A 57,671-nucleotide genomic window follows, 5' to 3' on the forward strand; every position below is an offset into this window, starting at 1 on the left:
CGATCGTACTTTTACCACTACCAGAACCACCTACTAATGCTACTCTTGATCCAGGTTTGAGGGTAAGATTAAAGTTATCTATTAATGGTGGATCCCAAGGGTTATATGCAAAAGATAAATCTTTTAGCTCTATATATCCTTCTAATTTTTTATAAGCATCTTCTTCTTTAGCTACTTCTACTTCTCTGTCTACATTTTCATCGGTATTGTATTTAAATACATCCTCTAAACGATTAATGTCACCTTGTACTTTCTTTAAGTCCATTCCCATTTGAGTTATGTCGTTTACTGGTTCCATAAAAACCTTTAGTAACAACTGAAACGCAATAAGTGCTCCTATAGTTAAATTGCCAGTCATTATTAGAAGCCCACCTACAAATAGGATTAAAACATTAGAAAACTCAGCCAAGAAATTAGGCAATTGGATTAATATATTTTGTGTTTTTCCTAATTTCTGTTGAGAATTTATTGATTTGTCATGATATCCTGACCATTTAGAAAAATAATTTGATTCAGACGCTGATGCTTTTAAGGTTTCAATTATGAATAATCCAGAAATTGAAAAACCCATTACTTTCCCCTGGTCTTGCAAAAGTTTCTTGTTCATGGTTTCTATTTTTTTGGATGAATAAATTAGATAAGCAATACTGATTAGCGCTGTAATTAAAGAAAGTAAAGCTAGAATCACACTATAGTTCAGCATCACAATAAAATAAAAAATTATTGTTAAAAGTCCTATAGCTACTTCTGCTAATTCTCTAGATAAAAAAGCAGCAACAGTGTCATTACTTTTTAATCTTTCTGATATATCACCTTCAGAGCGTTGCTGAAAAAAGTTTACAGGTAATCTAAATATATGCCAAAAAAATTTCCCTGCATTGCTTACAGCTGTTTTAGTTTCTAATTTCAATAAATAGTGTTGTTGTAACCAAGTAAGTGTTGCTTGGATAATAACAACTACTCCCATTCCCCACAGCAACGGTTTTAACCAATTTTCTCTGCCTGCTATCAAAATATCATCAATGAAAATCTTACTAAAAGCAGGAACAATCAAGCCAGGTATAACAAGTAGTAAGCCAACTATAACTAGATAAGTTATTGCTACTTCAGATCCAGTTAACCAATTACTTAGTGATTCAAGCAAATTAGGCTTATTACCACTTGGTTTAAAATCAGAATCAGGTTCAAAGGTTAGTATTACTCCTGTAAAAGATAAGTCAAACTCTTCTTCAGATACAACTTTAGGACCACTTGCCGGATCATTTAGGTATACTTTATCTTTATCAAATCCTTCTAAAACAAGAAAGTGATTAAAATTCCAGTGAATAATTGCTGGAAGTTGCATTTCTTTTAAATCCTCAGGTTCTTGCCTAAATCCTTTAGCTATTAGACCATGTCTACGTGCTGCTTTTAAAATATTACTAGCTTTAACACCATCACGTGTGACCCCACAGTCTTCCCTTAGTTGTTCTAAAGGTAAGTATTTTTTGTAATAAGCTAAAATCATGGCTAATGAAGCTGCACCACATTCAACAGCCTCCATTTGTAATATAGATGGAACTTTATTTATGGTTTGTTTTTTAAGCAAACTATCACCTCAAAATTTCAAGTAGCAAATATACTAATAAATAGGTAAAACCCTTTTAATAAAAGGTATCACCATACTAATAGGCGTTCTTTCTTGAACTACAACTTCTCCTAAACAAATTGTACCTCCATCTACTTCTATGGGTGGTCCTTCAGCAGTGGACCACCTGTAACCACTAGGTGTAGTGCTGTCCAAAACAAGTTCTACTTTAACCTCAATTGGTGCACCTGCCTCCATTAACTGATTAACAAGGTTATCACTACCTAAAGTTAACATCATACCTTGAAAACTTGCGGGATACTCTGAAACACTTACTACATTTCCAACCATAAATCCATGCTCTTCCTTTTCAACTGTAGTAGGAGATATCATTGCTTCCATTCCTGGTTTTACTCTTTTACCTTTATCAACTGGAACATATATTATTGCTTCTAATGTATCTTGCTGTAGCTCCTCTTCCCCTACTGCAATTGTACATACTGTGCCACCCGCTTGGACCATATCACCTTTTGAAAACTGCATTTCTAATACTCTACCTGACGTATTAGCTATAATTCTGCTATTATTTAATAATTCTCTTTGAAGCTTATTAATGTTTTGTTTTAAATCTTCAGTAGATAAGTAAATATAATTTTCAAGCCATTTTTTCTGTGCCATTATATCTGATTCTGCCTGTATTAATTGAGATAATGGTAAATCATTTATGTTTTGCTTTTTGGTATTGTACTCTAATTCATGTGCCGTCAATTGTCTTTCGACATCTTTGAAATCCGCATGTGAAATAGCTCCATTTTCATATAATATTTTGTAGTTATTAAACTTTTCTAAACTGTTTTCATATTGCAATCTTGCTAGCTCTAAATGATACTCTGATTCAGCTTTTTGAGTATAATATTGTGTTCTTTGAGTTTCCAATGCTCCTTTAGATGCTTGATACTCTCTCAAATTTTGGCTAATGTTTCCATAAATGTTTAAATTGAGGTCAGTTTGATCTATCTTATCGTTTTCTAAGTCAATAGATTTGATAGCATCAAGGTCTTCCTTAAGTTGATTTATTTGATTAATAACATCAGGTTGCTCTATTCTTGCTATGGTTTGGCCAGCTTTTACATAATCGCCATCATTAACGGTTACATCAATTATTTGTCCATTTGCATGATGAACAACACTATGAACTCCACCACTGGAAATGATTATTCCATAACCTTCAGCTTTTTCAGGTATACTACCAAAAAATCCCCATATAATACCTGCAAATAATAGTAAACCAATAGCGCTTAGAGCTATCCAACCTATAGGGTTAATTACCGTTAATCGTTGATCAAGTTCTTCTGGAGAAGATAATCGGTCTAATGCTACTTTTCTAAATATTTGTCCTGACATTTTTTTACCTTCCTTTTATAAAAAATGTTTATTCAAGATATATAAATTCGCCATCAACAACTACCTTTTGATAATTGTTTCTACCTGTTATTTCTGAGAACTCATTAAAATGCACTTCTCCTAAAGTAGTTTGTACTGGATCCATATTGCGTAAATAATCTGCTAATACATCTGGTGAATATGAGTTTGTATTTTCAAGAGCGTGAGCAATAAGCATTAGTGATTCATATCCTTGTATTGCCCATAAGTCTGGATTTTCGTTATATTCACTTTTATATTTCTCGGTAAACTTTTGTAACTCAGGTGTATCGTGATATGGATTATAGCCAGTTGTTATTACTACACCTTCAGCATCTCCACCTAGAACCTCAATAAAGTTCCCTACATCTAAGGCATCTCCAGTAATAATTCCTACTTCATCATTTATATTTCTTAATTGCCTAATAAAATCAGCACCTTCTGGCATATTAAGGGCTACTAAAACAGCATCATACTCTAGAGCATTCCATTTATCATGAGCTCTTTTAAATTGTCCACTAGTTGTTAAACCTGATCTTCTATCAACAACTTTAATATCATGCTTATGAGAAATATTTTCTATAGTGTTTGCAAAGTTGCGACCATAAGTTGAGTCTTCATAATAAATAACTACACGCTGATAACCACTGTCTTGTGCAAACTCAGCCATGGAATCAGCTATACTATTATCACTTGCTATATTTAGAAAAATATAATTGTATCCGTGTCTGGTTAGTTCTGGATTTGAAACTGTTGGCACAATAGTTAGCATTCCTGCATCTTCATATATACTTGAAACTGGTATACAGATATCTGAAAACCAATGTCCTATTACCGCAAGCATATTGGTATTTTCGCTAAATTCTTGAGCTATATCTACAGCTTCTTTAAAATTACCTTTATCATCTCTTATATCAAGCTCTATTTTCTTCCCGTTAATTCCTTCTTCATTTATTTCATTTAATGCTAATCTTAGTCCATTTATAAATTTAGTATTTTCCTTAGCAAATTCCATAGGTAAAGGTACACCTATAAGAATTGTGTTGCCTCTACCTGCATCTCTTTCTCTTTGTTCTGCTAAATCAACATTAAAACAACCTGTTGTCCAAAACATAAATATAAAGCAAAGTATTAATAAACATTTGAATCTTTCCATAACAAACCCTCAACTCTCTTAAAATAATACTTTATCATGATAACGACTTATTGCTATGTATTGGCATTTGCCTATTTGAAAAAATAAATACTAATAGAAGTAAGAATATAAATAATGCTATAATTCCTATCCCCATTTTTATTCCTAAAGATAAAGCGATTCCAAACATGATTGGCCCAAGCATTCTACCTAGATTAACCATAAAGCTAAAATATGCCATGCCTTGATTTATTTCTAAATCTTTAATTCCTTTTAAGTTTAAAAAGTATGAAGTTTTCATGGCCATGCCGAAACTTTCAGCAATACCTAATAAAGCAAGGGTAACAAAAGCTGCGGCAATAGTTCCAAAAGCCATGAATGTTGCTAATGCACTTACTACTATAAACATAGAAAAAATTATTCCATTTTTGTTCCCTAATTTATTTGTTGCATATTTTGTTAACAGTGGCCCTAAATAGATAATAAAAAGCCCATGTAATAAAAACCCTCTACTAATATCACTTTGTGTAAGATCATGACTTGCAGCAAATAATGGGAAAAAGTAATCTAAAAAGGCTCCACTGATGAAAAATGGTATGAAAATACAAGCTAAAAATACAATTGCTTTTTTATCTGCAATAAAGTTTATAAACTTTGCTAGTGCAGATATATCACTTGTTTCTCTTTGTTCTATTTCATATTCACCCATTAATCTGCGAACAAATAAAATTGGAATAATAGCTAATATGGCTGCTAAATAAAATGTAGCATCATAACCAATTCGATCAGCTAACATTCCTCCTATTACAACACCACAATTTAAACCTGCTATAGCACCAGCAGCAAATTCTGCAATTGCTATATTTGTTTTAGGTAGTGATACCACCAAACTTCTTAATGACATCAAAATATAACCTAATCCAAAACCTGCTATTGCTCTTGAAACAATATATGTAATAGCATCATTGCTAAAACCCGATAGAAGATTACCAAGTAACAGAAACATGCCACCTATATATAGAATAGTTCTCCAACCCTGTTTACTTATTGACCAACCAGCTAGGATAATAGCAATTATCCCCCCTAGCATTTCTGCTGAAAGTGGTAGTCCTAGTACTACATCCTTTGACAAGCCCAAAATCGGTTGATATAAATTATTCATTACAATAGCAATAAAAGTTAAGGACATAAATGCACATAAATTAATAAAGAAAGTTAATCCTCTAACTAAACCATGGCTTGTTGCTACAGCACCATTACTTTGTAAATTTAAGTTCTTATCAGGTTTTCTTAGAAAAATGATAAATGCGAGCAATGTTAACTCTACCATGAAAAACACTGATATTATTAATACCGTAATCATATCCAACAGAATCCTAAACATCTGTTGATCTATATAGTCGTAAGAAACTAAAACATCAACCTTGTTTGCTGATGTTAGTTGTAACTCTGATTCTCCTTTAGTAACTAAACCAATCTCATCTATTTGTGGTAGACTAGTTTTTATGGATTCTATATAGCTTTCAAATCCCTCTATATTATCTAAACTTAGTCCTGATGAATATATATTTTCAATATTATTATCTATAGTACTTACAATGAACTCCTTGCTGGTATAGGCCATGTCATTATAAGCATTATGATAAACATGATAGTTTACACTGCTGTATAACATTTGCGCTATTCCCATAATGGCTATAAACACAATTAAAAATCTTTTTTTATTTATAGTGTTATCTTTATGAACAAGTCTAGTTTTTAAGAATATTATTGATAGAAGACCTAAAACAATAACTGCTATCAATATAAGATAAGTTACTAATTGCATTGTTAAAGGACTATCGAGTTGCAAAAATATATCTTGAGGAAAAACCATTACGAGGCTAGCTACATGATGTGAATTATAATCATTTATTTCTATGAATACATATGTTTGATTTTGAAAAATCTTATAGCTTAAATTTTCATCTACTAAACCTTCATTAAATACTGCAGCATTTATAAGCTCATCTGGTATATGTTTATCAATAACGAAGCCTTCTAAGTCATATAATATAGCACCATTAGGTGTAACTATCTTTATGTCATCTACATCTGCTATAACTTCGGTTAACTCTTCTAATGTTTCATGCATGCCAAAAAAGTTGTCTATTGGTTTACCATATTTAAGTGCATATTCAATCTCTCTTACTTTTTCATTTCCAGCTACTGCATAAGTTTTAGCTAAAGATTCATTGTAATTATTAGCAAAGCTTATATAATTAACAAATCCAGTAAAAGACATGATTATTACTATTAATCCAAATACAACTAATAATACTTTATAACGTGCAAAATTTAGATTATCTGCTTTGTTATTTTTCATTAGTTATTTATCTCCATCAAATACAAAAAAACTTTATAAACTACTAAATTATTCCCCAATAGGTAAAAAAACCCCTTTATTTTTGACCTTAAATTTACTTTAAAAATTTTTAAATAAACTTTAAGCAAACTTTAAAAAATATAAAAAAGACCCAAAACAAAGAATTCCACTTTATTTTGGGTCTTTTTTCTTTATTTCTACTTTTGATAATTACAATTTATTTAATCTCAGCAAACAATTACCAACTGGTAAGAGCACGACCAACTTTTTTTGCCGATTGTTTAAAACTTGAAGATATTCTACCACCAGAAATTATATCAGCAGCAGCAACAGTAATTAAATAACTAGCTACTGGACCTCCTCCAGCTACATTTTCAAGGTCATTATCAGATATCTCACCCATTTCATATGACATGTTTATTACATCTTTTAATTCATTGATTTCTTCTATGCTGAAATCCATGCCATTTTCACTTAAGTAACTTTGCACTTCTTCTGATTTTTCAAAGCTAAAAAGCTTATCTGCAAAATCTTGGTCACCCTCACATTTCACTTGTAATAGTCTTAATTTTTCTTCCATTTAATTCACCCTTTCTACTAGTATCTATTCGACGAGAAAATTATCCTAAGTTTTATTCCCCACCCCTTACTATATAATTTATATAATAGTTTTTTACTAAGACTATTCACTATAATAATCAATTATTAAGAATATTTTTAATTTCTATTTTTTTGCATATTATCCTTTAATTATTGCGTAGAAAATTTAATAAACACCTACATAATAATTCTGTAGGTGTTTAAATAACATATATATATTTTTCATTTTAATTTAAGTATTTTTTTATTTAATTGCGCTGTTTAAAATATCCCAAAATTCCGGAAAGGAAATACTTACTGCCTCTGAGTCATTTATTAACATTTCACCTTCCGCGATTAATGCAGCTATAGCTAAGCTCATTGCAATTCGATGATCTTTATAAGATTCTACTGTTGCACCTTTTAGTTTGTTAGGCCCTTTGACAGTAAATCCATCTTCTAATTCTTTTATGTTTACCCCTATTTTTTGTAGTTCACTACATGTAGATTTAATTCTATCTGTTTCTTTAACCCTTAACTCAGACGCTCCTGTAACTTTTGATTCTCCTTCTGCAGTTGCCATAGCTACAGCTAAAATAGGTAGTTCATCTATCAAGGTTGGAATTATATCACCTGATATATCGGTAGCCTTTAACTGCGAATAAGAAACTATAATATCAGCAACTGGCTCTCCACCTATTATTTGTTCGTTTTCTAGTTTTATATTAGCTCCCATGTTAAGTAATACATTAATTAAACCTGCCCTAGTTGAATTAATCCCTACTTCTCGAATTTTTAATTCAGAGCCTTTTACTATTAATGCTGCAACAATGAAAAATGCTGCTGAGGAAATATCTGCAGGCACTATAAACTCTTGTGGTTTTAGCTCATCAACTGGATTTAACTTAATCTGTAAACCCTCTTGATTGATATCTGCCCCCATAGCTTTAAGCATTCTTTCAGTATGATCACGGGTTTTAGCTGGTTCTATTATTGTGCTAGGACTATTTGCTTTCAATCCCGCTAAGATTAGAGATGATTTCACTTGAGCACTTGCTACAGGTAGTCTATACTCTATTCCATTTATTTGTTCTGAACCTTGTATTGCTATAGGTGCATAATTATCTTCCCGAGCATAAACTTGTACACCCATTGTTTTTAATGGTTCTATAACTCTTTTCATTGGTCTATTGTTTAGTGAGGAGTCACCACTCATTACTGAAAAAAATTTGTTACTAGCGAGAACTCCTGATAATAAACGCATTGTAGTCCCCGAGTTTCCACAGTCTAATACTTGATTAGGCTCCTTTAAGCCATTTAGTCCTTTACCTTTAATTATTAATTTTTCTGGAGTTATTTTTATATCTACTCCTAGCATATTCATACAATTAATGGTAGAAAATATATCTTCTGAATGTAAATAATTTTTTACTATTCCTTCACCATCTGCAACAGAGGAAAGTATTACACCGCGGTGTGAAATGGACTTATCAGGTCCTACTGTTATTTCACCTTTAAGTGGTTTTGAGTTAGTTAATACGCTTTTCATTTTTTCCTCCTATTTTAGCCATGCTTTTATATTTTCTTTACTTAGTTTTTTTATTGCTTCTTCGGCATCTTTGAGTGTGGGTACACCAATACGCATAGTTCCGCCATCACCTTCTCTAGCTCGCAAAATTTCAATATCTACTATATTTATTCCTATATTTCCTAATAATAATCCAACTTGACCTATAATGCCCGGCTTATCTGGAACTATGCATATTATATCTACAAAGCTAGGTAAAAGACCTTTTCTTATAGCTGGTATAGAATCACGAATGGTTTTTGCCGAAGTTAAATATTCACTTAACCCTTTAAGTTGATTGTTCTCTATAATTTCTTTATAATCTGTAAGAATGTTTATTAAGCTTTCTAATGCAGGAATCAGCTGGTTTTTATTAGTAAAAATGATATCTTCCCATATTTTGATGTTAGATGATGCAATTCTAGTAGTATCTCTAAAGCCACCTGCGGCTAACATTAAATCATTTGGGTTCCCTTTAGTTAGATTAACTAATGCTGCAGCAGTTATGTGAGGAACGTGGCTAATTATAGCTACAGTAAAATCATGCTGAACAGGTTCTAATACTTTGATTTTAGCTCCAGTTGCAGAAAGTACTTGTTTTAGTATGTCAATATATTTTTCATCTGTATTATTAAAAGGAGTTAAAACATAAATAGCATTTTCAAAGAGATATTTATCTGCACCTTCTAGACCACCTGTTTCAGATCCTGCCATAGGGTGTCCCCCTATAGCTATTACCTCATCGGATAAAATCTCTTGATAAAGCTGCATTACTTTTTGTTTAGTACTACCTACATCAGTAACTATCACACCCGTTTTTAGATTATCTTTTATTTCATTAAGAATAGTACTGTATGTACTTAGTGGTGTACAGATAAAAATAATATCTGCATCGCTTACCCCTTGTTTTAAATTTAAAGCGGTATCTATAATACCTGATGATACCGCTTTTTTTAATCCTTCTTCATTTGTGTCTATACCGATAATTTTATTTATTAATGGTGAATCTTTTAAAGAAAGGGCTAATGAACCTCCAATTAGCCCTACACCAATAATTGTAACATTATACTTCAACAACAGATTCTCCTTTGCTTGCTTGTAATGCTATTCTTAAATTATTAACTTTTTTTACTAAATTATTAAAGTTATTAGGTTTTAATGATTGAGGGCCATCTGATAAGGCTTCGCTTGGATTTTGATGAACCTCTACCATAACCCCATCACACCCAGCAGCTACAGCTGCTAATGTCATGGGTTCTACTAATTCCCATTTACCTGTTCCATGGCTAGGGTCAACTATGATGGGTAAATGAGTTAATTGTTTTATAATAGGAACTGCACTAATATCTAAAGTGTTACGTGTGTGTTTTTCAAAGGTTCTAATTCCACGTTCACAAAGAATAACATTTTTATTTCCACTAGACATAATATATTCTGCTGCCATTATCCATTCTTCTATTGTTGCTGAGGGACCTCTTTTTAATAGTACAGGTTTTTTAACTCTGCCTAGTTCTTTTAGTAAAAAGAAGTTTTGCATATTTCTTGCACCAACCTGTAATATATCTGCAAAATCAGCAATCATATCTACTATTCTAGGATCTACAATCTCAGTTACTACTGGAAGACCCGTTATTTCTTTAGCCTCTTTTAAAATTTCAAGTCCTTCTCTTTCTAGTCCTTGGAAGGAGTATGGTGAAGTACGCGGTTTAAAAGCACCACCCCTTAACATGGTTGCACCTGCTTCTTTAAGCATCTGAGCTACTTCTAAGTACTCATCTCTTCCTTCAACAGCACAAGGACCAGCTATAATCTGAACATTTAAATCCCCTATGCTCTGGTTATCAACCTGAATAGTAGTTGTTTCTTGCTTGAATTCTCTGGATGCAAGTTTAAAAGGATTTAGTATAGGTACTACTTTTTCAACTCCGGGTAAACTTTCAAATAGTTCAATGACCTCTTGAGTCCTTTGCCCAATACCACCTATAATAGTACGTTCTACACCTTCTGATAGGTGCACTTGAAATCCTTTAGATTCTAACTTTGATGTTACCTGACCGATCTTTTCGTGACCAGCATTTTTCTCCATTACAATAATCATTAAAAAACCTCCTTTTGTGGAGGTGAGAAAACACAATAAGCCATTAGTGACAAAAATCACCAACGGCTTTATGCCTACTGCTAATTTTCCCACCATCCTACCATACTACATTTTTTTATTATCTAACTATCCTACATAATAAATACTATCATTAAATATATTAATTATTCAAGATATTTTTAGACTAATATTAATTAATAGTTAAATAATTCTGCTTTTTAGTTTTTTGCAATTTATCTATATAAAGATTTGTTACTAACCATTGATTCTCTATTTTTCTTACTAAAACTCGAGCATTAATTATTATATTTTCAGGTTCTGACTGCGTTTTGTTAACTGCTGTCATATAAAATACTATAAGTTCTTTATTTATATCTGCCCTGTTTTTAGTTAGTATTGAATATGGATTATCAAGTTTGAAATATTCTTTTTTAAGGTTGTCAGCGTTTATATACACCATATCTATTTCATTTCCTAGGTGTAAATAGTCCTTTTTAGTATTTTCTAGTAAAGTTGGATTATTCAAAAACTCTGCATACACATCTTTAGCCCTTCTTTCAGGAACTAAATAGTTATAGTTAATCATAGCTGCAAATATTATAAAAAAATAAAGAGCTACCATTAAAATAGCTTTTAAAGGTAGCTCTTTGTTGTAATCTGACATATCTGCCTCCAAAATAGTTTTTCTTATTTTGGAGCAAAATTTATTATTTAATTCTTAATTTGATTATGCAAAAATTGGTTTCACTGCAAAAAGCTAAACTTAGGCTATGGAATCGGCTGAGCAAACATGTTTATCACGCCACTCATCGGTCTTTACCTTCATTTTAGCTTAGCACTTATTATCTAAAATGATTTTTTATTTATACTTAGCCGTGATCTATGCACCACGCCTTGCTACTTAAGGACTTAGATAAACATGTTTGCTCAGCCTTAAGTTTGTTGTAGTTACTTTTTGCAGCAGAATCAAAAATTGTAAAACATGAAACGCCTTTATACTTAAAGATATTTTTTTCCATATAACTCATAAAACTATTTTAATTTTTTGTTGCCTAATTTTGCTAAGGCTATAGTTTCACTGTAAAGTTTTTTATAGTTTTCCGGAGTTAAAGACTGTTTTCCATCTGATAAAGCACGATCGGGCTCAGGATGTACTTCGACCATAATACCGTCAGCTCCAGCAGCAATTGCTGCTCGCGAGACAGGTCCCACCATTTTCCATTTGCCAGTTGCATGGCTTGGATCCACTATTATAGGCAGATGAGATAGTTCTTTTATTAGTGGAATTGCTCCTATATCTACTGTGTTTCTAGTATAAGGTTCAAAGGTGCGAATCCCTCTCTCACATAAAATCAGGTTAGTATTTCCACCATTTAATACATATTCAGCAGCAAGTAACCACTCTTCAATAGTTGCTGATAGACCACGTTTTAACAGTATAGGCTTGTCTACTTTTCCTATTTCTTCAAGTAATGAAAAGTTTTGCATATTTCTACTTCCTATTTGAAGTATATCTACAGTATTATACATAAAGTCCAATTCTCTTATATCCATTATTTCAGTTATTATAGGAAGTCCAGTTTTTTTCTTGGCTTCCTCCATAATTTCTAAACCTTCTATACCTAAACCTTTAAATGAGTACGGTGATGTTCGAGGTTTAAATAACCCACCCCGTAAAATATGAACACCTACACTCTTAAGCGTACATGCTAAATCTATATATTGATCAGCATTTTCCACAGCACAAGGTCCAGCTATTATAGTACAATAACCTTCACCTATTGATACTGATTCTTCTGTAGCAGGTATAATTACTATAGAATCTTCTTTTCTGTATTCACGGGAAGCAAGTCTAAATGGCTTCATTGCTAACCCCTCCAAAATTTAATGCAATTTTAGTATTTTTAATTTATCAATGATTAATATTAAGTATAGCATTAAAGCAATATAAATCGTTATATAAAGATTAATTTGGCTATTACTTTAATAGAATTAATACTTATATAGTATACAAGGTGCTACTCCTTAATTCACTATAAATTATTTTGACTTTGTATTATAATAACATCATTTAGGATATGTTATCCTGATAATTTTTATTTCTTTAATATTAGGAGGTTTTATATTGAATATTTTAGCTGCCATATGTCAAATGAAAGTTGGTAGTGATAAGAAAACAAACCTTTCAAATGCTCAAAAAATAATTCAAGAAGCTGCAAAAAAAGGTGCTGATATGGTTGTTTTGCCCGAAGTTTTTAATTCTCCATATCAAACCGATTTATTCCCAGCTTACGCAGAGCCCTTTGGGGGTGAAACAACTAAGTTTTTATCAGAAATGGCTCGAGAACATAAGGTTTTATTAGTTGGTGGTTCTATTGTAGAAAAAGACAATGATGATAAGATTTATAATACTAGCTATGTTTTTGATGCTAATGGTAATTTAGTTAATAAACATCGCAAGGTTCATCTTTTTGATATTGATATACCTGGAAAGATAAAATTTCAAGAATCCGAAACTCTATCTGCCGGTAATACTATTGAAGTTTTTAAGTATAAAGGAATAGGAATAAGTGTAATGATTTGTTATGACGGTAGGTTTCCAGAGCTAGCAAGAATAGCTGCTTTAAACGGAGCACAGATTATAATTATTCCTGGAGCTTTTAATCTAACTACTGGTCCACTTCACTGGGAATTAATTATGCGAAGCCGAGCTGTTGATAATCAAGTTTTTGTTGTAGCAGCTGCACCTTCTAGAAATCCTGATGCTGGATATCAAGCATGGGGACACTCAATGATTGTTAATCCTTGGGGTACAATAATAGCACAAACTGATGAAGGTGAAGGAATTGTCATGGGTGAAATCGACTTAGATGTAGTCAATAAGGTAAGACAAGAAATACCTGTTTTAAGTCAAAGAAGAAATGACCTATATCAAGTAAACTATTACCCAAAGGAGGATTTTTAAATGAAGTTTTATACAGATTATTTATGGTTTAATACTGAGAAAAGAAGAGAGTATATACGTATCACCAATCAAGTACGTGATGCCTTAGAAAAAAGCGGTATACAAGAAGGTATGATATTAGTTAGTGCTATGCATATAACTGCGGGAGTTTATGTAAATGATAATGAACCAGGGATAATTGAGGACTTGGATAAAATGCTAGAAGAACTCGCACCATTTGGTCCTGAGTATCTACATCACAGAACTGGCGAAGATAATGGGGATGCTCATCTAAAAAGCCTTTTAATTCACCATCAAGTTATTCTTCCAGTTACAGATGGTAAACTAGATTTAGGTCCATGGCAGGAAGTATTTTATGCAGAATTTGATGGCAGACGAAAGAAAAGAGTAGTTATAAAGGTGATGGGTGAGTAAATACTTAATGTTGCTATGTACATAAAAAGCGCCAGACTCCGCAAGGTATATTAATCAACGATTCATGCTCCTAACGTTAAGTGTATACATTAAATTATTCAACTATTGTTTATAATCCATAGTAATGGGCACGAAAAGGGATGTTTCCTTTTCGTGCTAAGCTTTCTACTAAGATAAACACTACAGAAAAGCAAAAAACCCCAGCTACGGGGTTTAATTAAGGTCTTTTCGTAATTTTTTAGCCTCACCTATATAAACATGTTTAATATCCTTTTGAAGTTTATTAGTATTTATATGTATTAATACCCTTATACACTTTGGTAGTGCTCCGGGCACCTCAATTTCTTGAAAACACAAAAGTGGAACGGCATCCCACCCCATTGTTCTTGCTGCCTCTGCAGGAAAAACTGATTTTATATCAGAGGTAACTGTAAATAATACACTAGCTATATCACTAATTAAAAGTTCATTTTCTATAGTTATAGCATCAAGTAATTCACGGGTAGCTTTTAGTACTTCTTCTGCACTGTCGTTACTTACAGTAACAGCACCTCTTATGCCTCTTAATGCCATTTATGAACCTACTCCTTATTAAAATTATGATACTGCCCTATGACCTAAGCCAATAGCTACTTCATCAAGATGTAGTAATCCTATACCCAAAAATATTGCTACACTTACATGGTCAGCGTGACGGGCAACACCAATTTTTCCACCAACATTAAGTCCTAAAGCTTTGGGCATTATTTGCGAAATAGCTTCTCTGGCAGCACCAGCTACAGCCCCTTCATCTGCATGGCTATCTTTAATAACACCTTCTCGTTTTGCTGCAACTACAGATCTTTCCACTATTTTACCAACTGAATTAATAAATTCTCCCCCATAATCAACTGCTACAGCTTTAACATTGTACTGATTTAAAAATTCCTTTTTCAAATCTGCCTCTTCCTGTCTTGAAGTTGTTAAGGCAATTTTTATTGCTGATGTTGCAACAATTTTACTTCCAATATCCAAGTAAAATCTCCCCCTATTTTTCTTTTATTTTACAACTACTTTCCCAATCATTACTACACTTTTATTAGTAATAAATGATTGTTGATCTTTAGGATAAGCAAGATTGTCTGATATATCTATTATATTAAAAGTAATGGGGAAGTTGTAGGCTGTTGAATCAATTTTTATAATATCTCCTGCCATCACTTCTATCCTAACTTGATTACTTGCAAAACTATTATTTTTTTCTTCATTAATCATAACATAAGCTTTTGGTAATGATGAAAATTCTTGTACTTCTATTGTTAAAGTTGCGTAAGGAGATGTTACTTCATCAGTAGATGGTTTGTTAGATGTATATATTTCAGAATCTTCTTCATTAACGGGAAAATTTATCGCTTGCCCCTCCATTCTTTCACTCCAACTTAGATACATCCTCATAGGTTCATGAGTCATTAACCCTTGAACTAAAACAGTTGCTATAATTCCTAAAACAATAAACCTAATTAAGTATTTTTCAAGCAAGTTAAAAAAACGCTTCAATTTATCACCTCTCAGACAGTATTATCCTCTTCTATCTTATGCCTGAGATAGTTTGTTTATCCATGAGAAATTGTCCTAAGAATCGAAAAAGCTAGTGCAGCTGCTCCATATCCATTATCTATATTAACCACTCCAACTCCGTTCGCACAAGAATTTAACATGCTAAGAAGAGCCGATAAACCATTAAAGTTGGCCCCATATCCAATGCTTGTGGGTACGGCTATCACTGGTTTTGGAGTTAAGCCCCCAACTACACTTGCAAGTGCCCCTTCCATACCAGCTACAACAATTATTACCGAAGATTGATTTATTAATTCTAGTTTATCAAACAACCTATGTATACCTGCAACACCAACATCATATACACGGTTAACCTCTGCACCCATAACTTCTAGTGATACTGCTGCTTCTTCAGCAACTGGTATATCTGCAGTACCTGCAGTTATTACAGCTATATTGCCGGAAGTTTTAAAAGTTTGATTTTTTTTATAAATTATTTGAGCTGTTTCATTATACATTAATTCAGGTATTAAACTTTTAATTTCATCATAAACATCTTTGGGTATACGAGTACCTAATAAAGAATTATTATTTTTTAAAAGAGTTTTGAAAATTTTAACTAACTGATCTGTTGTTTTGCCTTGGCAAAATACTACTTCAGGATAATTGCTAGTTATATATCTGTAATTATCTATCTTTGCAAAGCCTAAGTCATCATAAGGATTTGTTTTAATTAAATCATAGGCTTCCTGTAAAGTTATTGTATTGCTTTGAACCTTTTGCAATATATCCATTACCTTTTTCTCATTCATATTTCACTACTCCTGATATCCATAAAGATCTAAAGATATTTTTTCAAACCCAATAACACTTAATCTTTCAATTATCTTTTTTCTTCTTAAAAATGCTTTATCAATATCCCAAGGTTTTAATTCTAACCTAGCTTCATCACCATTAATCCTTACCCGTATAAAGTTAATACCTAATTCTTTAATATATTGTTCAGCTGCTTCTATTTTTTTCAGTAAATTAATTTCAATTTTCTGTCCTGTTTTAATTCGTGTAGCTAGACATGATTCAGTTTCTAAATTAGCAAATGGTAATCCTTCTACTTTACTAATCTCCCTTATATCATTTTTATTCAAATCAGCTGCAATTAATGGACTTTTTATATTAAATTCTTTTATTGCTTTCATCCCTGGCCTATAATCATTTAAGTCATCAATTTGTGACCCTTCTAATATTATTGGGTTATCTAAATGAGTTTCTAAGCTGTATAAAAAAGCAAACCTTTCACGTTTGCAATAATAACAACGTAAAAGGTCATTTTTCATAAAATCTTCACAATCTATCTCAGGTGTTTCTACTAAAAAATGGTTTACACCTAAGTATTTTGTCATTTTGTGTGCAGTTTTTATTTCTACAGAAGGAGTAATAGCTGAATAGCAAGTTATTGCTATTAAGTTATCTTTTTTTATTTCTTGTGATAATACCCATAATAAGAATGAGCTATCTAACCCGCCCGAATATGCTAAAATAACTGAATCAAGCTTTTGTACTATTTTTTTTAAATTACTAAGTTTTTCTAATTTACCAGTTTTCTTTGGCATATTTTACTCCAGCTAAAAAAGCCTCCTTATTATTTTCTATCACACTTTCTTTTTTACCTTTAAAAATATCTTCAAAGTAATCTAGTGCGTCTTCAACATTTACAACACCAGTTTTTTGCAAATATGCTCCTATAAGTATCATGTTGGCAGATTTAGGATTACCCATTTCTTCTGCTAGTTTGTTAACTGGAAGTTCTAATACATTTAAATCATCACGACTAGGTTTTCGATCAACTAATGATGAATTAACTACTATAGTACCGTTAGGCTTAACCTTGGGCTCAAACTTATCTAATGAAGGACGATTCATAATAACTGCCATAGCAGGACTATCGGTTAATGGTGAACTAATTTCATCTTCAGCAATAGTTACTAAGCAATTAGCTGTACCGCCTCTCATTTCTGCACCATATGATGGTACCCAAGAAACATGTTTTCCAGAGCCCATTGCTGCATGTGTTAAAAATTGTCCCATTGATAAAACGCCTTGCCCTCCGAAACCAGCAAATAATACCTGTCTTTCCTTAGCCATACTACTTAATCCTCCTTAACTTTAAATTCCCCTAATGGATAATATGGTATCATTTTATCCTCTAGCCACTCTAGTGCGTCAAGAGGATTCATACCCCAGTTTGTTGGACAGGTAGATAAAATTTCTACCATAGAGAATCCTTTTTTGTTTATTTGATTATTAAAGGCTTTTTTTAATGATTTTTTAGCTTTAGCTACATTAGCTGGCTTGTTAACTGCAACTCTACTAATATATGATGAACCTTCGTTCTGAGCTAATAATTCTGCCATTCTAATTGGATAACCTTCTTGCTCAATTTTTCTTCCATAAGGTGAGGTTGAAGTTACTTGACCCAATAAAGTAGTTGGAGCCATTTGTCCACCTGTCATACCATATATAGCATTATTCACAAATACAACTGTTATATTTTCACCACGTGCAGAGGCATGAACTATTTCAGCCATTCCTATTGATGCAAGATCACCATCACCTTGATAAGTAAATATTACATTATCAGGTTGAGTTCTTTTTAATCCCGTAGCTATAGCTGGTGCCCTGCCGTGAGCAGCTTCTATCATATCACAATTAAAATATTTATATGCCATTACGGCACAACCTACAGGACATATTCCTATAGTCTGTTCTCTAATATTTAATTCATCCATGCATTCTGCTACTACTCTATGAATTATACCATGTGTGCAACCAGGACAGTAGTGGTATCTTGTTTCTGTTAAACTTTCCGGTCTTTTTGCTACAATTTTCATTATGCTCCCTCCTTTTCGGCAACTAGCAATAATTGCTGTGTTATCTCTTCAGGATTAGGAGTCATTCCTATTCTTCCATAAAAATCCACTGGTACTTTGCCGTTAACAGCTAATCTAATATCTTCTACCATTTGTCCCATACTAATTTCTATTGATAAGAATCTTTTCGCGGTTTCAGCAGCCTTTTTGATATGCTCATCAGGGAAAGGCCATAAAGTAATTGGTCTTATTAAACCAACCTTTACTCCTTGTTTCCTAGCTTCAATTACAGCCCTTTTTACTATTCTAAACATTAATCCAAAAGCAACAACAACTAGTTCTGCATCTTCAGTCATAAATGTTTCGGCTCTTTTTTCGTTAGCCTTAATTTCTTTATATTTATTTGCTAAGTAAATATTCCTATTTTCAATCTCATCTTGTGGCAAATGAAGTGTATTAATTATATTAGGTTCTCTACCTTTACATCCAGTGGTAGCCCAAGATTTATCATAAAAATCAGTTACTGGTTCTCTAACAATTATTGGCTCCATCATTTGACCTAAAGTCCCTTCAGCCATAAGCATAACCGGAATACGATAACGATCAGCTAACTCAAAACCTTCAATAGCAAAATCCATCATATCTTGTACACTTGCTGGAGCTAAGACCATAATATGATAGTCACCATGTCCTCCACCTCTAGTGGCTTGAAAATAATCAGATTGAGCAGGCTGAATTCCACCTAATCCAGGACCTCCTCTAGATATATTAACAATAACACTAGGTAGTTCACCTTCAGCTAAAAAGGATATTCCTTCTTGCTTCAAGCTTATTCCTGGACCTGATGATGCTGTCATTACTCTTTTCCCAGCTGAAGAAGCTCCATATACCATATTTATAGCAGAAACCTCACTTTCTGCCTGAACAAATGCTCCTCCTAGTTTAGGTAGTTTTTTTGCCATATATTCGGCAATTTCACTAGATGGTGTAATTGGATAACCAAAATAAGATCTACAACCTGCTATTAATGCACCTTCTCCAAGTGCTTCATTCCCTTTCATTAACACTTTGCTCATATCATCACTCCCTTTCTACCGTAATAACAAGATCCGGACACATCAGTGCGCAAGTTGCACACCCATTACAATCATCTGGATTAATTGCTTTTACCGGATGGTAGCCTAAAACGTTGATGATATGCTTGTCCAATGATAAGACATCTTTAGGACAAAAACGAACACAAAGCTGACATGCTTTACAGAGTTCAGCAACAAAACGAACTCTTCCCTTCGGCATCCTACATTCCTCCCCTTCTTCAACAAACCCTACAATATATTAGGCCTTAAGTATAATTTGATTTCTTTTACAACACTGCCGTAATATTTAACAACATCGTTGTAAAACTGCTTTCCTACAGTTATAAAATTTACTGGCAACTCTAATATTTTAGCAAATTCCTCAACTTTTTTGTGACCATTTATTATAGTTTCTAAATTAGTTTCTTCAACTAAATTCGGGTTACTTATTATGCCGGTAAATTTAAGTTTACTTGCGTTTTCAAGCGTTTCTTTAAGCTCTATAATACTTTCTGCATCTTGAGCAAACGGCCGATAAGGATTTAATACTAGATAAAAATTATATGGTCTTGCCTTAATGTATTTGTTTAAATATCCTAATATAAGTGATCCTACTTCATCGCCAGCTACATCTATAATAATATTACGATCTTGATTAAGAATCGAAATTATTTCTGAAGGAATATGTGGTACATCTCCAAAGGTAAATTCCCCTCTAGGTGCTGATAAAGTTATACCATTTTCCTCAAGCATAATTTTTAAATCTCTTGAAACAAAATATGGGTTTACTAAATCTAAGTCTGAAAGCACTAAATCTTTTGAGTATTTAGCCTTGTCAACTGCATAGTTTAAGGCAATTTCTGATTTCCCACTTCCAAAACCACCAGCAAATATATCTATATTACTTGTATAATCCAAATTATCTTTAACTGTTTTTTCCAATATATTACCTACCTACTAATTAGTATTTTTCTTTGTAATATTAGAACAGAATTTGAGTAAAATCAATACATAATTATGTATTAGTAATAAAAAACAAAAATTTTACTTCTAATTAACATTGGTTTTAAGAAAAACACCATTAAACCAGAATAATATATTTATTATACATGTTTAAACACATATCTTTATTTTGGAAAAACATAAAAAAATAGACCTTAATCAACCAAATAGGCCTATTTAAAAGCAAATTATTTTTATTTATTTTTTAGAAACTTTGTTCATCAGCAATACTATCTGTGAGATCTGAAATAATTTTTTCTATATCTAGTTGATTTAAGTTAAGTATTTCAATTGGCTCGCTAGAAACTGACTGTAACATTCCATCTATCCCTATTCCTATGCCCATTGAAATACTAATAAAATCAGCTAGATGAACAATAGCTGTAAGCTTTTGGTTTACTTCTGCTTTTTCTGGAATATGATGATGTTGTATAGCTTCCACTAGTTCAGCTGGTAAATTCCACTTTTCGGCTACTTTTGCTCCCACTAAAGCATGATTAAAACCAAGCACTTTATCTTCTGCCTCCATAAAAGTAATTCCATCATGCTCAACTAACTCAATAACTTTATGATAATCTTGTTTTAAAAAATCATTCAAAACAACTTTACCAATATCATGTAAAAGAGCACCTGTATAAGCTAAATCTAAGGCTGGAAACTTAGCCTTTTTAGCTATTGCTCTTGCTGCCATAGCAGAAGTCTGTGAATGTCGCCATAATTCACCAGGTTCTAAGGCATAAGCCTCTATATCTTGATTTAATATATCACTAACAGATGCTGCCATTACAATACTACGTACAGTCCTAAAACCTAACAATACTATAGCATCAGTTACAGTTGAAATTCTACGTGGAAAGCCATAGTATGCTGAGTTTGCCAGTTTTAATACACTAGCTGTCATTCCTTGGTCTTGATTAAGTACATTATTAATATCTTGTGCAGTAGAGTTGTGGTCTTCAGTAAGTTCTATTACCTGTACAACGATATGTGGCAAAGATGGTAAATGATCAACAGCTTTTACAATGGTATCCATCTCAAGCCTCCCCATGTTTTAACCTCCTTAAGGTTTATTTCCAACTATCTATTCGCCTTTCTAAGTAATTTTTATATTCTTTTAATTCTTCACTTGTTTTAAATATAAACCTTTCGATATCATGTTTGCTTAAAGTTATTTCTTGTGGTTCTAAAATTTCTATAGTTCTAAACTCCTCTTTCATCGTAAATCTAATCAGGTCTTCTATGGTATCTGCGCTTAAACTTATTATAACAGGTGCATATGTTACTCTTTTACCAGTAATATCATCATAAATAGAGTATATTTCTTGACTCATGTCTATATCTTCAATATGAATTCCTTGAACAGGTATATTCCTTATTAATGAAACTTTATGCTGTCTTATTTCTTCAGCTACATGCTCAGAATCTTTTCCACCCATAAACAACTTTCCACCTTTGCTTTTACCCATATAATCAAAACGCACCTTTATTTTAAGCTTTGACACTTCTATCATCTCCTAATGTTATTATAATTTAAATTCGTTAATACCTGTAACCATTTCCGCCAAGAATAGAGCAATAGATGATCCTAATCCTTCTCCATAGTTGAGGTCTAAATCGATCAGTGGTTTTATATTTAACTTTTTTAGTATAATTTGATGACCAATTTCTTCAGTTAGATTTGAAGCAATAAGATATTTTAAACACCTATTGTCAACTTCAACCGCTAATAAGGCAGCTACGGTTGTAACAAAACCATCTAACATTATAAATGTTTGTTTTTCAGCTGCTTTTGATATAAATCCTACTAAACTTGCTAATTCTAGCCCTCCAAATCGAGCTAAAATATCTACTATATTATTCGAATTAGGAGTTCGTATTTTTAAGGCTTTTTTTATAATATCGTTTTTTTTATCTAATACTTTATTATCCGATGAACCTCTACCAACTACTTTTTGCGGTGATACTTTCAAAAAAGATGAAACAACAGCCGAAGCACATATTGTATCACCAACACCTATCTCCCCTACTCCTATTATATCAAAATTTGTACCATATATTGTATCCCATACTTTTTCTCCTATTTTAATTGCTTGAATTACTTCTTCTTTTGTTAATGCATCTTCATACAAAAAGTTTTTGGTACCTTTTTTTATATTTTTATAAATTATTTCATTATTGTTAACAGTAGTTGATAGCCCTATATCAACAATATATTCTCTTTTATTAATTCTATTTAAAAAGAAGCTAGTAGGAGATTTTTTGTTTAGGTGCTTTAATACTATTTCGTGTGAACTAAAAGGGGTATAACTACTTGTATGTTCATAACTTATTCCATTATCACCTGCAAAAACAACTACACAATAATTATTTATATTACTGCAGTTATGCTTTTTTAATATATCTTTTATTTCGTTTATTTTTCCTAAACCTATATTTTTAATAGGATTCAATTTGTAATACCTCTTTTCTTAAACTATGTCTATATAGCTACATAACACTGATAATGAAATCTCTATACATACACTTTGGTGTGAAAACTATTATAGATTTTTAAAAGCTATTTTTTTTAGTTGGTTTATTTCATGCAATTTTAATTTTCTATAATCCCCTTTCTTCAAACCTTCGGTAGTTAGAAATTCTATAGCAGTTCTTTCAAGCTTTAATAGAGGATGCCCAACCTCTTTACACATGCGCTTTATCTGACGTTTTCTTCCTTCGTGGATAGTTAGTTCTATTTCACTTGAATCTTTTATATTTTCTATAAAATTAACCTTTGCAGGTGCAGTAATACCGTCTTCTAGTTTCACTCCTTTTCGAAGCCTTTCTATTTTTTCTTTGTTTATTTTACCTTTAATTAAAGCTTTGTATTTCTTCCTTATTTTATATTTAGGATGAATCATAAGGTTTGTAAATTCACCATCATTAGTTAAAATTATTAGCCCCTCTGTGTCAAAATCAAGTCTACCGACTGGGTATAATCTAGCATCTATATTTTTCACTAAGTTTAAAACAGTTGGCCTACCATGTGTGTCTTTCACACTACTCAAATAACCTGATGGTTTATTTAATAAAATATATGTCTTCTGTTCTGGTTTTAATAATTTACCATTAACTTCTATTTTATCTCTACTAGGATTAATCTTTATTCCCTGCTTTAGTATCGTCTCTCCATTTACTGTAACCTTTCCTTTATCAATTAATTCCTCAGCTTTTCTTCGTGATACTAAACCAGCTTCCGCTATATATTTAGACAATCTCACAGCTGTAACCTACCTTTGTTTTGTGTTAAATTAATTGTGGTTTCATACAAAAAGTCAAACTTAAATACGGAAATCGGCTAGCAAACATGTTTCGCTTAGCACTTATTATCTAAAATTTTTTGTAGTTACTTTTTGCAGCAAAACCAACTGTAATTTTAAAATTAAGCTATATAATACTTGTTCTCATTTTTTTATATTATTTCCTTTTAAATGTATTACAAAGCATAAAAATAGTGTTAAATATTAATAGTAGGGTAAGGGGGATTTTTAAATGAGTATTAATGATAAAGCCATGGGAGCAATTTTAGGATTAGCATGTGGTGATGCCTTAGGTGCTCAAATAGAAGGCTATCATAAAGCTGAAATAAAAAATAATTTTGGTCAGGTAACTGATATTAGAGAGAATGAAAATATAGAATTACTAATAAATAATGCCAATGACGAAAAATCTTTAAATTTTTTACAAAGGAAATTAAAACAAAAACGTATGCCAGGTATTTATACTGATGATACTCAACAAGCACTAATTCTCTGTGAATGTTTTAATTTATATAGAAATGTTGATCTTTCTTTTATAGCTAATCAATATATTAAATTTGCAAAATTTAAACCTAATTACGAATTTGGTTTGTTCCGCGGTGTAGGACCTGGCTTTGTCCAGGCTGTTTCCAACCTTATGCAATTTACTCCTTATGATGTTTCTGGAGTGAATAGTGCTGGAAATGGGGCAGCAATGCGTATTGCTCCCGTTGGAATTTTTTATCATGATAACCTTGATATGCAACAAAAAGCTGTTATTGATATTAGTCTATTAACACATCGTGATATACGTGGTATTGCCGCAGCTTGTATTATTTCGTATTCAATAAGTTATCTAATTAACAGCACAAATAATTTTTCTATATTTAATTTTTTGCAATCACTTTATTCTTTTGTTTATAATACTGAAGAATATATGGTTGCTAATTACCCCACTATTATGTGGGATTTAGAAACAAAGCATCAAGTATCAAAAGCAATCAAACTAGTTGAACAACTTATGGATTTAGATTATAATACTGCAATTGAGCATATAGATAAATTAGCAGCATCAACTAGTAATAACCCTAATTGTAACCATACTAGTCCTTTTGTCTTAGGATCAGTATTGTTTAGTTTATATCATTTTATAAAAACTAAGGACAATTTAGAAAACAGTATTATTAAAGCGGTAAATGAAGGTGGCGATACTGATACGATAGGAGCAATGGTTGGTTGTTTATGTGGTGCACTTCATGGAGCTAAAGAAATTCCAGATCGGTGGACAAAAGCACTATTAAATTGTAATTTTTTAAAATCTATAGGAAAAGAATTAATGGATAGTTTACCAGAATATTCTAATAATGAAACTCTATATGAAAATGAAAAAAAGTTATGTAATTTCGAAAAAAATTACAGATTAAAGTATATAAACTTGCTAAACCAACGACTAGGTTTATAATAGTAGCTATACTTTTATTTAAACTGAGGAGAATTATATGTCCTATACTAGAAACCTTGTAATTTTAACAGTAACTTTAATACTATTGCTAGGAATTTTAGCTTTAATAATGCCTCAAAGTAATAGTGTTAATTCTTCTAATGGGAATAGTTATATAAATATAATTACAGAAACAATAACAGATAATAATAAACTTAAATTTTCAGAAGAAAAAACGTTGTCAATATTAAACTTCTATCTTGGTGACCATTTAGATACCGACGACGAATTAAATATAAGTGTAAGCAATGTTGATATTTCTTCAGATATAATAGAACTAACATTCCTGATTCGTAATGAAAATAGATGGATTACCATACCTTGGTATATTACAACTAACATTTCACCTTGTTGTAATGAAGGCATAATGCAATTTAAAATTAAAAATGCAAAAATAGGTTATTTACCTGTTCCCCATAAAATTATAGATTACGTTATTAACAAATTGTCTTTTTCAAATTTTGAATACATTACTGTAAAAAATAATATTGTTTATTTGGATACAACAAATTTTCCCTTTACAGTTAAAGATATTATGCTTGATGAAAAAAATATTATAATACTCCTTGATGCCAATAAGATTATTTTATTAAACCCAATAAAAGAATTACTTGATCAGGGTGATATAAACTCAATTATAAGAGATCTAATTATACCTGAAGCAAAAGCATTTGCTATAGATGTTGCCGAGATGTTTGTTTTATCTGATACAGAAATCACATATAATGATGTTCATAATTTATATAGTCGTTTTATGGAGCTTAGCTTACCAGCTCAGTTAGAGCTTATTAATACTACATATAAATACATTGATGAAGATGATATAAATCTTTTGTTGGATCTATATAACGATTATTTATAACCAAGTTTAATAAGTTTTTTGTTTATAATATTTTTCTTGTATTTTGTCTAATTATTTTGTATTGTTTTAATTGTAGAAATAATCACAAAGTATTTCTAACATCAAATTTGGAGGAAAAAATGAATCCTAAACCAATTAATAAACAAAAAATTGAAGAAGCAATAAAAATGATATTAGATGCTATAGGAGAAGATCCATCTAGAGAAGGCCTAGTAGACACACCTAAAAGAATAGCAAATATGTATGACGAAATTTTTTGTGGTATAAATAATGATCCAGTTGAATTAATGGAAGTTTGTTTTACAGAACATCATGATGAATTAGTTTTAGTTAAAGATATTGCACTATATTCAATGTGCGAACATCACTTGCTGCCATTTTACGGAAAGGCTCATGTTGCTTACGTACCAAAAAAAGGCAAGATTGTAGGTATAAGTAAATTGGCCCGTGTTACAGAAACCTATGCTAAGCGACCTCAACTCCAAGAAAGATTAACCTCTCAAATAGCAAACTGTATAAATGATACTATTGACCCTTTTGGGGTAGCAGTTGTAATTGAAGCTGAACATATGTGTATGACTATGCGCGGAGTTAAGAAACCAGGCTCTCTTACAGTAACATCTGCTGTAAGAGGAATTTTTCAAACACGTCCTGAAACTAGAGCTGAAGTTTTCTCACTAATTAATAAAAGATAAATTACCATAAAAAAACTCTAGCATTAAATTAAAGCTAGAGTTTTTTATTTTAGATTAAAATAGTCCTACTATTTCCCCGTCTGGTAATATATCTATTTTTTCTGCGGCAGGGGTTTTGCCTAACCCTGGCATTGTCATTATACTACCTGCTAAAGCTACTATAAATCCTGCTCCAGCTGATAGCTTAACATCTTTTACTGTAATATCAAAATCTTTTGGTCTACCTTTTAGTGTAGGATCATCAGAGAAAGAAAATTGTGTTTTAGCCATACAAACTGGTAAATTTCCATAGCCTAGCTCTTCAAATTTTTCAATCATGTTTTGTGCATCTTTACTATATGTTACTGCATTAGCACCGTATATTTCTTTACATACTTTTTCGATTTTAGATGATATTGGTAATTCATCTTCATATAAGAAGTTAAATGTACTGTCCTTCTCTGCTGCTGCTACAACTTTATTCGCTAAATCTTCTCCACCTTTTCCACCTTCTGCCCAAACTCTTGATAAGGCAACTTCTGCTCCTAATGCCTTACATCTTTCAAAAATCATGTCTATTTCTTCTGGTGTATCACTTGGGAATTCGTTAATAGCAACTACAACAGGAACACCAAATTTACTTAGGTTTTCTAAGTGTTTTTCTAGGTTTGTTAGACCTTCTGACAATGCTTCTAAGTTCTTTTCATTCAATTGACTTACAGCAACACCACCATGATTTTTAAGAGCTCTAGCTGTAGCAACTAATACTACTGCATCTGGTACTAAATTACCATAACGGCATTTTAAGTTAAAGAATTTTTCCGCTCCTAAATCTGCTCCAAATCCAGCTTCAGTAATCATGTAATCTGCAAGTTTTATTCCTAGCTGAGTTGCCATTACGGTATTACAACCATGGGCTATATTAGCAAATGGTCCACCATGGACAAATGCTGGTGTGTTTTCTAATGTTTGTACCAAGTTAGGTTTTATGGCATCTTTCATTAAAAGTGCCATAGAACCTTCAGCTTTTAAATCACCTGCTGTAACTGGTTCTCCATCATAAGTATATGCAACTACTATTCTCTTAAATCTTTCTTTTAAATCCATTAAATCATTAGCTAAACATAAAGCAGCCATGACTTCTGATGCCACACTTATATCAAATCCTGATTCTCTTGGAACACCGTTAACTTTTCCTCCAAGACCTACAATAATATTTCTAAGAGCCCTTTCATTTAAATCCATTACTCTTCTAAATACTATTTGACGAGGATCTATGTTTAATGGATTACCTTGATGAATGCTATTATCCAATAATGCGGCTAGCAAATTATGTGCTGAACTAACAGCATGTATATCACCTGTAAAGTGTAAGTTTATATCTTCCATAGGTAATAATTGAGAATATCCTCCACCAGCTGCCCCACCTTTAACACCAAAGCTAGGGCCTAAAGAAGGCTCGCGCAATGCAATAATTGTCTTTTTTCCAATCCTATTAAGAGCTTGTCCTAATCCAACTGTTGTTGTAGTTTTACCTTCTCCAGCAGGGGTAGGATTTATAGCTGTAACTAAAACAAGTTTTCCAGAAGGATTTGATTTTACTCTTTCACATGCGTCTAGAGTAACTTTAGCCTTATACTTACCATATAATTCAATATCATTTTCAGATAAACCTATTGTTGAGGCTATATCAGCAATTGGTTTCATTTCTGCATTTTGAGCAATTTGAATATCACTTTTCATTTTTTTACCCTCCACTTAAAAATATTGAGATGATTTTAGTATCTCCATAGCTTTTTCCTTATCATCAGCAGCTAATAAAATTACAGGACCAGTACACCCCATGCCACTTGTAGCATAGATATTATTCTTCCACAATAACCTCACGGCATCATCTAATTCTAAAATATCTATTCCATCTATTTGACTATTGGTGGTTTTTTCTGGCGGACATGTTATGTTCTCTTGTTGGTTTAAGTGCTTAGTTTCTTTTGGTTTATTAATATATTTATCGGCATTGGTTATTAATTCTGTAGAAATCTTGTTTAAATTATTCCTTATCATTGAGGCACAATATTCTATGGCTCCACATACTACTGGCATTCCAGAAGCACGGGATACTATACATACTATATTATCAATATCGGGTCCAACTCCTGGTCCATAGCCATACCCCATTGTTTCATACTCCCCTCCACTATTATAAGCACTAAATAGTTTCATGAGAATATTACCTGTTAGGGTATCAGTTATAACAACATCAACACTTCCCATTATTAAGTCATTCCCTCTTAAAATTTGCCCACCATCACTCCTTTTTGAATGGCCCCATGTAAAATTGAATCCATTTTTACGCATATTATTTAATTGTCTTTCTACTTGCCTAGCACCCTCAATATTAAGAATGCCTACAGTAGGATTATCTATACCATCTGTTTTGGCAACTGCAATGCCATAAACAGTGTTTTTAACCATACTTTTTATTCTATCTGTGTCTGATGTACCTGTTGTTGTTGCAATATACATTGGTTTACCAGTAGCAGGAGCTATTACTTTACCAACAGTTGCAACACCTATAGGAAAGGAATAATTCATAGCAACTGCACCATCAATAACATTTGCTTTAAGAAGTTCATTTAATTTTTCATGGACTTCTTTTTCATCTGTTACATTGTAAACCTGTAAGTTTGTTTCAAGCGACTCACCAATAATAATTACTTCTAAGCTAGGATCTTTTTTCATAACTAATTCTGCAGCTTTTATTAGTTCACTAGCATCTATTTCACTGCCAGATATTGTTAATCCTATTTTTATTCTTGATAAGTTTTGTCCGGTTCGTAGGTTATAAGCTAGTTCAGAAAATACTTCTAAAACTAAGTCTTTTTTTATACCACTTTTCAAGATATCACCTCCGGACGGTAGAATCAACTACATTTTCTAAAATTTCGGCAATTATTTCTCTAATTTGTTGTTTAGCATCTTCATCACTAACGTATTGCTTGGAATCTATAACACCAGAGTTTTTTTCAATTATAAAACTTATGCCATCAAATAAATCTGTCATTCTACCTAAAAATAAACTTCCTTTGCCTATTATCATCGAATTATTTAAGTTATCATCAAGTATTGCTTGTCTTATGTGTCCAATTAAGGGGATTCCAGAAGGAATATGTCCCTGTGTAGGGGCAAAACCGATTACTCCATGTTTTTTAGCAAATTCTAATATATCATCTTTTTCTATTTCCCCATTTTTCACAGCCATAGCAGCTATCATTTTATAATTTGCTAGTGGAACATCACCAGCTCCTGCAGGAACTGTTATTTCCGGATTTTGAAGCTCAGGAGCATATTTATTTATATCCGAAACTTTCATATTGTTTTTTTGTAAGGGATCTATTACAACTGCTTTTATAACTGCTTGGGGAGATGAACCTGAACCAATGGTATGAGTTCCAATATTATCGGTTCTGATTATAGGGTTAATCCCATCGTTTTCACTTACAAGTACTGCAAAACCAGCTACCATATCTTCTAATACTGGTATATCTTTATTAATATGGTCACGACTATTCATTCCAAGCTTAGCTGAAGAACCACCAGCCACTACAACTACATTTTTGAATATACCCGCTTTCACCAATGAAGCAGCCTTTAAAATCCCATGAGCTGGCGCGGCACAAAAGGCTCTAATATCAGCCCCAGTAGCATTTTTCAGCATACAAACCTCGCCAATAGCTTTAGCCATATTACCTCCACCTCGTTGGTTCATATCACCAATTGCTTCTTCTGAGGTTTCTATAATGTAATCAATTTCGTCAGGGTTTAAATTGTGCTTCGTTTTTAAATTATTAATAGCTAATATGCCTGATGCCTTTGATACTAAGTTTTCTAATATGACATGGGAATTTAAATTGGGATCTGTTTCATGAGCTTCTCTAACACACCCAATTAAATTACTACCTAAGTATAATCCTTGAGCTTTATTGGATGATACAAGCTCTTCAATTTCTGCAATGGGTTTTGATTTTTCTAAAACAGATAATCGTTTTTTAGAAAATAATTCTCTTGCATTAAGTTTTTCTAAAACTTTAGGTGAAAACTCTTCACTAAGCTCTACTAAGTTAAAGCTATCGGCTAGTTTTATTAAGCCATAAAACTCTGCTTCATCAATTATTTCTCCAAATTTACCATCTTTATTATTAGAAACAGAATTTTCATAACAAGGTTTTGATACTTCTTCTAGCTGTTCGGGGGGTAAATTTCCTATATAAACTTGATTAGGAGCATAACCAACAGCAGTATCAAAGTCACGTATATGATTATTAATATCTATAAGAAATTTTGAGTGAGGGTTTTGTGCTCGCTCCATGGTTAAAGTTGTACCATTATTAATCATAATACTAGGTGCATGAACAAGCACATAAGATGCGGCTTTTATTACCGGATAATTCATTTCAAGCCCCCTTTGCAAAGTTTAAAAAACTGTTTGTTCATTTACTTCAGTTGTTAAGGCTGTTAGTGCTTCATCAACAATTCTTTTTCTTAATGCAAACTCTTCGGCTTCTTCTAGATCTGGATTTCCTAATGGATGGGGAATGGCTACTGCTGGCACTATTCTATTTGCACCTACTGTTTTTGAAATAGGGGTTATAGTACATATATGCACTGTTGGTATATCAACTATATCTTCTAATTCTTTTATCATCGTTGCACCACAACGAGTACATGTACCTCAGGTAGAGGTTAAAATTATGCCATCTATATTATCTTTTTTTAATTCATTGCCAATCTCGTGGGCATATTTTTTGGCATTTGCTACAGAAGTTCCATTGCCAACTGTACTATAAAAGTAATCATGAAGTTCTCCAATAAGGTTTTCCTTTTCCATTTGTTTTAGTACATCTACAGGCAGCACTCTATCAGCATCTATATTGGCATAAACAGGGTCATAACCCCCATGTGCTGTTTCAAATTTTTCTTCTGTAAGGTTATCTATTGTAGAAATAGCATACTTACCATATTTAGATGCACTTGAAGATTCAATTTTATCAGGATTATCTTTAGGTACAATTCCTCCTGATGTTACTAATGCAATTTTAGCCGTAGTTATATCTTTAATCGGATTTCTTGGTGTTACCCGATCAAATTCAGGCATAGGATATTCAGTAGTAAACTCATCACCATTAATTTTTTTTACCAACATATCTACAGCTCTAGTAGAGCCCCTAGTTGGATGGAATATATTCTTTCTAATACCTCTAGGTATATACTTTTCTTCTTCTGGAATACCTAGTTTTTCATTTTTAGCTATTTTTATAGCTAGCTTAGCCATATCAGGTAAGGCATTACGCATTTTTGCAGCTGAACTTCCTGTTTCTACTATAAAAATACTTTTTTTATACAACTCTACTCCTGGATTTTCTTTGTACATACCAGTAACTACAGGTATATTTAATTTTTCTTGTACAGCAGCACATACAGCACCACAAGCAATGCCATATCTACCAGCATTAAACGCTGGACCCGCTATTAATAAATCTGGTTTTAGCTGTTCAATCATTGATAGCAGTTGTTCAGTTGCTTTTTCAATATTTTCATTGAAATAAGAATCACCACAAATAACAGTTCCAACTATTTTAAATTCATTACCAAGTGCTTGTACTAGAGGATTACCAGGACCAACAGCTTCTTCCTTAACAAATGGCTCTATATTAGCTTTTTCCTCACCACCTATTTGTCCAAAAAACTGATTTAAATAATGAACTACTCGGATTTGTTCCATATTTCCAACTCCTTTAAGCAGGTTGTCCTGCTTGAGCTCTTATTTCATTCATTTCTTTTTTAATATCATCTACTTCTAAAACCATTTCCATCATTTCAATCTGCTCTTCGTAAACATCTTCAGATACTAAATCTTTTAATTCGAATATATGGTAAACCTTTAATTTAAGTGCTACGTTTGACAAGGGACCAGCAAAGGTTGGATCACCAGCTATACATGTTTCTGCAGTTAATCCAGCAGATTCCGCCTCAGCAGCACCAATAATTATTACTACATTTTCTGGAGAGTGTTTATCTGCTATTTCCTTAACTTTAGATTGATTAGCCATATCCATGGCTCCAGCTGCAGTTCAAACAAAGCATTCTGTACTACTAAAAAGTATTTCTCCACCAATTGTCTCCATACATTCTGCTATTGATGGTGCTGGTATTCCATCTCTATCTCCTAATACACATATTTTCTTATTTTCAAAAAATGTTTTATCCATTAATCATCTTCCTTTCTTATGCTCCTATTGCTCCTAATTCATTAAATCCTAGTTCATTAGTAGCTCCTATTATTGCTTGTAATTCAACAATAATTGTTCCATTTTCTTTTAGTGATTTAGCAGAACCTCCTGCGATGACATTAGCAACATCTGCATAACCTAAGTACTTTTCCATTGGTGGTAGTTCAATTAATTCGTTAGCATTTCCACAGCTTATTACAGCATTAGCAGCTTTATCTCCATCAGCTAAGGATTGCGAGGCACCATCTGTGCCAGCAAATTCATCAGTTATTAATACTGTTTTTATTCCAGCTGACTCCATTTTCTTACAGTTCATTATTAGATCAGTATCTGGATTACCAAAGCCCTCTTTACTTATAACTACACCATTAACACCTAAGTGTTTTACAAGCTTAGTACAATAATCTGAACTACGTTCCTTATCTAATAGCGTTACATTTTCATTGGTTACTATTACTCCTAAAAAATTAATATCTTGACCATGTCTTTTATATAAATCATGAATTACAGGGTTGTTTTGATGGTGAAAGGTAGTGTTTTTATCACATGCAGATACACAGTTGCCACTAATTATAGCTCCATCCATTATTTCTGTTGGATATACAAATGTTGGAAGGATTTTTTTCACATCTATTCCATAAAGGTAGGTATCATGAAGTAACCCTTGAGATTGAAGCATGTAAACATAAGCTACTTTAGGTAACTCTGGATATTGATTTATCTGCTCGATAACAGGTTTAGTTTCAAAAGTTAAAACTTCATCTGGCTCAATATTTTTACTTACTTCAGCTAGGTATTCAGAAGTCCTTAATCCAGCTTGTCTAATTGCATCTTCATGTTGATGCTGCTTTAATCCATTTGCTTTATCACTTAAAATAACTAGATTAATTGTTTTGGAAAACGGGGAGTACTCAGCTCCAGGACCAGACATATCAATTATGCCTTCTTGAAATCCAACTATTTGTCCAACTGTTATTACAGCCATACCTTTTAATACATTAGTATTTCCTTCTCCTACAGTTGCAGGATTGTTACCTAAACCCGGAAATACTTTTGTATTACTGTCTATTTTAACCCTAGGTTCAATAACATCTTTGACTGGACACAACCTGACAGACTCACCTGGTTTAACTATTTCAATATCCATGTTTATTAATCGGTCATCCTTAATAACCTCTAATAATTCTTGTTTGTTTATATACAATGTATTATTTTTTATTTCAGTTGTTTTTCCAAATTGGATATCATTAATTAGGATATTGCGTAGTTCTAGCTTCATGGTTTTCCCCCTCAATATTAACTTGTATGTTTTTGTATTTTTTCTTCTATATCCTCTGGAACTATTTCTTGACCTGATAGTTCATCTATTTTTTCACCGTTTTTATAGAATAGTATTGCAGGTAAGCCCATTATCTTTTGAGATATTGCTAATCTTCTATTACCAGATGTATCTACTTTACAAAACTTTATTTTATCATTATAAGTCTCAGCTAATTGTTCAACATGTGGCATTAACTCTAAACATTTTTCACATTTAGGCCCCCACCAATCAACTAAAACATAGCCATTATGCTCTAATACTTCTTGGTCAAAATTATCCTTAGAAACTTCTTGCATATAATCATCTCCTTTAATGTTGTTTGTTTAATTTTTCAAGTTCTTCATAGGTTAAAGATTTTATTTCATCTACTTTTGCACCATCTTTAAAAAGCCAAATAGTAGGTAATTTTTTAGAATCTATATCATATCTTGTTTTTATTAGCTCATTTCTTGTTGCATCTACTTTTACTAATGCAAACCTTTCATTTTCTTTTATAAAGTTATCTACTATTCCTATTTTTTCCGTTCCTTTTAGATCTGTTGGATTATAAAAAGTAACTATTACTGGTTTTTTAACTTTCAAAACTTCTTTTTCCCAAATTTCAGTCTCGTGAACATACTTCTCTGCAGCAAATGCAGCTGTCGCACCATCTGAAGCTGCAGTTATTACTTGGCGCAAATATTTTTCCCTAACATCTCCTGCTGCAAAAACACCTTCAATGTTAGTTCTCATTCTTTCATCGGTTATAATGTAACCTTGTTCATTAAGTTCTAGTTGATCCTTTACTAAATCACTGGTAGGTTTTATACCAATAAATATAAAAACTCCATGTGCTGGGTAGTCTTGTACTTCACCTGTTTTTATGTTTTTAACTGTTATACTTTCTACTATTTCATCTCCATTGATTGATTGAACTGTAGAGTTCCACAACCAGTTTAATTTAGGATTTTTAAAGGCTCGTTCTGCTGATACTTTATTAGCATCCACCTTACCTTCCTCATGTATGACTATCATAGTTACTTTGTCAGCAAACTTTGATAGGTATTCAGCCTCTTCAATTGCAGCATCACCACTTCCCACAACTACAACTTCTAGCTCTTCAAAGAAGTCCGCATCACACGTTGCACAATAGCTGACACCTTTGCCTCTAAATTTACCTTCTCCTTCAACTTTTAATAATCTTGGTTCTGCACCTAGTGCATACACTATGGATTTTGCATAATACTCTTTCTTTTTACCAACAACCTTTTTGGGAGTGGAGTTTAAATCTACAAATTCTATATTATCTTGTATAAATTCTGCACCAAATTCTTTTGCATGCTTGGCTATCTCTTCACTTAAACCTGGTCCCGTTGTTCCTTTCCCAAAGCCAGGATAATTTTCTAATTCTTCAGTAGTTGCTGCTTGTCCACCTGGTTTACCTTTTTCTAAAATAGCAGTTTTCATACGAGCTCTTGCTCCATATACACCTGCAGCTAAGCCAGCTGGTCCACCTCCAAGAATTAAAAGGTCATAAAAATTTTCCATACCTTACCTACCTTTCTCTCGTTGCATGTATAAATAAACTTATATATCGTTTTTATTTTTAACCATTGGATTATTTGTTATTAACAAAAACTCGCTGTCTGGCATGTAAAATTCTCCATAAAAAAATAACAGAGAATAAATCTTTCTCTGTTATTATGTACTTTATTAGATTGTTTTAATTATCAAGTATTAATGGTTTATTATTTATCTTGGTTTTTTGATTTTGCAGGGTTAGCTGGAAACCAACCTTTTTGCACCCTTTTTTCTTGTTCGAATAATTCCATTATGCTCCAAAACAAGGAAAAACCTAATATAGCTAGCGGTATTGAGATAAGTATATTATCAACCAAAACTGATGCTATACAACAAATAAGACCAGAAATAGCAAAAACCGGCCAGTAGTGTTTCCCAAAATAATATTCAACTTTTATTACGATTGGATGCAATATGCCAATAATAAGAAAGGAAATTGCACCCACAATCAATCCAGTAAAATTCATTTTTACCACTTTCTAATTAACTTAGCATTGTTAAAACCTTTTTATATGTATTTTCTTTTAACTGTGTACCTTCTTTTATAAGTTTATCTACCTCGTCACTCATTGTTTTTATGTAGGCTTCATCTTTTATAAAAACCAAATTCACTCTAACGTTTAATACAGAACTTTCTAACCCTGATAGTGCAGATTGGACTGCTACTCCTACATCACTTATCACATTTTTATTTGATTTTTGTACTATTTTTTCAGCAATCTTTAGTATCTCAAGACATTGTTCTGCAATTTCATAAGGTACCTCTGCTGCTTTTTTAAATCCAGCTTGAAGCGCCTCAGTTCTTTTGGCTTTTTCTTCTTCAGTAGATTTAGGGAGCTTGTACAAATCCATAACACCACTAAATGCTTTGGCATCCTCATCTATTAATACTAATAATTTATCTTTTATTTTTTGACTTTGCTCTAATGCGTCTTGTATTTCTTCTTCAAAGTCTTTATAAGCTTCTTTTCCAGAAGTCAAATTACATACCATAGAAATAAGACTAGCACCTAATACTCCAGTAAGTGCAGCTGCAGCTCCTCCACCAGGTGCTGGTGAATCAGATGATAAATCATTTGCGAATTGTTTAACTGTTAAATCAGAAAGCATTTAAATTTTTCACTCCTTATAAATCAGCAAGGTGGTTTTCGATTATTTGATCGTAATTAAAGTTTTCTATTTTAAGGAAATATTCTGCACAATTTATTAGTGCATCCTGATGTAAAGTCCCAACAAGTTGTGTTGAAACTATAGGTATACCATATCGTTCTGCTTCTAATTCTATAAGTTTTAAAACCCTATAAATTGGGGTTTTGTTCGTATCCAGCATGGTCATAGAAACAGCAGTTAGGTTTCTTTCTTCAAAATATATACCAAGAGAACGAACTGTACTAAAACCACCACTAGGACCACGTACAGCTTTAGCAATATTTTTTGCTATACTTAAATTATTAGTCCCTAATATAACATTTACTGATACGTGACCACTTTGGGAAGCACTAATGATAGTTGCTCCTGCCTTTTTATGTAAAACTGGTTCCCCTAAATCTGGTGCCCTTTCAGGTTGATGTATAACTACTTTTAAACCTTCATACTGTCCTTTTCTTATAAAATCTAAGTTTTTTCTTTCTTCAGTTCTAGCATTTTCTCCACTAAAATAGATAGGAACTTTATATCTATCATATATTTCTTTTCCTAATTCTTCAGCGAATTCTATACATTCTTCCAAAGAAATTCTTGCTAATGGAAATATAGGTAAAGTATCAAGTGCTCCAATTCTAGGATGGTTTCCAGTTTGTTTTTCCATATCTATTAGCTCAAAAACTTTACCTGCCATATTAAGTAGAGCTTCCTTGACAACCGCTGGTTTACCTATTAATTCCACAACAGTGCGATTAAAGTCTGGATCTGGAAAATAATCAATCACTTTAATCCCTTCAATATCACGCACTTGATTTACAATTTCTTCTATTACATCTTTGTTACTACCCTCACTGAAGTTTGGTACAGCATGTATGTATTTCATCTCATATCACCCTTTGTTTAAATATAAATTCAATTTTATTCTATCGCTAAAAACCTTATATTATTCACTATGGTAAGAGTAAAGGTTTATCCCTCTGGATACTTTCATTTGATTATAATAAGGGTAGTAGAATTTACTACTTATGTCTACTATTTTACTAATATATAGCCTTCATTTTCTGTTAAAAATATATTAAGAGATAATTATCATTACAATAACAAAACGGATTTTTGATTTTAATATCCTTTTGCTTTTTTATCTAAATATCATATTGCAGATATATATAGCAGCTAATAATCCGACAATGTCAGCTGTTAAACCTGTGTAAAGTGAATATTTATATTTTTTTATTCCAACTGCTCCAAAGTAAACTGTTAAAACAAAAAAGGTAGTATCTGTTGTTCCTTGCATTACTGAAGCTAATCTACCTATAAAAGAATCCGGTCCATAAACTCTCATTAGTTCAGTTGCTATGCCCAAAGTACCGCTTCCAGAAAGTGGTCGCATTACTGCCATAGGCAGTACTTCAGGAGGTGCACCTAAAGCTACCATAAGTGGAGCTATTGCTGCTATAAGATAATCCATTGCTCCAGATGCTCTAAAAACTGAAATTGCCACCATCATGCCAACTAAAAATGGTATAATTTTTACTGCTGTCTTAAAGCCCTCTTCCGCACCTTCAACAAATGCTTCGTATACTGGCACTTTTTTTATATAGCCATATATAGGTATTGCTAATAATAAAAGGGGTATTGCCCATTTGGAAACAACTGTAAGAGAATCAAGTAGCATTATTTTTTCCTCCCCCAAGGACTTTTAGTTCTAAACCAATAATCTAAAGATACAGCTATCGTCATTGCACAAAGGCTTGCGAAAATACAAGCACCTACTATTTCAGTTGGGTTTGCTGAATCAAAGGAAAGTCTCACTCCAATTATTGTTGCGGGTATTAATGTTATACATGAAGTGTTTAATGCCAAAAATGTACACATTGCCTCAGATGCAGTATCAGAATTTTTATTAAGCTTTTGTAATTCTTGCATTGCTTTCATCCCAAAAGGTGTAGCGGCATTCCCAAGCCCTAGCATATTAGCACTCAGGTTTAGTATTATAGCTCCCATTGCAGGATGATCATTGGGGACACTAGGAAACAAACGAACCATTATAGGTTTTAATAATCGTGCGAGGGTGTTAATTAGGCCACCATTTTCTGCTATTTTCATTATCCCAAGCCATAAAGCCATAATTCCTATTAGATCGAAGCAAACTTCAACTGCTCCTTTAGCTGCTCCAAGAGCAGCTTCGGTTACAACTTCTATATTGCCGTTAATTGCTGCAACAATAATTCCTGATGCTAAAAGTAGTAACCATATTAAATTAAGCAATATCATCCCTCCAAAAGCATATAAAACAGCTAGTCTACGTATATTCTTTTAGAAGGGTATGATTCCCAAATAAAAAATAGAACAAGTCAAAAGATGACTTGTTCTATTAATAATATTTTTTTGAATACAATTATTACGAGTCAAAGGTGAGTCAAAGGGGACGGTTCCTTTTGACTCAAGTGAATGAGTCAAAAGGAACCGTCCCCTTTGACTCACCTTTGACTCGCTAAAGTGCTTTTTGCAATCGTAACAAGATTTAATTTAGATATCTTTATGATGTTGAACATTACTTTTCTTTTGAATTAGTTGATCTATTTTATCAAATATCTGCGGTGCTACATCAACTACTCTTTCAGCTAACTGATTTCCATTTACCGAAATTAGCCTAACATCATTCATTCTTACTACTAAAAAACCCATGGGTTTAACTGATACACCAGCACCACTTCCACCAGCAAATGGCATATCATTTGGTTTGTCACCTTCACTTAATTCATACTCTCCACCACCTGCAGCAAAACCACAAGCCACTTGTGAAATAGGGATGATTACGCTTCCATCATTCGTTTCTACTGCATCTCCAACAACTGTATTCACATCAACCATATCTTTTATGCTTTGCATTGCAGTTTTCATTAATCCCTCAATGGGATGATTTTGTTTTTGTTCTGAGTCCATTTAAATACCCCCTGACTTTTAGTGCAAATACAAGTATTAATATGATAATAATATGCACTATTCGCATTTTAATTATACTGTTTAAATAGGTAAAAAAATCAGTTTTAGTATAGTCAGGCTTAACATCTAATTCTATTTTATTGATTGTAGCAAAATTTGATAGTGTACTTATGATAATTCCTTTTATTGCCCAAAAGCCACCAACGCTTACTGCTGTATGCATAGCATCATTTAAGCCCACTTTAGTTTTCCATATTATTTTGTCAAAAACTATAAACGATAGTATTAATGAAGTAAATTTATAGGTATCCTTTGCTTGTTGTAAAGCTACTTTAAAATTTGTATTAAATTTTAGTATCTTGTTTATAAGTGTTAATTGTTCTTCTTCAGAAACAGGTTCACCTTTAAAGTCTTCCTTTTCGATATTAGACTCTAAAGCGAACATCTTATATAAAAATTCAATATCTAAGTTATTGAACTTATATTCTTTTTTAAATTTTTTAACATTAGGAATAAATTCAATAACTAAAGCTTTTGAATTATCTTCTTCTATTACTTTAATAGTTAACTGTATTTTTATATATAAAAACGATATAATTAATAGCTTTCCAAGTATAATCCATAAAATTATTGTTTTAGACACACTAAAACTCCTGTTTTAGTATATCTTTTCCATTTTATATAAGTTTATACTTAATTATGACTTGTTATCTATGGTTTTATCCTATTTCTTACTTTTTCCATTTCGTTTATTACATTTAAGTTATGTCTAGTTAAGTGAAAGGCCGGACAGTGTAAATTAAAATCTGTTATTTTTTTATTTATATTTTGTAATATAGCTTTTCTTTCTTCTAAAAAACGGTTTTGCTTATTTTCAAATCTCTTTATTGATATACGATTATTTTTTCCACTAAAAAATAATCTGGTGTATTTTTCAAATTTTTCTACTTCCTGCCAAAACTTTTCTATATCAGCATCTATATCGTTTCCAAGTTCAATCCAATAAGGAGCATAGTTGTTTCTTTTTAAAATTCGAAAAACCATTCTAACTTCATCTGGTTCAAATGGGTTTTCTTCTAAGTTTAAAGGTTCACCCATACCTTCTAAGTTATCAAATTTACCAGCTTTTTGAGCTTTTAGGATTTGTTCCTCCACTAAGCTTTGAGTACTAACCATATGCTTAGCTATACCTTTGTTTTTTTCAGCTTTTATTTTTATTTGCTCTTCTATTGATTTTCTAGTCATTATGATATCCCCTCTTTAATATCCGGCAAATCATCTAATGATGTCAGACCAAAGACTTTTAAAAACTCATCGGTTGTAGAGTACATAGCTGGCTTACCAACTGTTTGCTTTTTACCAGTTTCCACTATAAGACCTTGTTCAATAAGGTTATTTACTATTTTTTCAACCTTTACTCCTCTTATTTGCTCTATTTCAGCTTTAGTTACTGGTTGTTTATAAGCTATAATAGCTAAAGTTTCTAATGCAGCTTGTGACAGTCTTCTTATGGCTGGTTTTGTCATGTTGGAAAGCAGTTCTGAAAATTCTGGTTTAGTACACATTATATAGCTATTTTTATCCTTAATAATTTGTATTCCTCTTGATGAATTATTATATTCATTAATCATTTCATTAATAATTATATGTAGTTCTGCTTGTTCTAAATCTAATAGCTCGGTAAATTCACTAATAGTAACTTTTTCTGAGCGTATAAATAAAATTGCTTCTATAGCAGCTTTAACTTCATTTTTCATTAACATTATATCACCCGTAAATAAACAGTTATTTCACCAAACCTTGAAGCTTGAAAAGCTTCTACTTTTTTTAAACGTATCAATTCCAAAAGTGCTAAAAATAAAACTACTGCTTCTCTTTTATTTTTCACTGCAGAAAAAAGACCCTGAAATATAAAACCTTTCTTACCTCTTAAATGCAACTCTGATAGTATATCTTCAATTTTTTCGTCTATACTTACATTATTTTGTGGCATTTCATATTTTTCTTCTGTCGTGTTATCTTTTAAAGATAATTTATGAAATGCTTTTACAAGAAGTTTGACATCTGCTAATAAAACTTCTTTTTCGTTTTTTTCCAAAACATTGTTTTTAAAAAATACCCTTTGTAAATTACCATGCTGTTTTTGCTCTAAATATTCAGCACATTTTTTAAATCTTTTATAATCTAGCAATCGGTTGACTAACTCTTGCCTAGGATCGATTTGATCTTCTTCTATATTATCTTGTTCCTCAATATTTTTAGGTAGTAGCAAGCTTGACTTTAAGTTTAATAAATATGATGCCAAAACTAAAAATTCTCCTAATTTATCTAAATGTATTTGTCCATCATCTCTTAAATAATCAATATATTGGTTAGTTATTTCTGCGATTGGTATATCATAAATATCAATTTCATTTTTTTCTATTAGATATAGAAGTAAATCAAGTGGTCCATGGAAAGTTTCAAGATCGACTATATAAGCCATAACCTACTCACCCCACTTAGAAAACTATAAAATATAAAATACTATATAAAAACTCTACTATGGGCCAAATAATTGCTCCAACTGCACCTGTAAAAATTAATAGTAGTAAAATCAGTGGTCCATATTGTTCTAAAGAATATAATGTGTTTGCTCCAGCATCTGAAAGAAATCCAGCTAATATTTTGGATCCATCTAAAGGTGGTAATGGTATTAAGTTAAAAACAGCTAAAATTAAGTTTATTAAGATTAGGGGCTCTAATAATTGAATAAACATACTTACGGTTTCCACTTGATAAAAAGGTAGTAATATTCTAGTTAAAAGCATACCTACAAGGGCTACGAAGATATTCATTGCTGGTCCTGCTATAGAAACTAACATCATACCTTTTTTGATACTAACATTTCTAAAGTTATGAGGATTTACTAAAACAGGTTTTGCCCATCCAAATTTAAATATTAAAAGCATTATGAAACCTACCCAATCAATGTGGGGTAATGGATTTAATGTTAATCTTCCTTGATTATAGGGAGTGCTATCACCTAAATAATCAGCAGCTTTTCCATGAGCAAATTCATGAAACGTAAGTCCAATTAATATACCTGGTAACCAAAATAAAGTTTGAATTATCCAATCCATTAATTTATTCTTCCTTCCTTAATCCATTTTTTTACTACTTTAATTTCTTCGGCTTTAGTAGATATTTGCTGATCTAACTTTAAATTATATATTTCTTTTAATATAGTCTTAAATTCAGGTCCTTCTTTAAGTCCTAAAGCCTTTAAATCATGACCATTTATTTCTACTTTTATATTATCCTTTAAATCAATGTATTTTACAATTTTTTCCCATACTGTTTCATCTTTTATGCAGAATAAAAGATATACTGTTGTTTCAAGAGTAAAGTTTCCAATTAATTTATCAATTACACTAGGGGAGATGCTATAATTGCTATTAATTTTCTCTAATGCTTTAGGCACCTTTTCTAACTCTAAAATTGATTTTTTTGATTCTTTATCAAATGGATATCTCTCCAAAACATCAGCAACTTGATCTTTGTTTAAGGTTGCAAGAAAAACTAGTATATATATAAGCCATCCCTTAACATTAGTTTTATAGTATCTTTCCTTCCACCAGCCTAAAATGATAGGTATCCTTCGCAATTCATTTTTATTTAATGCTTCTATTTTTACTTCTGGTAGTATAAATCTCCACACACCTATTTCTCTCATACGCTCAAGCGATGATACGGAGTCTTTTTCTGATAATATTAAAATTAATTCTTGTAAAATACGCTTGTATGAAAGTTTTCCTAGTAGTCTTCTTTGTACAGCATCAGTAGCAAACCTAAAGGTGTCAGGCTCTATTTTAAAATTATATCTTTGTTCAAATCTTATTGCCCTTAGAATTCTAGTAGGATCTTCTACAAAGCTAAAGTTATATAATACTCGTATATAACCTGCCTGAAGATCTTTACGTCCACCAAAGTAATCTATCAAATTACCAAATCTATCAGGATTTAAACAAATAGCTAATGTGTTTATGGTAAAATCTCTTCTGTACATATCTTCCCTAATAGAAGAGCGTTCAACCTTTGGTAGTGCTGCAGGAAATTCATAATACTCGGTACGTGCAGCTGCTACATCGATTTTCATACCATCTGGAAGAATAACCACTCCAGTTTGAAATCTTTCATGTAACCGTGCTTTGCCCCCCAAACGAGAAGCTAGGTTTTCAGCTAAGTCTTTTGCATTTCCTTCAACAACTAAATCAATGTCAAAATTAGGTACATTTAAAAATAAATCTCTTACAAACCCACCTACACTATAAACTGAAGACCCTATCTCATCCGCTACCTGTCCGGCTATTTCTAATATAGTAACTAATTTAGATGGAAGTCTTTCATATAGTAGCTGATTACAGTTCTCAATTTTTTCATCATGTGTAGTATATAGCATCTGATGGTCGTCATTAAACTCATCTCCATGAAGGGTCCTTAAGATATCTGTTCTAGAAACTATACCTACTAACCTACCTTTTTCTACTACTGGAAGTCGACCAATATCATATTCAACCATCAGATTTTGAATTTCATTAACACTTGTATCTGGTGATATAGTTAAAACATCAGTAGTCATAAAACCCTTAATAGGTGCATGTTCTAAGTTGTGTATTCTAGCCTTATCTACATCACGTCTAGATATAATCCCCACTATGTTATCTTTTTCAACTACTGGCATGCCAGTATGACCATACCTTAAAAGCAATTTCCCTGCTTCTTCCATTGGTTTATCTTTGGAGATTGTTTTAACTGGAGTTGACATAATATCTTTAGCAGTAATTCCAGGCAAAACTATTCCTTTTATAGCTTCAATAATAATATTTATTACTTTATTAATATCATTATCTTTAATTATAGCAGATGCTGCTTTTTCATGACCCCTCCCCCCTAAAGGTTTCAGTATATCATTAATTTTAACATTATTATTTTTGCTCCTGCCTATTACATATATTTTTCCTTCCATAAAAGCAACAACAAATAGAGCATCACAATTTTCAACTTCAAACAACCTATGACTTACTATATCAAGTCCAGGAATGAAGTGGTTATTTTTAGCTTGTGCAATAACTATATCAGAATTATTAATATTATAATGTTTCGAGGAATTTAAAAGAGTCTGTAAAATTTGTCTTTGTTCACTAGTAAACGGTCTTTCCATGAAATTAGCAACTACTGCTAAATTAGCACCTTTCTCTAATAAATATGCTGCTACATAGGCATCTCTAGGTGTTGTAGAAGAAAAAAGTAGACTTCCTGTATCTTCATAAATACCTAGAGCAAGTATAGTTGCTTCAAACGGGTTGATATTTATTTCTTTTTCTATTATTTTTTCTACTAATATGGTAGTAGCTGCCCCTGTCAAATGTAGCTCCATTACACTACCTTTTATATCATCCGGTGCTGATGGATGATGGTCATATACATGAAAATCAATCGCTTTTTTTTCTATTATTTTCTTTAACTTTCCTAATCTATTAGCATTAGCTGTATCAACAACTATTACTCTATCTACATCATTTAGATTTATTTCCTTAGCTGACTTTATTTCTAGTGAGTCTTTGTATAATGCTAAAAACTGTCTCACATTTTTTGATAAGGTACCAGAAAAAACTTTAACTGCTGCTGGATAAAGTTTACCTGCAGCAACTATACTAGCTAAACCATCAAAGTCTAATGAGTTATGTGAAGTAATTATTTCCATTTTAACTCTCCTGTTTATTTCATTTTTCTAGTAAGAATTTTAATAAAACCACTATTTAAATAGCGACTAGCTTTATGCTAGCCTAATTAATGCAAAAACTTATTCGCCAGTGCGTATTTTTCAATTTTATGAAATTATAACATATGCAGTTACTATATATTAATACTACAGCTAACCAAATACGCAATTATAGCGCAAAAAAAGTCGATGCCTTTAAGCATCGACTTTTTTTTGCTAGTTTTATTTGAATTTATCGAGCAGGATTTCGTTTCTTACTAAATCTTCATAGGTTTCCCGTTTTATTATAAGTTCTGCAGAACCATTATTAACTAAAACCATTGCTGGTTTAGGTATTTTATTATAGTTATTAGCCATTGAGTAATTATAGGCTCCTGTTGCAAATGTTACAAGAATATCTCCTGAATCAAGTTTTGGAAGGTCTATATCCCATATAAGCATATCTCCTGATTCACAACACTTTCCAGCTATAGATACTGTCTCTTTAGGTTCTTTGTCTGCTTTATTACCAACCATTGCTATATAATTAGCATCATATAATGCAGGTCGTAAATTATCTGTCATTCCTCCATCTACTGCTACATATTTTCTGACTTCGGGAATTTCTTTAAATGTTCCTACTGTATATAGTGTAACTCCTGCTGGTCCAGCAATTGACCTACCTGGCTCAACCACCACCTTAGGAACCTTTATTCCAATTTCTTTTGCTTTTTCAATTACTGTTACCATAACAGCTTCAGCCCATTCCTCAGGATCACATGGTTCATCACCATGGTAATAAAAAATTCCAAAGCCACCACCCATATCAAGCTCATCAAACTCATAACCAGTAGCATTTTTCACTTCTCTGCAAAAGTCCATCATCAATAATGTAGCATGTTTAAATGAATTCATTTCAAAAATTTGCGAACCAATATGACAATGTAATCCAACAAGATTTACATTAGGAATGTTCAGTGCTGCCTTTACACCCTCCATAGCTTGACCATCTGTTAATGTAAAACCAAATTTTGAGTCAATTTGCCCTGTTTTTATATGTTCATGAGTATGTGCCTCAATTCCCGGAGTAATTCTTAACATTATATCTTGTTTTACATTTAAATCATCACATACTTTGGTTAAAAGATCTAGTTCTGAAAAGTTATCAACTACTATTCTTCCGATATTAGATTCTATTGCAAAAGTAATTTCTTCCCTGCTTTTATTATTTCCATGAAAATAAATTTTCTCCATTGGAAAACCAGCTTTTAAAGCAGTATAAATCTCTCCACCTGATACAACATCTAATCCTAAACCTTCTTCATTTATCATTGCATAAACTGATAAACAAGATAAGGTTTTACTTGCATATATTACAAGTGAATCACCATATTTAGCAAAGGCATTTTTAAAACTAGCACAATTTTGTCTAAAGCCTGCCTCATCAAGCACATATAGAGGTGTATCAAAATCTCTAGCCAAATCTGTGCAATCCACTCCACCTATTTCTAGGTTCCCTTTATCATTAATTTTCATTGTGCCGGTTAAACGCAAAATTTCACACTCTCCTCAATCATCTTTAAAATTGTCGTTTATTCTACCACTAGTAAATCATATCGTCAATTGTATCTAGTACAATATACACTATACTTTAATAATATGAAACTTTAGCTATATTTTGTTTATGTATCTAGTGCTTCTTTTTCATTTTTGTTTGTATTGTCTTCAGGCTTTGTTTGATCTGTTTTAGGTTTTAGATTATTTATTTCTTGTTTCAAACTTTTATTTTGCTGTTTTAATTCTTGTACTTGCTTAGTTAAAGAAAAATTTCTTATACTGTCAAATAAAAACGTTATTAATGCACCTACACATAAAGATAAAAGTAAAACAATTGCTAATGATGTTTCTGATGAAGTCCAATTTAAAAAGCTTATTGTCACCGGTGCCGTATTTTGACTTACAAATATTGTTACCAAAATAATAACAACTATTATTCCTATTAAATACCCTCTCATCTTAAATCCCCTTTTTCCTTTAATATATAAAAATAATTCTATTTTTAACAAAATTTTTCCTTTTGTATAAGCATAATTAATTTATTATTAATTAACTAAGTGACCACAAATAAAAATCCGCTTTTAAGCATTCACTTAAAAGCGGATAAATATTTGCTTAGTAATAAAACTATACCCTTTTGGTTTTAAACTTATTTGATAGATCATGCCAAAGTGGTGTAGCTATAAATAGTGATGAATATGCCCCTACTATAAATCCAACTAGCATTGCTATTGCTATTATCTCTAAAGTTACTCCTCCAAGTAATAAAACAGCAAATAATACAACCGAAGTTGTTAATACCGTATTTAAAGACCTAACTATAGTCTGCATTATACTTCTATTTAACATAGTTATGGTATCTTCTCTACGCTCCATACTTATATTTTCTCTTATTCTATCGAAAACAACTATGGTGTCATTTATAGAGTAACCAATAACGGTTAACATTGCAGCGATAAAGGGCATACCTGCCTCTAACTGGAATATTGAAAAGACTCCTAAAACTAGAATGACATTGTGAAGTATAGCCAGTATTGCTGCTATTCCAAAATATAGTTCAAATCTAATTGTTATATATAATAGCATTAATACACTAGCAATAATAAGAGCTAATATAGCGTCTCTTGCTAATTCACTACTAATTATACCCCCAACCATTTCAGTTTCTAATAATTCAACTCCACCTAGGGCAGTATCAAGACCAGAAATAATTGCTTCTGTATCTTGTTGAGTTAATTCAGTAGTTCTTATAAAAAAGTCATTATCACTTTGTTGCACATTATATTCTATGCCTAATTCTAAATCATGCAGTGCTGCTCTAACATCTGCTGATGTTGTTTCTTCAGCTTCTACTCTTACTTGTAGGAGAGTGCCACCTTGAAAATCAATACCTAGATTTAATCCTTGGAACATTAATGAAATTATACTAGGAACAAGTATAATGAGAGATATTATATAATAAATTTTTCGTCTTTGAATAATTTGCATTGACTACCCTCCTTACACACCATACAACTTTTTGTTCTGCGATATATTGCCAGATAGGTATAGTAAAGCACGTGTAAAGGTTAATACAACAACCAAGCTTGTTATAATACCTATTGTTAAGGTTACTGCAAACCCTTGAATCGGCCCTGTGCCAAAGTACATTAATACTAAGGCTGCAATTAAAGTTGTTATATTAGCATCTAAAATTGTAGATAGTGCTCGTTTGTATCCTGCTTCAATGGCAGCTTTTAATGACTTCCCATGACGTAATTCTTCTCTTAATCTTTCATAAATAATTATATTAGCATCAACAGCCATACCTATAGACAAAACTAAACCAAGTATCCCAGGTAATGTTAGTACTGCTCCTATAGAATTCATTACAGCTATAACAATCAATATATATACAACTAAAGATAAGTTTGCAATTAGGCCAGGTAGGCGATAATAACCAAGCATGAATATTAACACCGCTATAAGACCTACAAGACCTGCTATTAAGCTACTCTCTAGTGACTCAGCACCTAGGGTTGGTCCTACAGTTCTCTTTTGTAAAATTTCAAAAGATACTGGCAAAGCACCTGAACGAAGTAAAACTGCTAATTCTTGCGCTTCATCTGCAGTAAAATTACCAGTAATTACAGCTCGACCATCAGTAATTACACTATTAACAATGGGAGAACTAATAACCTCTTCGTCTATAGCTATAGGTAGAGGTTGATTTATATTAGCAGCAGTAGCTTCGGCAAAGAGCTCAGTACCTTTGTCGTCAAATGTTAGTTGAACTTCAGCCACGTTATAACCTTGCTGCATTGCAGCTCTTGCATCTGTTAGATGTTCACCAGTTAATAAAACATTGCCATCTTCATCCCAAAACTCTAGCTGGGCAGTATTAATTAAAATGTTTACTGCTTCCTCTGGGTCATCTACACCAGCAAGTTCTATTACTATCCTATCATCACCCTGGGGATAAAGATTAGGTTCGGTTACACCCAGGCCATCAACTCTTTGCCTTAAGATACCTATAGATTTAGTAATAGTATCTTCTTGAAGTTCTTGTCCTTCTATTTCTTGCGCTTCTAAAACAACATGCAATCCACCTTGTAAATCAAGGCCAAGATTAACATCTTCTATTACTGGTTCATACGTATAATAAACAAGCACACCTAAAACCACAATTAGTACTGCCGCTAAAAGGCCACTAGTACTTTTCTTCACACGTGTGCCCTCCTTCCAACATCAAAAAATATATATTACTACAACAACCTAGCTTCATTTATTATTAATTCGAATTCACAACCTAAATAGTTCGCTGCCCTACGACACATTAACATTCTACTTAAAAATATTTCGAAATACTCCATTACCGGGCAGATTTCTATATCAATTGTTAAATCCATAGTTATAACTTTCCTGTTTTCATCGATAATAAGCTGTGAATGCTCAACAGCATAATTCACACGGTCATGAATATCAAATGTAGCAACATCAGTATTTCTTACTCTATTACGATGAACATGAGATTTGTCAGCTAATATGAGGGCTGCTGCCACATAATTCACAGGATGACCACTACCTTCGTCATGATTACCAATAGCGGCAGCAATTATTGATACTTCTTTTGTTTCCATCCCCATACCACCAAGTATTTCCATTGACATTAATGCACCACTCTGACTATGGCGCTCACGATTAACGACATTACCAATATCATGCATATAGCCAGCTATGCCAGCCAGTTCAGCCAATCTTTCATCATGTTTTAGTTTTTTTAAAATTACATAGCTTAGCTCAGCAACAAGGCTAACATGAGGTTTACCATGATCAGTAAATCCCATTTCACCTAAGTGCTCATTTCCTTTAGCTATAAAAGTATTTATTAAATCACTATTTTTTACATCTTTAAGTGTAATCATTGTTGTTGATCCTCAGCTCTATATGCTATAGCTTTTTTTAAAAACTCAATTTCAGTGCCATCATGAACTTTCAGAATAACACTATCATCCTTGATTTTACTAATTTCTCCGTGCATTCCACCAATAGTTACAACTTTTTCCCTTGTACGTAAACCATCTAGTAATTCATTATGTGCTTTTTCTTGTTTTTTCCTGGGGAAAATAATTAAAAAATAAAAAACCAATAAGAAAAATGCAAAGTAAATAGCTACTGTAATCCAACCGCCGTCCATCTTTAATCACTCCTTAATTTTGTCAAACTTTAAATGATTTCGCTAATTAAAGGTAAATTCCTGCTCTTAGTATTGATAATTTTCAAAGAAGTTATTGTAAAAGCCTGAAAATTCTCCTTGTAAAATAGCAGTTCTTATATTTTCCATCAACTTTGCTAGAAAATATACATTATGATAACTTAGTAATCTTGGTGCTAAAATTTCTTCTGCTTTTATTAAGTGTCTAATATATGCACGTGTATAATTTTTACAGACATAACATCCACATTCTTCATCTATCGGGGTAAAATCATCCTTATACTTAGCATTTCTTACTGTAATTTTCCCCTTGTGAGTATATGCAGTACCATGTCTAGCAAGTCTAGTAGGCAAAACGCAATCAAACATGTCAATGCCTCTTTTAACTCCCTCAACTAAGTCTTCAGGAGCCCCAACTCCCATTAAATATCTAGGTTTTTCAGTAGGGAGTGACTCATCCATTACTTGTAACATAGCATACATGTCTTCTTTGGGTTCACCAACACTTAAACCGCCTACTGCATATCCTGGAAATTCAACTTCTTTAATTTCTTTTGCACTTTTTCTTCTGAGTTCTTCAAATACTCCACCTTGTACTATGCCAAATAAGGCCTGATCAGTTCTTGTGTGGCTCTCTTTGCACCTTTTTGCCCATGCACTTGTTCTTTCTACAGCTTTTAATACTTCCTTATAAGTGCATGGATAGGGTGGGCATTCATCAAAGCACATGGCTATATCCGCACCTAGCTTTTGTTCAATATCCATAACCTTTTCTGGGGTAAAAAAATGGCGTGAGCCATCTATATGTGAATTAAAGTACACACCATCATCTGTTATTTGTCTTAATTCACTTAAGCTAAATACTTGAAAACCACCACTATCAGTTAAAACTCCATGTTTCCAGTTCATAAAACTGTGTAATCCACCTGCTTTTTCAACCAAGTCTTCACCTGGCCTTAGATAAAGGTGATATGTATTTGATAATATAATCTTAATTCCCATTTCACATAAATCCTCAGGAGTAAGTGATTTGACTGTTGCTAGTGTACCTACTGGCATAAAAATAGGAGTATCTACAACTCCATGAGTTATTTTAAGCTCTCCTAAGCGAGCTGAAGTTTCCTCATCTTTTTTTGTAATTTTAAACTCTAACAATTCTTGTCCCCCATCTACTTACAGTTCTTATTTTATAAGCATTGAGTCACCATAACTAAAAAAACGATATTTATTTTCTACAGCATGGTTATATGCTTGCATAGTATTATCCATACCTGCAAAAGCTGCAACTAGCATTAATAAAGATGATTCAGGCAGATGAAAATTAGTAATTAGTTTATCAATAGCTTTAAATTTAAAACCTGGATAAATAAATTTATTGGTTTCTCCACTACAAGGTTTAAAACCATAATCTTCATTATATACTGTTTCTAAGGTTCTTACCACAGTAGTTCCTACTGCAATAATACTTTTTTTATTATTTTTTGTTTCATTTAATAGTTGGGCTGTTTTTTCTTCAACTTCATAATATTCATAATGCATCTTATGGTCTCTAATATCAGCACTATTTACCGGTCTAAATGTTCCTATCCCTACGTGAAGTAAAATTCGCACAATATTTATTCCTTTGTCTTGTACTTTAGTAAATAATTCATCAGTAAAATGAAGACCCGCTGTAGGTGCTGCTACAGAGCCAGTTTTATTGGCAAAAATAGTCTGATATGTTAGTTTATCTTTTTCATTTGCCGACCTGTTTATGTAAGGAGGCAATGGTACTTCACCATGTTTTTCTATAAATTCTTCTAAATTAGAGGTATTTAAAAATTGTATTAACTTAGCCCCTGGAGTCTCTAGGTCTTCTATGACTTTAACTTCCACTGAACTATTTTCAAAGTTTATTATTGCACCTTTTTTAAGTCTTTTTGCTGGTCTTACTAATGCTTCCCAAAATTGATCTCGCTTTTTTAGTAAGAATACTTCAACTTTTGCCCCAGTTGGCTTGTATCCATATAACCTTGCCGGCATAACTCTGGTCTCATTTAAAACTAGGGTATCGCCAGTTTCCAGATATTCAATAACATCTTTAAAAACTTCATCTTTTATCTGACCAGATTCTTTGTCTAATACTAAGAGCCTAGAACTATCACGAGGGCTCACAGGATGTTGGGCAATAAGCTCTGAAGGTAATTCAAATTTGTAAGTTGACAAGTCGTATATATTTTTTGTAACCATTTATAGTTATCTCCTGAAAAAAATATTTAATAATATGGATAATACAATACTTAAGATTAAAAATGTAGTTAAAGGAAAAAAGAAGGTAAAGTTTTCTCTTTTTATTAATATATCACCAGGCATTTTAAACCCAGCTCCCCCTAACTTAGATAGAATAAAAATCATCCCACCCATTAGTATTATTAAAAAGCCAATAGTTATTAAAAGCTTTGCTAGTCCCTCAAGATGCAAAGACTTCACCCTTTCTTAATTTTCACTTTGTACCTACGAAAATATTTTGTTTTTAATTTCTTTGGGAGCAAATCTTTCTATTTCACTATATAGACAACCACAATATTGTTGTCTATACATACCCATTTCTTTAGAAATTTTAACTGTTTCTGAAAATCCTTCTCTAAAATCTTTATATAGAAATTTTATAGAATACCTTTGGGCTATTAACTCTCCAACCTCTCGTATTACTTCATGTTTTTGGTATTTGCTCACTAGTAATGTAGTAGTAAAATAATCAAATTTACCTTTTTTTGCTATATGTGCTGCTTGTTCTAATCTCATTTGATAACAAATAAAGCATCGTCTTATTTCTCTATAAGATATGTTTTTAAAGTAATCAACTGGATTGTAGTTTTCGTCAAATATCACTTTTAAATCAATTTTTTTTGAATATTGTTCTAGCCATTCTTTCCTTTTAGCAAATTCACTATATGGATGTATATTAGGATTATAAAAATAACCCATAACTTCATACCCGTCACTACGTAGCTCCTCAACCGGATAAGTAGCACAAGGTGCACAACATATATGTAATAGTACTTTTTCCATATTTACCACCAGCTTTTCTATTGTTAATGTTTGCCTAATTACTAGTATTTTTATTCATCAAATAATTGGTTTGCATATTTACTACCAGCTTTATACCCTAAATGTTTATAAGCTAATTCAGTTGCAATCCTTCCTCGCGGTGTTTTTTGCAACAATCCTACTTTTAGAAGAAATGGTTCATAAACATCAGTTATTGTATCTGATTCTTCGGAAACAGAAGCTGCTAATGTGTCTAACCCCACTGGTCCACCACCAAATTTGACAATTATAGAGTCTAATATCATTCTATCCACATTATCTAAACCATATTTATCTATTTCAAATAATTCTAAGGCCTTTACAGTAACATCTTTATTAATTAATCCACTAGCTTTTACCATTGCATAATCCCTAACTCTTTTAAGTAAACGATTAGCTATTCTAGGAGTCCCCCGTGAGCGCTTTGCTATTTCTGACGCACCTTCTAATTCAATTTCAATACTTAATATATTAGCAGCTCTTTTAACAATGCCCATTAATTCTTTTTCATTGTAATAATCTAGGCGAGAACTAATGCCAAATCTATCTCTTAGTGGAGAGCTTAATAAACCTGGTCTAGTTGTAGCACCTATTAAAGTAAAAGGCGGGAGATCAATCCTTAGAGTTCTAGCAGCAGGCCCCTTGCCAATAACTATATCTAAAGCAAAGTCCTCCATTGCAGGATATACAATTTCTTCAATACTTCTATGTAGTCTATGTATTTCATCTATAAATAGTATTTCTCCAGGCTCAAGATTGGTTAATATAGCCGCTAAATCTCCTGGCCTTTCTATAGCTGGACCAGAAGTTTTTCTAATGGGTTTACCCATTTCATTAGCTATAATAACAGCAAGAGTAGTTTTACCTAATCCTGGAGGTCCACTTAACAGGACATGGTCGAGAGACTCTTCACGTCCTTTTGCTGCTGAGATAAATATATTTATATTCTCCTTAATCTTTTCCTGTCCTATGTAATCGTTTAACTTTAAAGGTCTAAGTGATGTATCTGTATTTTCTTCTTCATTTAATGCTAATGATGAAACTAAACGCTCTTCACTCAAAATAAACTCCTCCATCTATAAGACTTTATTAGCAATATTGCGTAAAACTACTTTTAAGTCTTTTTGTATGTCTCCACTTAATTCTCCTGCTTTTTCCATCTTAACAATTACAGGGTATACTTCACTACGTGAATAACCTAAAGTCTCCATAGCTTCTATTAATTCTTCATCTTGTTTTACTTTCTGGTCGTTTTGTTTTACAGTAGGCATTTCATGATTTTTAAGCTTATCTTTTAATTCAAAAATAATTCTTTGGGCACTTTTCTTCCCAATGCCTGGAATTTTAGTAAGGGTTTTTTCATCTGAACTCATTATTGCATTATAAAAATTTATAGGATTTATAGTACCCAACACATTTAAGGCAGCTTTTGCTCCTATTCCAGATACACTTATTAATAACTTAAATAATTCTAAATCTTCCTTGTTTTCAAAGCCATAAAGCTTAAATTCATTATCTAAAACCTGAAGATATGTATGTATAAGAACTTCTTTTCCCAAATTAACACTTAGCTGATTAACATTGGGGATATATACTTCATAACCTACCCCATTTACTTCTATAGTTACTGTTTCAGTATTTAAAGCGTAAAGCTCCCCCCTAAGAAATGAAATCATTTCATCTACCACCTCTACTAATGTTTAACATTTTTTTTGAGTGTACATGGCATATTGCTACTGCTAAAGCATCAGCTGCATCATCAGGACGAGGGATTTTAGACATATTTAATATCTTTTGAACCATAACCTGTACCTGTCTTTTATCTGCACTACCATATCCAACAACTGCTTGTTTTACTTGTAGTGGTGTGTATTCAAAAACATCAAGTCCATTTTTAGCACTAGTAACCATTGCTACTCCTCTAGCTTGAGCAACAGTTATAACAGTTTTAGCATTTTTATGATAAAAAATCTGCTCTATAGCAATAGCTTCTGGTCTATATTTATTTATAAGTAAGTTAAGTTGATTACTTATTGTTAATAGTCTTAAAGACATATCAGTATTTGATGGGGTTGAAATTACTCCATAATCAATCAATGATTCACGACCAGACTTGTAATCAATTACCCCATACCCAGTTGTTGCTGTACCTGGGTCTATCCCAATAGTTATCATAAATTTAAACCTCTAAATGCAAAATTTAACTATTTCTTAATAAGTTATTATAACAAAAAAATAAAGAATTAGTCTAAGTTTAGGTTTTTGCATTAAAAGCATGAATCAATTTTAAATTTTATTGCTGATATTTTATTTACTTATAGAAATAAAGCTTTGATTCTGCTGCAAAAAGTAACTACAACAAACTTAAGGCTGAGCAAACATGTTTATCTAAGTCCCGAATAGCAAGGCGTGGTGCATAGATCACGGCTAAGTATAAATAAAAAATCATTTTAGATAATAAGTGCTAAGCTAAAATGAAGGTAAAGACCGATGAGTGGCGTGATAAACATGTTTGCTCAGCCGATTCCATACTCTAAGTTTAGCTTTTTGCAGTGGAATCAACTTTATATTTCTTAATTAATTAATTCTTATATGCTTTCATGTTATTGATTAGCTGTGTTTATATCTCTTATTAAAAATTACTAAGTTAACATTTGGTTGATATATTGAATTTAATTGTGAACATATTTACAATTAAATTAAGAAGATTTTTGTCGTATTTTGCAGTTCGGACTGATTGGTTTATCGTTTGAAAGGAGGGCTTAATATATGTTAGCAGAACAAAACATTATTTCTCAGAATTCTGTTATCCAATCTCTAAGTTGCCCATATCCCAAAAGGCCCAGCGAGGTTTATGACCTAGGACTTTCAATTAATTATTTAAACTTAAGCATTTTCCAAGATATTATTGTTTTATGTAAAAATACAAATAGTGTGGAAATAATTAATAAAATCATTTCTTTTGAGAAAAGCGAAGAACAAAAACTTTTTAAAGATTACCTATTTTTATTAAACATTGAGTTAGGAGATTTTTATTATTCGGGCGGATTGAAAATATCAAACAGTGTTGATGAAACAGAAATAGAATTTATTAAACCATTAATCGATCAAAATCTTGAAAATCTTTATCTAAAAGTAAACAAGATTAAAAATGATTTAAGTATTAACAGTTTTGCATCTAGAAGTAACGGAATTAGTGAGCTCAATTATAAGGATGTCTTTGAAACCTGTATGAGTATTCGTGAAAACATAAGTGTTTTATATCATGAACTTTATAAAATATACCCACACGGAAGAGTTCGAGATACCTTTATGGAATTAGCGATATTTACACAGGAGGGTAGTATGAAATTAAGGAAAATATGCACTAATTAATTATCAATTAAATAATTAAGGATAAGGTTGGAGTTTATAAGCCCAACCTTATCCACACTAAATTT

General features: G+C 32.1%; 63 protein-coding genes (1 of these 63 cut by a window edge). 6 read left to right on the forward strand and 57 right to left on the reverse strand.

From position 1 onward, the window contains the following. From SYNTR_RS06195 to aroF (SYNTR_RS06240), 10 genes are all read right to left on the reverse strand, one after another. Window positions 1-1,588: the 5' portion of an NHLP family bacteriocin export ABC transporter peptidase/permease/ATPase subunit gene (locus SYNTR_RS06195; RefSeq protein WP_320411432.1), read on the reverse strand. Its footprint begins 572 nt before the window's first position; the window shows 1,588 of its 2,160 coding nt (coding positions 1-1,588); its start codon is at window positions 1,586-1,588; its stop codon lies off the left edge, out of view. Window positions 1,589-1,621: 33 nt separating this feature from the next. Continuing rightward, window positions 1,622-2,971 carry an NHLP bacteriocin system secretion protein gene (locus SYNTR_RS06200; RefSeq protein WP_156203706.1) on the reverse strand — a complete coding sequence of 450 codons (1,350 nt, stop codon included), beginning with the start codon at window positions 2,969-2,971 and terminating at the stop codon, window positions 1,622-1,624. A 28-nt stretch (window positions 2,972-2,999) separates the two neighbouring features. Further along, entirely contained in the window at window positions 3,000-4,145 is a 1,146-nt protein-coding gene (locus SYNTR_RS06205) for an ABC transporter substrate-binding protein (RefSeq protein ID WP_156203707.1), read from the reverse strand. A gap of 34 nt (window positions 4,146-4,179) precedes the next feature. After that, a complete protein-coding gene (locus SYNTR_RS06210; protein ID WP_156203708.1) occupies window positions 4,180-6,489 on the reverse strand; it encodes an MFS transporter in 2,310 nt (769 codons plus the stop codon). Between the two features lie 238 nt (window positions 6,490-6,727). Further along, on the reverse strand, window positions 6,728-7,069 hold the full coding sequence (locus SYNTR_RS06215) for a Nif11-like leader peptide family RiPP precursor (protein WP_156203709.1): 342 nt from the start codon (window positions 7,067-7,069) through the stop codon (window positions 6,728-6,730). A 264-nt stretch (window positions 7,070-7,333) separates the two neighbouring features. Then, window positions 7,334-8,617, reverse strand: coding sequence for a 3-phosphoshikimate 1-carboxyvinyltransferase (aroA, locus tag SYNTR_RS06220; protein WP_156203710.1), 1,284 nt, complete (start codon window positions 8,615-8,617; stop codon window positions 7,334-7,336). A gap of 9 nt (window positions 8,618-8,626) precedes the next feature. Continuing rightward, window positions 8,627-9,709: a prephenate dehydrogenase gene (locus SYNTR_RS06225; RefSeq protein WP_197079041.1), complete on the reverse strand. Its 1,083-nt coding sequence runs from the start codon at window positions 9,707-9,709 to the stop codon at window positions 8,627-8,629. Then, a complete protein-coding gene (gene aroF, locus SYNTR_RS06230) occupies window positions 9,699-10,733 on the reverse strand; it encodes a 3-deoxy-7-phosphoheptulonate synthase (protein WP_156203712.1) in 1,035 nt (344 codons plus the stop codon). The genes SYNTR_RS06225 and aroF (SYNTR_RS06230) overlap by 11 nt, the downstream gene beginning before the upstream one ends. A gap of 190 nt (window positions 10,734-10,923) precedes the next feature. After that, on the reverse strand, window positions 10,924-11,397 hold the full coding sequence (locus SYNTR_RS06235) for a hypothetical protein (protein WP_156203713.1): 474 nt from the start codon (window positions 11,395-11,397) through the stop codon (window positions 10,924-10,926). Window positions 11,398-11,765: 368 nt separating this feature from the next. Then, window positions 11,766-12,599 carry a 3-deoxy-7-phosphoheptulonate synthase gene (gene aroF / locus SYNTR_RS06240; RefSeq protein WP_156203714.1) on the reverse strand — a complete coding sequence of 278 codons (834 nt, stop codon included), beginning with the start codon at window positions 12,597-12,599 and terminating at the stop codon, window positions 11,766-11,768. A gap of 259 nt (window positions 12,600-12,858) precedes the next feature. On the opposite strand from aroF (SYNTR_RS06240), the gene SYNTR_RS06245 reads away from it, so the two are divergent. Together SYNTR_RS06245 and SYNTR_RS06250 are read left to right on the forward strand one after the other, a co-directional pair. Further along, window positions 12,859-13,698, forward strand: coding sequence for a carbon-nitrogen hydrolase family protein (locus tag SYNTR_RS06245; RefSeq protein WP_320411433.1), 840 nt, complete (start codon window positions 12,859-12,861; stop codon window positions 13,696-13,698). Continuing rightward, on the forward strand, window positions 13,699-14,112 hold the full coding sequence (locus SYNTR_RS06250) for a secondary thiamine-phosphate synthase enzyme YjbQ (RefSeq protein ID WP_156203715.1): 414 nt from the start codon (window positions 13,699-13,701) through the stop codon (window positions 14,110-14,112). Window positions 14,113-14,325: 213 nt separating this feature from the next. Here the strand turns inward: SYNTR_RS06250 and aroH are convergent, their stop codons facing one another. The 14 genes from aroH to SYNTR_RS06320 all read right to left on the reverse strand — a co-directional run bounded on the left by aroH (window position 14,326) and on the right by SYNTR_RS06320 (window position 23,853). After that, window positions 14,326-14,685 carry a chorismate mutase gene (aroH, locus tag SYNTR_RS06255; protein ID WP_156203716.1) on the reverse strand — a complete coding sequence of 120 codons (360 nt, stop codon included), beginning with the start codon at window positions 14,683-14,685 and terminating at the stop codon, window positions 14,326-14,328. A gap of 24 nt (window positions 14,686-14,709) precedes the next feature. Beyond that, a complete protein-coding gene (locus SYNTR_RS06260) occupies window positions 14,710-15,126 on the reverse strand; it encodes a HutP family protein (RefSeq protein ID WP_156203717.1) in 417 nt (138 codons plus the stop codon). Window positions 15,127-15,150: 24 nt separating this feature from the next. Next, on the reverse strand, window positions 15,151-15,648 hold the full coding sequence (locus tag SYNTR_RS06265; protein WP_156203718.1) for a hypothetical protein: 498 nt from the start codon (window positions 15,646-15,648) through the stop codon (window positions 15,151-15,153). A gap of 56 nt (window positions 15,649-15,704) precedes the next feature. Next, window positions 15,705-16,460 carry a nickel pincer cofactor biosynthesis protein LarB gene (gene larB, locus SYNTR_RS06270; RefSeq protein ID WP_156203719.1) on the reverse strand — a complete coding sequence of 252 codons (756 nt, stop codon included), beginning with the start codon at window positions 16,458-16,460 and terminating at the stop codon, window positions 15,705-15,707. A gap of 6 nt (window positions 16,461-16,466) precedes the next feature. Continuing rightward, window positions 16,467-17,258 carry an ATP-dependent sacrificial sulfur transferase LarE gene (gene larE / locus SYNTR_RS06275; protein WP_156203720.1) on the reverse strand — a complete coding sequence of 264 codons (792 nt, stop codon included), beginning with the start codon at window positions 17,256-17,258 and terminating at the stop codon, window positions 16,467-16,469. Beyond that, a complete protein-coding gene (locus SYNTR_RS06280) occupies window positions 17,239-17,790 on the reverse strand; it encodes a 2-oxoacid:acceptor oxidoreductase family protein (RefSeq protein WP_156203721.1) in 552 nt (183 codons plus the stop codon). The genes larE and SYNTR_RS06280 overlap by 20 nt, the downstream gene beginning before the upstream one ends. Before the next feature lie 5 nt (window positions 17,791-17,795). Continuing rightward, window positions 17,796-18,536, reverse strand: a complete 741-nt coding sequence (locus tag SYNTR_RS06285; protein WP_156203722.1) for a thiamine pyrophosphate-dependent enzyme — start codon at window positions 18,534-18,536, stop codon at window positions 17,796-17,798. Next, window positions 18,536-19,591 (reverse strand): 3-methyl-2-oxobutanoate dehydrogenase subunit VorB, encoded by a 1,056-nt coding sequence (locus SYNTR_RS06290; protein ID WP_156203723.1) that lies wholly within the window; start codon window positions 19,589-19,591, stop codon window positions 18,536-18,538. Before SYNTR_RS06290 ends, SYNTR_RS06285 begins: the two co-directional genes overlap by 1 nt. Before the next feature lie 4 nt (window positions 19,592-19,595). Continuing rightward, complete coding sequence (locus SYNTR_RS06295; RefSeq protein ID WP_156203724.1) at window positions 19,596-19,811, reverse strand: 4Fe-4S binding protein; 216 nt, start codon at window positions 19,809-19,811, stop codon at window positions 19,596-19,598. Window positions 19,812-19,840: 29 nt separating this feature from the next. Then, window positions 19,841-20,533, reverse strand: coding sequence for a hypothetical protein (locus tag SYNTR_RS06300; protein ID WP_156203725.1), 693 nt, complete (start codon window positions 20,531-20,533; stop codon window positions 19,841-19,843). Between the two features lie 265 nt (window positions 20,534-20,798). Further along, window positions 20,799-21,626 (reverse strand): HDOD domain-containing protein, encoded by an 828-nt coding sequence (locus SYNTR_RS06305; RefSeq protein ID WP_243140147.1) that lies wholly within the window; start codon window positions 21,624-21,626, stop codon window positions 20,799-20,801. 34 nt (window positions 21,627-21,660) lie between these two features. Then, a complete protein-coding gene (locus SYNTR_RS06310; protein WP_156203727.1) occupies window positions 21,661-22,095 on the reverse strand; it encodes a hypothetical protein in 435 nt (144 codons plus the stop codon). A 21-nt stretch (window positions 22,096-22,116) separates the two neighbouring features. Continuing rightward, window positions 22,117-23,043, reverse strand: a complete 927-nt coding sequence (locus SYNTR_RS06315; protein WP_156203728.1) for a nicotinate-nucleotide--dimethylbenzimidazole phosphoribosyltransferase — start codon at window positions 23,041-23,043, stop codon at window positions 22,117-22,119. 90 nt (window positions 23,044-23,133) lie between these two features. After that, on the reverse strand, window positions 23,134-23,853 hold the full coding sequence (locus tag SYNTR_RS06320; RefSeq protein WP_156203729.1) for a pseudouridine synthase: 720 nt from the start codon (window positions 23,851-23,853) through the stop codon (window positions 23,134-23,136). A 271-nt stretch (window positions 23,854-24,124) separates the two neighbouring features. Between SYNTR_RS06320 and SYNTR_RS06325 the strand changes: the two genes are divergently transcribed. From SYNTR_RS06325 to folE, 3 genes are all read left to right on the forward strand, one after another. Beyond that, entirely contained in the window at window positions 24,125-25,333 is a 1,209-nt protein-coding gene (locus tag SYNTR_RS06325) for an ADP-ribosylglycohydrolase family protein (protein WP_156203730.1), read from the forward strand. A gap of 37 nt (window positions 25,334-25,370) precedes the next feature. Further along, entirely contained in the window at window positions 25,371-26,234 is an 864-nt protein-coding gene (locus SYNTR_RS06330; protein WP_156203731.1) for a hypothetical protein, read from the forward strand. Window positions 26,235-26,353: 119 nt separating this feature from the next. Beyond that, window positions 26,354-26,929: a GTP cyclohydrolase I FolE gene (gene folE / locus SYNTR_RS06335; protein WP_156203732.1), complete on the forward strand. Its 576-nt coding sequence runs from the start codon at window positions 26,354-26,356 to the stop codon at window positions 26,927-26,929. A gap of 54 nt (window positions 26,930-26,983) precedes the next feature. Here folE and SYNTR_RS06340 read toward each other — a convergent pair whose 3' ends face one another. The 33 genes from SYNTR_RS06340 to ruvC all read right to left on the reverse strand — a co-directional run bounded on the left by SYNTR_RS06340 (window position 26,984) and on the right by ruvC (window position 56,406). Beyond that, window positions 26,984-28,651, reverse strand: coding sequence for a formate--tetrahydrofolate ligase (locus SYNTR_RS06340; RefSeq protein WP_156203733.1), 1,668 nt, complete (start codon window positions 28,649-28,651; stop codon window positions 26,984-26,986). A gap of 15 nt (window positions 28,652-28,666) precedes the next feature. After that, on the reverse strand, window positions 28,667-29,809 hold the full coding sequence (gene grdD / locus SYNTR_RS06345) for a glycine/sarcosine/betaine reductase complex component C subunit alpha (RefSeq protein ID WP_243140148.1): 1,143 nt from the start codon (window positions 29,807-29,809) through the stop codon (window positions 28,667-28,669). A 4-nt stretch (window positions 29,810-29,813) separates the two neighbouring features. Then, window positions 29,814-31,361, reverse strand: coding sequence for a glycine/sarcosine/betaine reductase complex component C subunit beta (gene grdC / locus SYNTR_RS06350; RefSeq protein ID WP_156203734.1), 1,548 nt, complete (start codon window positions 31,359-31,361; stop codon window positions 29,814-29,816). A 21-nt stretch (window positions 31,362-31,382) separates the two neighbouring features. Next, the gene (gene grdB / locus SYNTR_RS06355) at window positions 31,383-32,690 is read right to left on the reverse strand and encodes a glycine reductase complex selenoprotein B (protein WP_156203735.1); all 1,308 of its coding nucleotides are present in this window, start codon (window positions 32,688-32,690) and stop codon (window positions 31,383-31,385) included. A gap of 13 nt (window positions 32,691-32,703) precedes the next feature. Then, window positions 32,704-33,177 carry a glycine/sarcosine/betaine reductase complex selenoprotein A gene (grdA, locus tag SYNTR_RS06360; RefSeq protein WP_156203736.1) on the reverse strand — a complete coding sequence of 158 codons (474 nt, stop codon included), beginning with the start codon at window positions 33,175-33,177 and terminating at the stop codon, window positions 32,704-32,706. Between the two features lie 16 nt (window positions 33,178-33,193). Continuing rightward, entirely contained in the window at window positions 33,194-34,477 is a 1,284-nt protein-coding gene (locus SYNTR_RS06365; protein ID WP_156203737.1) for a glycine/sarcosine/betaine reductase component B subunit, read from the reverse strand. A 17-nt stretch (window positions 34,478-34,494) separates the two neighbouring features. Continuing rightward, window positions 34,495-34,815 carry a thioredoxin TrxA gene (trxA, locus tag SYNTR_RS06370; protein ID WP_156203738.1) on the reverse strand — a complete coding sequence of 107 codons (321 nt, stop codon included), beginning with the start codon at window positions 34,813-34,815 and terminating at the stop codon, window positions 34,495-34,497. A 13-nt stretch (window positions 34,816-34,828) separates the two neighbouring features. After that, window positions 34,829-36,046: a thioredoxin-disulfide reductase gene (trxB, locus tag SYNTR_RS06375; protein ID WP_156203739.1), complete on the reverse strand. Its 1,218-nt coding sequence runs from the start codon at window positions 36,044-36,046 to the stop codon at window positions 34,829-34,831. 200 nt (window positions 36,047-36,246) lie between these two features. Then, entirely contained in the window at window positions 36,247-36,546 is a 300-nt protein-coding gene (locus SYNTR_RS06380) for a DUF4491 family protein (protein ID WP_156203740.1), read from the reverse strand. A gap of 16 nt (window positions 36,547-36,562) precedes the next feature. Further along, window positions 36,563-37,189, reverse strand: coding sequence for a cyclodeaminase/cyclohydrolase family protein (locus tag SYNTR_RS06385; RefSeq protein WP_156203741.1), 627 nt, complete (start codon window positions 37,187-37,189; stop codon window positions 36,563-36,565). Between the two features lie 16 nt (window positions 37,190-37,205). After that, window positions 37,206-38,105, reverse strand: a complete 900-nt coding sequence (gene ftcD, locus SYNTR_RS06390) for a glutamate formimidoyltransferase (RefSeq protein WP_156203742.1) — start codon at window positions 38,103-38,105, stop codon at window positions 37,206-37,208. Between the two features lie 255 nt (window positions 38,106-38,360). Further along, window positions 38,361-38,897, reverse strand: coding sequence for a spore maturation protein (locus SYNTR_RS06395; protein ID WP_156203743.1), 537 nt, complete (start codon window positions 38,895-38,897; stop codon window positions 38,361-38,363). Then, on the reverse strand, window positions 38,897-39,490 hold the full coding sequence (locus SYNTR_RS06400) for a nucleoside recognition domain-containing protein (protein ID WP_156203744.1): 594 nt from the start codon (window positions 39,488-39,490) through the stop codon (window positions 38,897-38,899). The genes SYNTR_RS06395 and SYNTR_RS06400 overlap by 1 nt, the downstream gene beginning before the upstream one ends. A gap of 261 nt (window positions 39,491-39,751) precedes the next feature. Beyond that, window positions 39,752-40,168, reverse strand: a complete 417-nt coding sequence (ytfJ, locus tag SYNTR_RS06405; protein ID WP_156203745.1) for a GerW family sporulation protein — start codon at window positions 40,166-40,168, stop codon at window positions 39,752-39,754. Beyond that, the gene (locus SYNTR_RS06410; RefSeq protein ID WP_156203746.1) at window positions 40,134-40,811 is read right to left on the reverse strand and encodes a DUF2953 domain-containing protein; all 678 of its coding nucleotides are present in this window, start codon (window positions 40,809-40,811) and stop codon (window positions 40,134-40,136) included. Before SYNTR_RS06410 ends, ytfJ begins: the two co-directional genes overlap by 35 nt. Window positions 40,812-40,879: 68 nt before the next feature. Further along, complete coding sequence (locus tag SYNTR_RS06415; RefSeq protein WP_156203747.1) at window positions 40,880-41,413, reverse strand: DnaJ family domain-containing protein; 534 nt, start codon at window positions 41,411-41,413, stop codon at window positions 40,880-40,882. Further along, window positions 41,413-41,925, reverse strand: coding sequence for an SMC-Scp complex subunit ScpB (gene scpB, locus SYNTR_RS06420; RefSeq protein WP_243140149.1), 513 nt, complete (start codon window positions 41,923-41,925; stop codon window positions 41,413-41,415). Before scpB ends, SYNTR_RS06415 begins: the two co-directional genes overlap by 1 nt. A 5-nt stretch (window positions 41,926-41,930) precedes the next feature. After that, window positions 41,931-42,653, reverse strand: a complete 723-nt coding sequence (locus SYNTR_RS06425) for a segregation and condensation protein A (RefSeq protein WP_156203749.1) — start codon at window positions 42,651-42,653, stop codon at window positions 41,931-41,933. 16 nt (window positions 42,654-42,669) lie between these two features. Further along, window positions 42,670-43,290 (reverse strand): site-2 protease family protein, encoded by a 621-nt coding sequence (locus SYNTR_RS06430; protein WP_156203750.1) that lies wholly within the window; start codon window positions 43,288-43,290, stop codon window positions 42,670-42,672. Next, window positions 43,290-45,914, reverse strand: a complete 2,625-nt coding sequence (locus SYNTR_RS06435; RefSeq protein ID WP_156203751.1) for a CBS domain-containing protein — start codon at window positions 45,912-45,914, stop codon at window positions 43,290-43,292. Before SYNTR_RS06435 ends, SYNTR_RS06430 begins: the two co-directional genes overlap by 1 nt. 240 nt (window positions 45,915-46,154) lie before the next feature. Beyond that, a complete protein-coding gene (lysA, locus tag SYNTR_RS06440) occupies window positions 46,155-47,447 on the reverse strand; it encodes a diaminopimelate decarboxylase (protein ID WP_243140150.1) in 1,293 nt (430 codons plus the stop codon). 146 nt (window positions 47,448-47,593) lie between these two features. Further along, the gene (locus tag SYNTR_RS06445; RefSeq protein ID WP_156203753.1) at window positions 47,594-47,926 is read right to left on the reverse strand and encodes a LapA family protein; all 333 of its coding nucleotides are present in this window, start codon (window positions 47,924-47,926) and stop codon (window positions 47,594-47,596) included. A gap of 169 nt (window positions 47,927-48,095) precedes the next feature. Further along, window positions 48,096-48,956, reverse strand: coding sequence for a protein translocase subunit SecF (gene secF, locus SYNTR_RS06450; RefSeq protein ID WP_156203754.1), 861 nt, complete (start codon window positions 48,954-48,956; stop codon window positions 48,096-48,098). A gap of 12 nt (window positions 48,957-48,968) precedes the next feature. Further along, window positions 48,969-50,174 (reverse strand): protein translocase subunit SecD, encoded by a 1,206-nt coding sequence (gene secD / locus SYNTR_RS06455; protein WP_156203755.1) that lies wholly within the window; start codon window positions 50,172-50,174, stop codon window positions 48,969-48,971. A 38-nt stretch (window positions 50,175-50,212) separates the two neighbouring features. Further along, window positions 50,213-50,872 (reverse strand): HD domain-containing protein, encoded by a 660-nt coding sequence (locus tag SYNTR_RS06460; RefSeq protein WP_156203756.1) that lies wholly within the window; start codon window positions 50,870-50,872, stop codon window positions 50,213-50,215. Beyond that, window positions 50,869-51,144, reverse strand: a complete 276-nt coding sequence (gene yajC, locus SYNTR_RS06465) for a preprotein translocase subunit YajC (protein ID WP_243140151.1) — start codon at window positions 51,142-51,144, stop codon at window positions 50,869-50,871. The genes SYNTR_RS06460 and yajC overlap by 4 nt, the downstream gene beginning before the upstream one ends. Window positions 51,145-51,210: 66 nt before the next feature. Continuing rightward, entirely contained in the window at window positions 51,211-52,317 is a 1,107-nt protein-coding gene (tgt, locus tag SYNTR_RS06470; protein ID WP_156203757.1) for a tRNA guanosine(34) transglycosylase Tgt, read from the reverse strand. 27 nt (window positions 52,318-52,344) lie between these two features. Further along, the gene (gene queA, locus SYNTR_RS06475) at window positions 52,345-53,391 is read right to left on the reverse strand and encodes a tRNA preQ1(34) S-adenosylmethionine ribosyltransferase-isomerase QueA (protein ID WP_156203758.1); all 1,047 of its coding nucleotides are present in this window, start codon (window positions 53,389-53,391) and stop codon (window positions 52,345-52,347) included. A gap of 6 nt (window positions 53,392-53,397) precedes the next feature. Continuing rightward, a complete protein-coding gene (locus SYNTR_RS06480; protein ID WP_156204716.1) occupies window positions 53,398-53,565 on the reverse strand; it encodes a DUF2905 family protein in 168 nt (55 codons plus the stop codon). A 90-nt stretch (window positions 53,566-53,655) separates the two neighbouring features. Next, window positions 53,656-54,213: an epoxyqueuosine reductase QueH gene (locus tag SYNTR_RS06485; protein WP_156203759.1), complete on the reverse strand. Its 558-nt coding sequence runs from the start codon at window positions 54,211-54,213 to the stop codon at window positions 53,656-53,658. 50 nt (window positions 54,214-54,263) lie between these two features. Further along, on the reverse strand, window positions 54,264-55,292 hold the full coding sequence (gene ruvB, locus SYNTR_RS06490) for a Holliday junction branch migration DNA helicase RuvB (RefSeq protein WP_420885497.1): 1,029 nt from the start codon (window positions 55,290-55,292) through the stop codon (window positions 54,264-54,266). 15 nt (window positions 55,293-55,307) lie between these two features. Beyond that, a complete protein-coding gene (gene ruvA / locus SYNTR_RS06495; RefSeq protein WP_156203761.1) occupies window positions 55,308-55,907 on the reverse strand; it encodes a Holliday junction branch migration protein RuvA in 600 nt (199 codons plus the stop codon). A gap of 1 nt (window position 55,908) precedes the next feature. Next, window positions 55,909-56,406, reverse strand: coding sequence for a crossover junction endodeoxyribonuclease RuvC (gene ruvC, locus SYNTR_RS06500; RefSeq protein WP_156203762.1), 498 nt, complete (start codon window positions 56,404-56,406; stop codon window positions 55,909-55,911). 594 nt (window positions 56,407-57,000) lie between these two features. Here ruvC and SYNTR_RS06505 point away from each other — a divergent pair. After that, window positions 57,001-57,606, forward strand: coding sequence for a hypothetical protein (locus tag SYNTR_RS06505; RefSeq protein ID WP_156203763.1), 606 nt, complete (start codon window positions 57,001-57,003; stop codon window positions 57,604-57,606). Window positions 57,607-57,671 lie beyond the last annotated feature (65 nt).

The sequence above is a fragment of the Candidatus Syntrophocurvum alkaliphilum genome (assembly GCF_009734445.1).
Classification (GTDB): Bacteria; Bacillota; Syntrophomonadia; order Syntrophomonadales; family Syntrophomonadaceae; genus Syntrophocurvum; species Syntrophocurvum alkaliphilum.

Excerpts from the sequence above, each read along its gene's own strand:
- ruvA (WP_156203761.1), bottom strand. The coding sequence starts at position 55,907 with ATGATTTCATTTCTTAGGGGGGAGCTTTACGCTTTAAATACTGAAACA.
- yajC (WP_243140151.1), bottom strand. The coding sequence starts at position 51,144 with ATGGACGGCGGTTGGATTACAGTAGCTATTTACTTTGCATTTTTCTTA.
- SYNTR_RS06485 (WP_156203759.1), bottom strand. The coding sequence starts at position 54,213 with ATGGAAAAAGTACTATTACATATATGTTGTGCACCTTGTGCTACTTAT.
- SYNTR_RS06395 (WP_156203743.1), bottom strand. The coding sequence starts at position 38,897 with ATGCTACTTGATTCTCTTACAGTTGTTTCCAAATGGGCAATACCCCTT.
- SYNTR_RS06505 (WP_156203763.1), top strand. The coding sequence starts at position 57,001 with ATGTTAGCAGAACAAAACATTATTTCTCAGAATTCTGTTATCCAATCT.
- SYNTR_RS06365 (WP_156203737.1), bottom strand. The coding sequence starts at position 34,477 with ATGAAGCTAGAACTACGCAATATCCTAATTAATGATATCCAATTTGGA.
- lysA (WP_243140150.1), bottom strand. The coding sequence starts at position 47,447 with ATGAAAATTAATGATAAAGGGAACCTAGAAATAGGTGGAGTGGATTGC.
- SYNTR_RS06330 (WP_156203731.1), top strand. The coding sequence starts at position 25,371 with ATGTCCTATACTAGAAACCTTGTAATTTTAACAGTAACTTTAATACTA.
- aroA (WP_156203710.1), bottom strand. The coding sequence starts at position 8,617 with ATGAAAAGCGTATTAACTAACTCAAAACCACTTAAAGGTGAAATAACA.
- aroF (WP_156203712.1), bottom strand. The coding sequence starts at position 10,733 with ATGATTATTGTAATGGAGAAAAATGCTGGTCACGAAAAGATCGGTCAG.
- queA (WP_156203758.1), bottom strand. The coding sequence starts at position 53,391 with ATGGTTACAAAAAATATATACGACTTGTCAACTTACAAATTTGAATTA.
- SYNTR_RS06290 (WP_156203723.1), bottom strand. The coding sequence starts at position 19,591 with ATGAGCAAAGTGTTAATGAAAGGGAATGAAGCACTTGGAGAAGGTGCA.
- trxA (WP_156203738.1), bottom strand. The coding sequence starts at position 34,815 with ATGCAAGAAGTTTCTAAGGATAATTTTGACCAAGAAGTATTAGAGCAT.
- trxB (WP_156203739.1), bottom strand. The coding sequence starts at position 36,046 with ATGGAAAATTTTTATGACCTTTTAATTCTTGGAGGTGGACCAGCTGGC.
- SYNTR_RS06340 (WP_156203733.1), bottom strand. The coding sequence starts at position 28,651 with ATGAAAAGTGATATTCAAATTGCTCAAAATGCAGAAATGAAACCAATT.
- SYNTR_RS06280 (WP_156203721.1), bottom strand. The coding sequence starts at position 17,790 with ATGGCTAAGGAAAGACAGGTATTATTTGCTGGTTTCGGAGGGCAAGGC.
- SYNTR_RS06430 (WP_156203750.1), bottom strand. The coding sequence starts at position 43,290 with ATGGATTGGATAATTCAAACTTTATTTTGGTTACCAGGTATATTAATT.
- ftcD (WP_156203742.1), bottom strand. The coding sequence starts at position 38,105 with ATGAAATACATACATGCTGTACCAAACTTCAGTGAGGGTAGTAACAAA.
- SYNTR_RS06305 (WP_243140147.1), bottom strand. The coding sequence starts at position 21,626 with ATGGATACCATTGTAAAAGCTGTTGATCATTTACCATCTTTGCCACAT.
- SYNTR_RS06205 (WP_156203707.1), bottom strand. The coding sequence starts at position 4,145 with ATGGAAAGATTCAAATGTTTATTAATACTTTGCTTTATATTTATGTTT.
- SYNTR_RS06425 (WP_156203749.1), bottom strand. The coding sequence starts at position 42,653 with ATGGCTTATATAGTCGATCTTGAAACTTTCCATGGACCACTTGATTTA.
- SYNTR_RS06435 (WP_156203751.1), bottom strand. The coding sequence starts at position 45,914 with ATGGAAATAATTACTTCACATAACTCATTAGACTTTGATGGTTTAGCT.
- scpB (WP_243140149.1), bottom strand. The coding sequence starts at position 41,925 with ATGAAAAATGAAGTTAAAGCTGCTATAGAAGCAATTTTATTTATACGC.
- SYNTR_RS06210 (WP_156203708.1), bottom strand. The coding sequence starts at position 6,489 with ATGAAAAATAACAAAGCAGATAATCTAAATTTTGCACGTTATAAAGTA.
- SYNTR_RS06295 (WP_156203724.1), bottom strand. The coding sequence starts at position 19,811 with ATGCCGAAGGGAAGAGTTCGTTTTGTTGCTGAACTCTGTAAAGCATGT.
- aroH (WP_156203716.1), bottom strand. The coding sequence starts at position 14,685 with ATGGCATTAAGAGGCATAAGAGGTGCTGTTACTGTAAGTAACGACAGT.
- aroF (WP_156203714.1), bottom strand. The coding sequence starts at position 12,599 with ATGAAGCCATTTAGACTTGCTTCCCGTGAATACAGAAAAGAAGATTCT.
- folE (WP_156203732.1), top strand. The coding sequence starts at position 26,354 with ATGAATCCTAAACCAATTAATAAACAAAAAATTGAAGAAGCAATAAAA.
- SYNTR_RS06380 (WP_156203740.1), bottom strand. The coding sequence starts at position 36,546 with ATGAATTTTACTGGATTGATTGTGGGTGCAATTTCCTTTCTTATTATT.
- ruvC (WP_156203762.1), bottom strand. The coding sequence starts at position 56,406 with ATGATAACTATTGGGATAGACCCAGGTACAGCAACAACTGGGTATGGG.
- SYNTR_RS06200 (WP_156203706.1), bottom strand. The coding sequence starts at position 2,971 with ATGTCAGGACAAATATTTAGAAAAGTAGCATTAGACCGATTATCTTCT.
- SYNTR_RS06325 (WP_156203730.1), top strand. The coding sequence starts at position 24,125 with ATGAGTATTAATGATAAAGCCATGGGAGCAATTTTAGGATTAGCATGT.
- grdC (WP_156203734.1), bottom strand. The coding sequence starts at position 31,361 with ATGAATTATCCGGTAATAAAAGCCGCATCTTATGTGCTTGTTCATGCA.
- SYNTR_RS06445 (WP_156203753.1), bottom strand. The coding sequence starts at position 47,926 with ATGAGAGGGTATTTAATAGGAATAATAGTTGTTATTATTTTGGTAACA.
- larB (WP_156203719.1), bottom strand. The coding sequence starts at position 16,460 with ATGAATGAGAAAAAGGTAATGGATATATTGCAAAAGGTTCAAAGCAAT.
- SYNTR_RS06480 (WP_156204716.1), bottom strand. The coding sequence starts at position 53,565 with ATGGGTGGGATGATTTTTATTCTATCTAAGTTAGGGGGAGCTGGGTTT.
- SYNTR_RS06215 (WP_156203709.1), bottom strand. The coding sequence starts at position 7,069 with ATGGAAGAAAAATTAAGACTATTACAAGTGAAATGTGAGGGTGACCAA.
- SYNTR_RS06460 (WP_156203756.1), bottom strand. The coding sequence starts at position 50,872 with ATGATTACACTTAAAGATGTAAAAAATAGTGATTTAATAAATACTTTT.
- SYNTR_RS06385 (WP_156203741.1), bottom strand. The coding sequence starts at position 37,189 with ATGCTTTCTGATTTAACAGTTAAACAATTCGCAAATGATTTATCATCT.
- SYNTR_RS06415 (WP_156203747.1), bottom strand. The coding sequence starts at position 41,413 with ATGACTAGAAAATCAATAGAAGAGCAAATAAAAATAAAAGCTGAAAAA.
- larE (WP_156203720.1), bottom strand. The coding sequence starts at position 17,258 with ATGCCAAAGAAAACTGGTAAATTAGAAAAACTTAGTAATTTAAAAAAA.
- SYNTR_RS06235 (WP_156203713.1), bottom strand. The coding sequence starts at position 11,397 with ATGTCAGATTACAACAAAGAGCTACCTTTAAAAGCTATTTTAATGGTA.
- ytfJ (WP_156203745.1), bottom strand. The coding sequence starts at position 40,168 with ATGGACTCAGAACAAAAACAAAATCATCCCATTGAGGGATTAATGAAA.
- SYNTR_RS06285 (WP_156203722.1), bottom strand. The coding sequence starts at position 18,536 with ATGAAAATTGTAGCAAAAAGACCGGAAAGTTTAACAGAAACAAGATAC.
- SYNTR_RS06250 (WP_156203715.1), top strand. The coding sequence starts at position 13,699 with ATGAAGTTTTATACAGATTATTTATGGTTTAATACTGAGAAAAGAAGA.
- secF (WP_156203754.1), bottom strand. The coding sequence starts at position 48,956 with ATGCAAATTATTCAAAGACGAAAAATTTATTATATAATATCTCTCATT.